Annotated in this window: 51 protein-coding genes, 8 tRNA genes and 2 pseudogenes (1 of these 61 running past the window's edge); 39 read left to right on the top strand and 22 right to left on the bottom strand. The window is 34.1% G+C overall.

Annotated features, from left to right (window positions below):
* Window positions 1–567, bottom strand: the 5' end (the start) of a protein-coding gene (locus CIGN_RS05435) for a valine--tRNA ligase (RefSeq protein WP_086302679.1). 2184 nt of this gene lie to the left of the window's left edge; only the first 567 of its 2751 coding nucleotides appear in the window; it begins with the start codon at window positions 565–567; its stop codon lies off the left edge, out of view.
* Window positions 568–702: 135 nt separating this feature from the next.
* Between CIGN_RS05435 and fumC the strand changes: the two genes are divergently transcribed.
* On the top strand, window positions 703–2100 hold the full coding sequence (fumC, locus tag CIGN_RS05440) for a class II fumarate hydratase (protein ID WP_086232413.1): 1398 nt from the start codon (window positions 703–705) through the stop codon (window positions 2098–2100).
* A 215-nt stretch (window positions 2101–2315) separates the two neighbouring features.
* On the opposite strand, the gene thiD is transcribed toward fumC, so the two are convergent.
* Window positions 2316–3098, bottom strand: a complete 783-nt coding sequence (gene thiD / locus CIGN_RS05445; protein ID WP_086227791.1) for a bifunctional hydroxymethylpyrimidine kinase/phosphomethylpyrimidine kinase — start codon at window positions 3096–3098, stop codon at window positions 2316–2318.
* A 79-nt stretch (window positions 3099–3177) separates the two neighbouring features.
* Here thiD and CIGN_RS05450 point away from each other — a divergent pair, with 79 nt between their 5' ends.
* The 8 genes from CIGN_RS05450 (at window position 3178) to CIGN_RS05485 (ending at window position 9932) form a co-directional block, all read left to right on the top strand.
* Complete coding sequence (locus CIGN_RS05450) at window positions 3178–3951, top strand: MetQ/NlpA family ABC transporter substrate-binding protein (RefSeq protein ID WP_086302681.1); 774 nt, start codon at window positions 3178–3180, stop codon at window positions 3949–3951.
* An 80-nt stretch (window positions 3952–4031) separates the two neighbouring features.
* Window positions 4032–4223 (top strand): 50S ribosomal protein L28, encoded by a 192-nt coding sequence (rpmB, locus tag CIGN_RS05455; protein WP_086224106.1) that lies wholly within the window; start codon window positions 4032–4034, stop codon window positions 4221–4223.
* A 20-nt stretch (window positions 4224–4243) separates the two neighbouring features.
* Window positions 4244–5374, top strand: a complete 1131-nt coding sequence (locus CIGN_RS05460; protein WP_086226492.1) for a potassium channel family protein — start codon at window positions 4244–4246, stop codon at window positions 5372–5374.
* The gene (gene argJ / locus CIGN_RS05465) at window positions 5367–6554 is read left to right on the top strand and encodes a bifunctional glutamate N-acetyltransferase/amino-acid acetyltransferase ArgJ (protein WP_086234307.1); all 1188 of its coding nucleotides are present in this window, start codon (window positions 5367–5369) and stop codon (window positions 6552–6554) included. The genes CIGN_RS05460 and argJ overlap by 8 nt, the downstream gene beginning before the upstream one ends.
* A gap of 62 nt (window positions 6555–6616) precedes the next feature.
* Window positions 6617–6847, top strand: coding sequence for an HP1242/YdcH family protein (locus tag CIGN_RS05470; RefSeq protein ID WP_086224103.1), 231 nt, complete (start codon window positions 6617–6619; stop codon window positions 6845–6847).
* A gap of 212 nt (window positions 6848–7059) precedes the next feature.
* Window positions 7060–8154 (top strand): methyl-accepting chemotaxis protein, encoded by a 1095-nt coding sequence (locus CIGN_RS08445; protein WP_086224102.1) that lies wholly within the window; start codon window positions 7060–7062, stop codon window positions 8152–8154.
* An 85-nt stretch (window positions 8155–8239) separates the two neighbouring features.
* Window positions 8240–8833 (top strand): hypothetical protein, encoded by a 594-nt coding sequence (locus CIGN_RS05480; protein WP_086280177.1) that lies wholly within the window; start codon window positions 8240–8242, stop codon window positions 8831–8833.
* 10 nt (window positions 8834–8843) lie between these two features.
* Complete coding sequence (locus CIGN_RS05485) at window positions 8844–9932, top strand: CinA family protein (RefSeq protein WP_086302683.1); 1089 nt, start codon at window positions 8844–8846, stop codon at window positions 9930–9932.
* A 2-nt stretch (window positions 9933–9934) separates the two neighbouring features.
* Here the strand turns inward: CIGN_RS05485 and hemH are convergent, their stop codons facing one another.
* The 6 genes from hemH to CIGN_RS05515 all read right to left on the bottom strand — a co-directional run bounded on the left by hemH (window position 9935) and on the right by CIGN_RS05515 (window position 16474).
* Window positions 9935–10870: a ferrochelatase gene (hemH, locus tag CIGN_RS05490; protein WP_086302685.1), complete on the bottom strand. Its 936-nt coding sequence runs from the start codon at window positions 10868–10870 to the stop codon at window positions 9935–9937.
* A gap of 51 nt (window positions 10871–10921) precedes the next feature.
* Entirely contained in the window at window positions 10922–12934 is a 2013-nt protein-coding gene (locus tag CIGN_RS05495; protein WP_086302687.1) for a hypothetical protein, read from the bottom strand.
* Window positions 12935–13086: 152 nt separating this feature from the next.
* Window positions 13087–13171: transfer RNA gene (locus tag CIGN_RS05500), tRNA-Leu, on the bottom strand.
* Between the two features lie 38 nt (window positions 13172–13209).
* Entirely contained in the window at window positions 13210–13512 is a 303-nt protein-coding gene (locus CIGN_RS05505; RefSeq protein WP_086224097.1) for a F0F1 ATP synthase subunit C, read from the bottom strand.
* Window positions 13513–13611: 99 nt separating this feature from the next.
* Window positions 13612–15423, bottom strand: a complete 1812-nt coding sequence (ciaB, locus tag CIGN_RS05510) for an invasion protein CiaB (protein WP_086302688.1) — start codon at window positions 15421–15423, stop codon at window positions 13612–13614.
* A 754-nt stretch (window positions 15424–16177) separates the two neighbouring features.
* Entirely contained in the window at window positions 16178–16474 is a 297-nt protein-coding gene (locus CIGN_RS05515; RefSeq protein WP_086224088.1) for a TFIIB-type zinc ribbon-containing protein, read from the bottom strand.
* Between the two features lie 175 nt (window positions 16475–16649).
* Between CIGN_RS05515 and CIGN_RS05520 the strand changes: the two genes are divergently transcribed.
* The 17 genes from CIGN_RS05520 (at window position 16650) to CIGN_RS05600 (ending at window position 31368) form a co-directional block, all read left to right on the top strand.
* Window positions 16650–18023, top strand: coding sequence for a sodium-dependent transporter (locus CIGN_RS05520; RefSeq protein ID WP_086302691.1), 1374 nt, complete (start codon window positions 16650–16652; stop codon window positions 18021–18023).
* Between the two features lie 13 nt (window positions 18024–18036).
* Window positions 18037–19836 carry a biotin/lipoyl-containing protein gene (locus CIGN_RS05525; RefSeq protein ID WP_086302692.1) on the top strand — a complete coding sequence of 600 codons (1800 nt, stop codon included), beginning with the start codon at window positions 18037–18039 and terminating at the stop codon, window positions 19834–19836.
* A gap of 150 nt (window positions 19837–19986) precedes the next feature.
* Window positions 19987–21561 (top strand): phosphoenolpyruvate carboxykinase (ATP), encoded by a 1575-nt coding sequence (gene pckA, locus CIGN_RS05530; RefSeq protein ID WP_086303213.1) that lies wholly within the window; start codon window positions 19987–19989, stop codon window positions 21559–21561.
* Window positions 21562–21626: 65 nt separating this feature from the next.
* Window positions 21627–23018 carry an argininosuccinate lyase gene (gene argH / locus CIGN_RS05535; RefSeq protein ID WP_086302694.1) on the top strand — a complete coding sequence of 464 codons (1392 nt, stop codon included), beginning with the start codon at window positions 21627–21629 and terminating at the stop codon, window positions 23016–23018.
* A gap of 277 nt (window positions 23019–23295) precedes the next feature.
* Window positions 23296–23637 carry a ComEA family DNA-binding protein gene (locus CIGN_RS05540; protein ID WP_179187348.1) on the top strand — a complete coding sequence of 114 codons (342 nt, stop codon included), beginning with the start codon at window positions 23296–23298 and terminating at the stop codon, window positions 23635–23637.
* Between the two features lie 149 nt (window positions 23638–23786).
* A tRNA-Lys gene (locus tag CIGN_RS05545) sits at window positions 23787–23862 on the top strand.
* Between the two features lie 4 nt (window positions 23863–23866).
* A tRNA-Val gene (locus CIGN_RS05550) sits at window positions 23867–23942 on the top strand.
* A 19-nt stretch (window positions 23943–23961) separates the two neighbouring features.
* Window positions 23962–24038: transfer RNA gene (locus tag CIGN_RS05555), tRNA-Asp, on the top strand.
* A 5-nt stretch (window positions 24039–24043) separates the two neighbouring features.
* Window positions 24044–24119, top strand: a tRNA-Lys gene (locus tag CIGN_RS05560).
* A 10-nt stretch (window positions 24120–24129) separates the two neighbouring features.
* Window positions 24130–24206 (top strand) — tRNA-Glu (locus tag CIGN_RS05565).
* Between the two features lie 6 nt (window positions 24207–24212).
* Window positions 24213–24288 (top strand) — tRNA-Val (locus CIGN_RS05570).
* 19 nt (window positions 24289–24307) lie between these two features.
* A tRNA-Asp gene (locus CIGN_RS05575) sits at window positions 24308–24384 on the top strand.
* A 474-nt stretch (window positions 24385–24858) separates the two neighbouring features.
* Entirely contained in the window at window positions 24859–26244 is a 1386-nt protein-coding gene (gene der / locus CIGN_RS05580; RefSeq protein ID WP_086302696.1) for a ribosome biogenesis GTPase Der, read from the top strand.
* The gene (locus CIGN_RS05585) at window positions 26228–26764 is read left to right on the top strand and encodes a shikimate kinase (RefSeq protein WP_257789248.1); all 537 of its coding nucleotides are present in this window, start codon (window positions 26228–26230) and stop codon (window positions 26762–26764) included. Before der ends, CIGN_RS05585 begins: the two co-directional genes overlap by 17 nt.
* A 3-nt stretch (window positions 26765–26767) precedes the next feature.
* Window positions 26768–27736, top strand: a complete 969-nt coding sequence (trpS, locus tag CIGN_RS05590) for a tryptophan--tRNA ligase (protein ID WP_086224083.1) — start codon at window positions 26768–26770, stop codon at window positions 27734–27736.
* A gap of 9 nt (window positions 27737–27745) precedes the next feature.
* The gene (serS, locus tag CIGN_RS05595; RefSeq protein WP_086302698.1) at window positions 27746–28990 is read left to right on the top strand and encodes a serine--tRNA ligase; all 1245 of its coding nucleotides are present in this window, start codon (window positions 27746–27748) and stop codon (window positions 28988–28990) included.
* An 11-nt stretch (window positions 28991–29001) separates the two neighbouring features.
* Window positions 29002–31368: a tetratricopeptide repeat protein gene (locus CIGN_RS05600; protein WP_086302700.1), complete on the top strand. Its 2367-nt coding sequence runs from the start codon at window positions 29002–29004 to the stop codon at window positions 31366–31368.
* Here CIGN_RS05600 and CIGN_RS05605 read toward each other — a convergent pair whose 3' ends face one another.
* The 12 genes and pseudogenes from CIGN_RS05605 to CIGN_RS05660 all read right to left on the bottom strand — a co-directional run bounded on the left by CIGN_RS05605 (window position 31369) and on the right by CIGN_RS05660 (window position 42632).
* Window positions 31369–32583 carry a glutamate-5-semialdehyde dehydrogenase gene (locus CIGN_RS05605; protein ID WP_086302702.1) on the bottom strand — a complete coding sequence of 405 codons (1215 nt, stop codon included), beginning with the start codon at window positions 32581–32583 and terminating at the stop codon, window positions 31369–31371.
* Window positions 32584–32633: 50 nt separating this feature from the next.
* Window positions 32634–33407 carry a TIGR02757 family protein gene (locus CIGN_RS05610; protein ID WP_086302704.1) on the bottom strand — a complete coding sequence of 258 codons (774 nt, stop codon included), beginning with the start codon at window positions 33405–33407 and terminating at the stop codon, window positions 32634–32636.
* Window positions 33407–35263 carry a flagellar hook-associated protein FlgK gene (flgK, locus tag CIGN_RS05615; protein WP_086224078.1) on the bottom strand — a complete coding sequence of 619 codons (1857 nt, stop codon included), beginning with the start codon at window positions 35261–35263 and terminating at the stop codon, window positions 33407–33409. Before flgK ends, CIGN_RS05610 begins: the two co-directional genes overlap by 1 nt.
* A gap of 1 nt (window position 35264) precedes the next feature.
* Complete coding sequence (flgN, locus tag CIGN_RS05620; RefSeq protein WP_086302707.1) at window positions 35265–35708, bottom strand: flagellar export chaperone FlgN; 444 nt, start codon at window positions 35706–35708, stop codon at window positions 35265–35267.
* A 37-nt stretch (window positions 35709–35745) separates the two neighbouring features.
* Window positions 35746–35946, bottom strand: a complete 201-nt coding sequence (locus tag CIGN_RS05625) for a flagellar biosynthesis anti-sigma factor FlgM (RefSeq protein WP_086224076.1) — start codon at window positions 35944–35946, stop codon at window positions 35746–35748.
* A gap of 60 nt (window positions 35947–36006) precedes the next feature.
* A complete protein-coding gene (locus tag CIGN_RS05630; protein ID WP_179186957.1) occupies window positions 36007–36300 on the bottom strand; it encodes a rod-binding protein in 294 nt (97 codons plus the stop codon).
* Window positions 36300–37349: a flagellar basal body P-ring protein FlgI gene (locus CIGN_RS05635; RefSeq protein WP_086224074.1), complete on the bottom strand. Its 1050-nt coding sequence runs from the start codon at window positions 37347–37349 to the stop codon at window positions 36300–36302. Before CIGN_RS05635 ends, CIGN_RS05630 begins: the two co-directional genes overlap by 1 nt.
* Window positions 37350–37599: 250 nt before the next feature.
* On the bottom strand, window positions 37600–38718 hold the full coding sequence (locus CIGN_RS05640) for an ABC transporter substrate-binding protein (RefSeq protein ID WP_086224073.1): 1119 nt from the start codon (window positions 38716–38718) through the stop codon (window positions 37600–37602).
* A 132-nt stretch (window positions 38719–38850) separates the two neighbouring features.
* Window positions 38851–38985: pseudogene (locus CIGN_RS08125) on the bottom strand (major outer membrane protein); the annotation flags it as partial.
* Window positions 38986–39005: 20 nt separating this feature from the next.
* Window positions 39006–39578, bottom strand: coding sequence for a c-type cytochrome (locus CIGN_RS05650; RefSeq protein WP_086302709.1), 573 nt, complete (start codon window positions 39576–39578; stop codon window positions 39006–39008).
* A gap of 644 nt (window positions 39579–40222) precedes the next feature.
* A complete protein-coding gene (locus CIGN_RS05655) occupies window positions 40223–41509 on the bottom strand; it encodes a porin (protein WP_086302711.1) in 1287 nt (428 codons plus the stop codon).
* 199 nt (window positions 41510–41708) lie between these two features.
* On the bottom strand, window positions 41709–42632 hold the full coding sequence (locus CIGN_RS05660; protein WP_086234290.1) for a hypothetical protein: 924 nt from the start codon (window positions 42630–42632) through the stop codon (window positions 41709–41711).
* A gap of 242 nt (window positions 42633–42874) precedes the next feature.
* Between CIGN_RS05660 and CIGN_RS05665 the strand changes: the two are divergent.
* The 13 genes and pseudogenes from CIGN_RS05665 to CIGN_RS05725 all read left to right on the top strand — a co-directional run.
* Window positions 42875–44781, top strand: a pseudogene (locus CIGN_RS05665) (propionyl-CoA synthetase); the annotation flags it as partial.
* Window positions 44782–45666 (top strand): methylisocitrate lyase, encoded by an 885-nt coding sequence (gene prpB / locus CIGN_RS05670; protein WP_086224068.1) that lies wholly within the window; start codon window positions 44782–44784, stop codon window positions 45664–45666.
* Window positions 45663–46790, top strand: a complete 1128-nt coding sequence (locus CIGN_RS05675) for a citrate/2-methylcitrate synthase (protein WP_086302713.1) — start codon at window positions 45663–45665, stop codon at window positions 46788–46790. Before prpB ends, CIGN_RS05675 begins: the two co-directional genes overlap by 4 nt.
* A gap of 9 nt (window positions 46791–46799) precedes the next feature.
* Window positions 46800–48254 (top strand): 2-methylcitrate dehydratase, encoded by a 1455-nt coding sequence (gene prpD / locus CIGN_RS05680; RefSeq protein ID WP_086226520.1) that lies wholly within the window; start codon window positions 46800–46802, stop codon window positions 48252–48254.
* 158 nt (window positions 48255–48412) lie between these two features.
* Window positions 48413–50275 (top strand): RNA polymerase sigma factor RpoD, encoded by a 1863-nt coding sequence (rpoD, locus tag CIGN_RS05685; RefSeq protein WP_086302715.1) that lies wholly within the window; start codon window positions 48413–48415, stop codon window positions 50273–50275.
* A 100-nt stretch (window positions 50276–50375) separates the two neighbouring features.
* Complete coding sequence (locus CIGN_RS05690; RefSeq protein WP_086302717.1) at window positions 50376–51848, top strand: amino acid adenylation domain-containing protein; 1473 nt, start codon at window positions 50376–50378, stop codon at window positions 51846–51848.
* The gene (locus tag CIGN_RS05695) at window positions 51841–52068 is read left to right on the top strand and encodes a phosphopantetheine-binding protein (RefSeq protein ID WP_086232383.1); all 228 of its coding nucleotides are present in this window, start codon (window positions 51841–51843) and stop codon (window positions 52066–52068) included. Before CIGN_RS05690 ends, CIGN_RS05695 begins: the two co-directional genes overlap by 8 nt.
* Window positions 52058–52795: a hypothetical protein gene (locus tag CIGN_RS05700; RefSeq protein ID WP_086302719.1), complete on the top strand. Its 738-nt coding sequence runs from the start codon at window positions 52058–52060 to the stop codon at window positions 52793–52795. The genes CIGN_RS05695 and CIGN_RS05700 overlap by 11 nt, the downstream gene beginning before the upstream one ends.
* The gene (locus CIGN_RS05705) at window positions 52792–53481 is read left to right on the top strand and encodes a CDP-alcohol phosphatidyltransferase family protein (RefSeq protein WP_086302721.1); all 690 of its coding nucleotides are present in this window, start codon (window positions 52792–52794) and stop codon (window positions 53479–53481) included. Before CIGN_RS05700 ends, CIGN_RS05705 begins: the two co-directional genes overlap by 4 nt.
* On the top strand, window positions 53482–54270 hold the full coding sequence (locus CIGN_RS05710) for an SDR family NAD(P)-dependent oxidoreductase (protein WP_086302723.1): 789 nt from the start codon (window positions 53482–53484) through the stop codon (window positions 54268–54270).
* Window positions 54271–54285: 15 nt separating this feature from the next.
* The gene (locus CIGN_RS05715) at window positions 54286–55251 is read left to right on the top strand and encodes a ketoacyl-ACP synthase III (protein WP_086302725.1); all 966 of its coding nucleotides are present in this window, start codon (window positions 54286–54288) and stop codon (window positions 55249–55251) included.
* A gap of 10 nt (window positions 55252–55261) precedes the next feature.
* Entirely contained in the window at window positions 55262–55474 is a 213-nt protein-coding gene (locus CIGN_RS05720; RefSeq protein WP_086232378.1) for a hypothetical protein, read from the top strand.
* Window positions 55467–56006: a GNAT family N-acetyltransferase gene (locus CIGN_RS05725; protein ID WP_086302727.1), complete on the top strand. Its 540-nt coding sequence runs from the start codon at window positions 55467–55469 to the stop codon at window positions 56004–56006. Before CIGN_RS05720 ends, CIGN_RS05725 begins: the two co-directional genes overlap by 8 nt.
* 341 nt (window positions 56007–56347) lie before the next feature.
* On the opposite strand, the gene CIGN_RS05730 is transcribed toward CIGN_RS05725, so the two are convergent.
* Entirely contained in the window at window positions 56348–57052 is a 705-nt protein-coding gene (locus CIGN_RS05730) for a nucleotidyl transferase AbiEii/AbiGii toxin family protein (protein WP_086302729.1), read from the bottom strand.
* Window positions 57053–57054: 2 nt separating this feature from the next.
* Window positions 57055–57441: a hypothetical protein gene (locus tag CIGN_RS05735; RefSeq protein ID WP_086253714.1), complete on the bottom strand. Its 387-nt coding sequence runs from the start codon at window positions 57439–57441 to the stop codon at window positions 57055–57057.
* Window positions 57442–57671 lie beyond the last annotated feature (230 nt).

Below are 57671 nucleotides of genomic sequence, written 5' to 3' on the forward strand. Positions count from 1 at the left end.
TTCTACATCGCTTAAAGCGCCATCGTGAGTACACCAATTTACCATATAATTTCCACGGATTATAAGCCCTTTATTATACAAGCTTACAAAGGCTTTTCTTACAGCATTTTTAAGCCCCTCATCCATAGTAAATCTCTCTCTACTCCAAGCAGGCGTTATCCCAAGGCGACGCATTTGATAGACGATTTGACCGCCGCTTTTTTCTTTCCATTCCCAGGTTTTTTTAAGGAATTCTTCTCTACCGATTTGCTCTTTTGTAATCCCACTAGCTAGAAGTTGCTTTTCAACTACATTTTGAGTAGCTATCCCAGCGTGGTCAAGTCCTGGCTGCCAAAGAGTTTTATAGCCATCCATCCTTTTATATCTTGTAATTATATCTTGTAAAGTAAAGGTAAGCGCATGCCCTATATGTAGGACTCCTGTGACATTTGGCGGTGGCATCATGATACAAAAAGTTTTATTATCTTCTTGAATATTTTTATTCCCATCAATCTCGAAATATCCACGCTCTTCGCAAATTTTATAAAATTTCTCTTCTATTGTTTTTGGATCATAAAATTCAGCCATTTTTTGCCTTTAGTGAAAGATAAAAATGTGCGATTTTAGCTAAATTTATATAAATAAATAATAAAATTTATGAAGCTATAAGCCATTTTAATGGATAATAGCAACTTTGGAATTTTAAATTATGAAAGGATTAAGATGGATTTTCGCATTGAAAAAGACACAATGGGCGAGATCAAGGTGCCTAATGACAAGTATTGGGGAGCTCAAACCGAGAGAAGTTTAGAAAATTTCAAAATTGGCAAAGGCACAATGCCAAGTGAGGTTATAGAGGGTTTTGCCTATCTTAAAAAGGCTTGCGCTATCGTAAATAACAAACTTGGTCGCTTAGATGATGCTAAAACAAAGGCTATTTCTCAAGCTTGCGATGAGGTACTAGCCGGTAAATTAGATGGCAATTTCCCGCTTGTAGTATGGCAAACAGGTAGCGGAACTCAATCAAATATGAATTTAAACGAAGTTATCGCTAACCGCTCTACTGAGATTTTGGGTGAGGATTTTAGAAGTAAAAAGCTAATTCATCCAAATGATGATGTAAATAAAGGTCAAAGCTCAAATGATACTTATCCGACAGCTATGAGAATTGCCTTTGTTTTAGAACTTCAAAAACAGCTTTTCCCAGCTATTGATAAGCTTTTAGCTACACTTGAAGCAAAGAGCAAAGAGTTTGCTAATATCGTTAAAATCGGTAGAACTCACCTACAAGATGCTACGCCTTTAACCTTAGGTCAAGAGTTTAGCGGATATGCTCACATGTTAAAAGCTAGTAAAGATCAAATTCTAGCTACTATTCCATTTTTAGAAGAGCTTGCTATTGGTGGAACAGCCGTAGGAACAGGGCTAAATAGCCATCCAGATTTTAGTCCTATGGTGAGTGAAGTTTTAAATGAGATAACTAAAACTGAGTTTAAATTTAAATCTCATCCAAATAAATTTCACGGCCTTACAAGCCACGATGCTGAAGTATTTTTAAGTGGTGCTTTAAATGGTCTTGGGGCAAATTTAATGAAAATCGCAAATGATATCAGATGGTTAGCAAGTGGCCCAAGATGCGGTATCGGCGAAATAAATATCCCTGAAAACGAGCCAGGAAGCTCTATTATGCCAGGTAAAGTCAATCCTACTCAATGTGAGGCCGTGACCATGGTAGCAGTCCAAGTAGCAGGCAATCATGTAAGCGTAGCAATGGGTGCATCTCAAGGTAATTTTGAGTTAAATGTATTTAAACCTGTAATTGCTCACAATATTTTAGAGAGCATTAGATTGCTAAGTGATTCTATGGTTAGCTTTAATGACCATTGCGCTATTGGAATCACCGCAAATGAAGCTAAAATCGATAAACTTCTTCACGAAAGCCTTATGCTTGTAACTGCTCTAAATCCACATATCGGATATGAAAATGCTGCTAAAATAGCTAAAACAGCTCACAAAAATGGCACAACCTTAAAAGAAGAAGCTATAAATTTAGGTCTTTTGACAGCTGCTCAGTTTGATGAGTGGGTAAAACCTGAAGATATGACCGCTCCTAAGAAATAGAGGTGAATTTAATTTTGCAATGACATAAAATTAGTTATGAATTTACTACCCTATATGTCATTGCAAGGAAGTTGCTTGCAACTTCCAAACAGATCTTTTAAATTTATTTACTCATAAAGCAGCAATCAATACAAAGTAATCCTAAGTAAAAATACCATCTATTAAAATTAACTCTAAAAGATTTAAAGAAGATGTAAAATCTATATTTAAATTTACTACAAGTTCCAACAATGATTAATTGGCCCATTTCCATGACCAATAACCAGACCGCTTTTGAGTGCGTTTGTTACATACTCTTTAGCATTTTTTACTGATTGATTAATACTTAACCCACTAGCGATATTACACGCAATAGCTGAAGATAGAGTGCAACCTGTACCATGAGTATTATTAGTATCTACTTTAGGAACACAAAATTGGCTAAATTCACCATTTTCATAGAGCAAATCAACTGCGGCATCTTCTCTTAAATGACCACCCTTTATTAATACGCTTTTGCAGCCATAATTACTAATTTTAATAGCTGCAGCTTTCATATCATCCATATTGTTTATCTCCATACCGCTTAATGCACTTGCTTCAGGTAAATTTGGCGTTACTACACTTGCAAGATTAAAAAGCTCTTTAGTATAAACTTCGAGAGCACTCTCATCCATTAATCTTCCTCCAGTTGTTGCCACCATCACAGGGTCTAAAATTATATTTGTACAGTTATATTTTTTAAGCATTTTAGCAACTGAACGCATAATATCTGCATTTGAGAGCATTCCTAATTTTATTGCATCTGGAGTTATATCACTTAAAACTGAATCTATTTGTGCCTCTACAAACTCAGGCGAACAGTTTAAAACTCCACTAACTGCTGTAGTATTTTGTGCAGTTAGCGAGACTATTACTGCCATTGCGTAGTGCTTATGAGCTGTAATTGTTTTTATATCAGCTTGAATCCCTGCCCCACCTGATGGATCTGAACCTGCTATAGATAGTACTTTTTTCATATTTTTCCTTTATATTAACTGAAATTTATAATCAGTTTTGTATAATAGCAAGTCAAATTTAACATTTAAGGATAAAACAATGAAAAAACTACTAGCTTTAAGCCTTGTTGCTGCAAGCCTTGTAAGCTCTGCACTTGCTACAACTCTAAAAGTTGGCGCCACTCCGGTTCCTCACGCTGAAATACTTGAATTTATAGCTCCAGAGTTAAAAAAATCAGGTATAAATTTGGAGATAAAAGTATTTAACGACTATGTAATCCCAAATATTGCAGTTGAAGATGGTGATTTAGATGCTAATTTTTTCCAGCATATACCATATTTAGACGAATTTAATAAAAATAAAGGCACTCACCTAGTTAAAACTGTTGGTGTCCATTTAGAACCAATGGGTGTTTATAGTAAAAAAATTAAATCTTTAAGCGAGTTAAAAAATGGTGCAATAGTAAGCATTCCAAATGACCCTACAAACGAAAGCCGTGCGCTTGATGTACTAGTATCTGCTAAATTAATAGAAGTTGATACAAATGTAAAGCTACGCACTCCTTTAGATATTACTAAAAACCCTAAAAATCTCAAATTTAAAGAGATAGAAGCAGCTACTTTGCCACGTACTTTAGATGATGTAGATATTGCAGTTATTAACACAAATTTTGCAATGAATGCAAACCTAAACCCTACAAAAGATGCTCTAGTAATCGAATCTAAAGAGAGTCCATATGTAAATATTGTAGTTGTAAAAGATGGAAATCAAAATAAAGATGGTATAAAAGCTCTTAATAAAGCATTGCAAACTCAAGCTCTTAAGGATTTCATAACTGAAAAATATAAAGGCTCTATAGTTCCAGCTTTCTAAATTTAAATTCATTTTTAAGCTAATTTTGGGGTTATTTTAGATATAATTAACCCCAAATTTTTATAAATTAAGGATATAAAATGTCAAAAAGATGTGCAATTACAGGCAAAGGCCCTATGGTTGGAAACAATGTAAGCCACGCTAACAACAGAACAAAAAGAAGATTTATGCCAAACCTTCGCACAGTGCGTGTAACATTAGAAGATGGAACAACTAGAAAAATCAGAGTTGCAGCTTCTACATTAAGAACAATGAAAAAACAATCAAAATAACCATTTAAAAAGAGGAATTTATGTCTTTGATTAAAAAGATTAAAAAGTTCCTCCACTGGACCGATGAGTCCAAACCCGAATATGATCTAAATACTGAACTTTATCAACAGTTAAAAGCTTTCCGACTTCCATTAATATTTGTCGTACTAATGATGTTATTTGGTACATTAGGATATATGATTACTAGCGGTTTTACACTAATAGATGCGATATATCAAGCCGGAATGACATTTACAACTGTTGGATTTACCGAAGTCTCACAAATCACTACCACTGGACGTCTTTTTACCATCGTTTTTATACTTATAGGATTTTGTTTGTTTACATTTTCTATGGGTCTTGTTATCGAGATTATTAAAAAAGGTGTCTTAACTAGGATTTTAAAGGAAAGAAGCATGATATATAAGATCGCAAGACTTAAAAATCACTTCGTAATCTGCTATCATAATCTCTATACTATCGAGCTTTCAAGGCAATTTAGAGAAAACCACATTCCATTTGTAGTTATTGATAGCAGAGAAGATTTAGCTCAAATAGCTGAAACATATAAATATCCATACTATATAATAGATGAACCTCATACTCAATCAGCTATCTTAAAATCACACCTCTCTAGCGCTAAAGGCCTAATCACTCTAAGCCCGCACATAGCCGATAATATCGCCCTTATTGCTACAGTTAGATTATACGAAAAAGAGCTTGGTAGGATTAAACCATATTTTATTATGACTAACTCAGATAATGATAATGACACCCAAAAGCTAATAAAACTAGGCGCAGACTCAGTAGTAAGCCCATCAAAGCTAGTCGCTCAAAGAATCTCAGCTATGAGCGTACGCCCTGATATGGAAAACATCCTAGAGCAATTTTTATACAAAAAAGATTCTCCTATAGATATGGAGGAGATTAGAGTCCCAGAGGCTTCATGGATGAGATTTAAAAGAATAAAAGAGACTCATTTAAGAAAACTTACAAATGCTGATATCGTCGGTATCACAGACCAAAATGGTAAGTTTAATCCAATGCCAAATGGCGATACTTTAATTGGCACTAGCTCAAAGCTATTAGTAATTGGAACTGCTGAGAGCATCAGAGCAACAAAACGGCTAATTTTTAGCAAATACAAACCAGAGGAGCTAAAATATGTTTAACCTAATCAGTCTTAAAAACGGCCTTGAAAATGTAGATGGATTTTTCTTTGGTGGCGTTAGCACTGGGCTTAAACCAAATGGTGATAACGACCTTGGATTTATCAGAGCCGATGAGCCATTTATGCTTTCAGCTAAATTTACATCAAATAAATTTCAAGCTGCACCTATTGTCCATTTTAAACGTTATGAAAAAGGATTTAAATCAAATTTCTTACTACTAAATTCAAAAAATGCCAATGCAATGACAGGGCAAAGAGGCGTAGATGATATTGATGAACTTTTTAAGATTTTAAATCAAAAAACCCCGCTAATAAATCCAATTATGAGCTCTACTGGAGTGATTGGATATAGATTAAATCAAGAAAAAATCAGATCTGGATTTGATAAATTTGATCTTAATCAAAAAAGCAGTGACTCTGTAGCAAGGGCAATTATGACTACTGATAGCTTTAAAAAAGAGATAGCTTTTAGAGTTGAGCTTGAAAATGGCAAAAGCTTTAATATTGCAGCCATTTGCAAAGGCGCAGGTATGATAAATCCAGCATTTGCTACTATGCTTTGCTTTATTCTTACTGATGCAGCTATACCGCAAAGCGATATGGATGAACTACTAAAAGAGACGACAAAATATAGCTTTGATGCTGTAAGCGTAGATGGTGATACTAGTACTAATGATACACTAATGCTACTTAGTTCAGGCAAAAGTGGCGTATATGATAAAGAAGCTTTTAAATTTGCCTTAGATAAAATCACATTAGAAATGGCTCTAAATTTAGTCAAAGATGGTGAAGGAAGCACCAAAGTTGTCGCCTTTGAAGTAAAAGGTGCTGCTAGCGATGATGAAGCTAGCAAAGCAGCTAAGGCACTCTCAAATTCGCTTTTAGTCAAAACAGCTATTTTTGGAGAGGATCCAAACTGGGGTAGGATAGCCTCCACGATCGGCGCTAGCGGCATAGAATGCGATAGCACTAAGTTAGCTATATACTATGATGATGTACTAGTATATGATAAAGATCACCCTGAGCTAGATGAAGCAAGAGAGCAAAAAGCGCACACAGTAATGAAAAAGGATAGTTATCGTATCATTTGTGATTTAGGTATTGCAAATGGTAAATTTACTGCATATGGATGCGATCTAGGGCATACTTATGTTAAAATCAATGCCGATTATAGATCGTAATTGGCTTGGTTTAAGTATCTTTTTTGTATAATGTCGAGATTTTAAATTTAAAAGGAGTATAAATGCTACACGAATATAGAGATTTAATCACAGAATTAAAAGGCAAAAATGCACATTTTGATGCTGTATTTAACAAACACAATGAACTAGACCAAAGAATTCTAGATGCAGAAGAAGGTCGTGAACATATGGATCAATTTGAGTTAGAAACTCTTAAAAAAGAGAAATTAAGACTAAAAGATGAAGCTTACCATATCTTAATGGAATATAAAAAATCTAAAGCAAATAGCTAAGTAAATTTGGGCTTTTTGCCCAAATTTACTTTGATTGACAATCATTAATAAAAAATATACTTTATCAATTTATTATAATAATAATTCTTTTTTATATTTTATCGAAATTTAAACGTTTTTGTTATACAATACACTATAACCCTAATAGCTCTATAATTAAATAGCTTGTGGCTTTAACAGGTTTAAAGAGTTAAAAAATTAAAAGGAAAAATATGTTTGGTTCAAAAAAAATCGCTCAATATGAAGAACAAATCGTCGCTCTAAAAAAAGAGCTAGAAGCAAGAAATGCTGAAAATAGCAAGCTTCGAGCTGAGTTACAAGGGCTTATGGCTTCTCAAACCAATCTAAAACAGTGCGAAATAATAACCGAAATAGCTCAAAATATGATTGAAGGCGTAAAAGCAAATTCAAGAAATATCCAATCAGGTATAGAGAAAAATCTGGAGCTATCTCGTGCATCTATAGATAAAATTGATTTCAATCTAAATAACATTGCCGAATTAAGCCATTCTAGCAACAAATTGATAGATTCTCTAAATGAGATCACAAGCTCAAGCAACAAAACTCGCACAGCAGCTGAAAACCTACACAAAAGTGTTGATGAGATTACTAATGTAATAAATCTAATCAAAGATATCTCAGATCAAACAAACCTTCTAGCGCTAAATGCCGCTATAGAGGCGGCTCGTGCTGGTGAGCATGGTAGAGGATTTGCCGTTGTTGCTGATGAGGTTAGGAAACTAGCTGAAAGAACTCAAAAAGCAACTGCAGAAGTAGAGATGAATATCAATCTATTAAAACAAAATGCTAGCGATATGTTTGCTCAAAGTGAAGAAGTTGAGACTATCTCAATTGAATCAAATAAACATATTGAAGGCTTTATCGCTAAATTTGATCTATTAGTAAACAATACTAAAGATATAGAACATAACGCAAAACTTATCTCTTATGATATCTTTACAAGCCTTGTTAAGATCGATCATATGCTATTTAAAACAAATGGCTATAATCAAATTTACACTAAAAACTTCGAACAGATGCCAGACCATACAATGTGCCGTCTTGGTAAATGGTGTGAAGATAGTGGTAAAGCTATATTTGGTGATACTGCTGAGTTTAATCAAATTCTTGAACCGCATAGTATGGTGCATAAATATGTCAATTCTGCAATCGACCTTGCAAGTAAAGATTTCTTAAACAACTCTCCAGTAATCATTAAAGAATTTAAAACTTCTGAAGAATATTCTATTAGATTGTTTGAAATATTTGATTCGATGGTGCTTGCTAAAGCAAAATCGATGCAATAAACCTGAGAGCTTTGGCTCTCACTCTACTCTTTTAATCAAAATCAAATTTAAAACTTGGTAAAATTACAAAAATTAAGGATCAAATTTGAGGCTAATTATTTTAGTTTCTTTGCTTTGCTTGATGCTAAATGGTTTTGAGGCTGCACAGAAGAATACTCCAGTCAATCTAGCATCAAAGCTATCAAAAGGCTCATTTGATATTCAAACTTGTAAGCTACTAACATCACATTATAAAGAGCTTCATGGTAATACCCAGATTTTAAATAGTATTGATTTAATCAATATAGAAGCGATTAAATTTGACCACTGGACAACTAGGGATTTTAGTATAAATATATTTCAAGCTGTAAATACTCATACAAAAAATTATAACTTTTATGGTATTTATACTGCATCACATGATTTAAATTTAGATATTTTTAAACTAACAAACTCCCTAAATACCACCTATGATGACTCGCTTGATATTCCAACAGCCTATATGCACTCTACAAACCTTAGTGCTAAGCTGCTTAAAAACACAAAAATTGGAGCTATGCTTTATCAAGATGAGACCAAGCAGTATAATACAAGCTACTATATAAATACTAAAATTTATAAGAATTTATATCTAGATTTGTCATTTTATAATACTCAAAGTACAAATAATTTTTATACTAAATTTACACTTAATTACTAAAGGCTTAAATATGAAAAATTTAATCATAATCCTAGGCGAGGATTTGCAGATAAATCGCCCATTTTTAGACTATTTTTTTACATCTTATAAAGAAAAATTTGGTGCTCTTGCTTCAGTTTATTACATTCAAAACAATGATAAGGAACTACCATTTTATATAGAAAATTTTACCAAAGAGTATGATAATATTACTATTTGTGCTAATGAAAATGGATTTAATACGCTTAGTAAGATTTTAGCTACACTTACAACTGATACGATTGAGCTTAAATTTGAAACACTTATGCCGTCTCAAGTGATTAAATTTAGTAAAAATAGTTTTTTAATATCCCTAAATAACTCTCAAATAAATTTAATCAAAGCCGAACCAATCAAAGAACTACCTGAGATTTTAACTCAAGATGATCAACAATCTAAAATCTTTCATATTATCGATATTGACAAAGAAAGCGCACAAATTTTACTTGAGCCACTCACTGCTAGCTATAATGTAAATATTACTCTAACTACAATAATTGATGGCCTAACCAAAGTCAAAGTTAGCACTAGTAGATATGGACATATCGATAGCTTCATTGATAGCGTTGCTAATTTATTTATTGGTAAAATAATTCCAGCTGATGATATTATCAAATTTACAGCTAAAAAGCTCATTCAAAATGATAAAAAGATAACCTTTGCAGAATCTTGTACCGCAGGAATGTGTGCTGCAGCACTTGGCAATATACCAGGCGTGAGCGTAGCCTTTAGTGGTTCGCTAGTAACATACTCTAATGAGATTAAAAATAGCTGGATAGGTGTTGATAAAGATATTTTAGATAGTTTTGGCGCTGTTAGCACACAGTGTGTTGAGGCTATGGCTAGCGGAGCGCTAGGATTAGGAGTGGCTGATTATGCTATAGCTATTAGCGGAATAGCTGGCCCAGATGGCGGAAGCACGCAAAAGCCAGTAGGTACAGTATTTATAGCAGTTGCATCTGCAAATAATGTAGCCTCACTAAGACTGCTTTTAAGTGGCGATCGCAACTATATAAGAACACAAAGTGTTCTACACGCTTTTACTTTACTACTTCGCCAATATCCTGAACTTTGCAAATAGTGCTAAATGACGCTTTTAGCGATGAATTGAGCAAATTCATCGCTATCATTTGGAGCCTTTACAACCTTATAAAACTCAAATTTACTCTCATTAGCAATATGCTTATATTCTACTGCTAATTCAAAATCTGTCTCGGAATTATCAATACAAAAGCTAATTGGATATATTAATGCTTTTTTACTTGGTAAATTTGGAAGTACTTCGCTTAAATTTGGTCCTAGCCACTTTACTGGGCCAAGACGAGATTGATAGGCTAAACTTATGCTATTAAACTCTAATTTAGCAATATTTAATTTGGATTTTAAAATCTCTAAATGATCTTTTAGATGACGCTCATATAAATCGCCTTTATCAATTACTTTTTGCGGAAGAGAGTGAGCTGAAAATATCAAATCAATCTGCCTAGCATTAGTATCTCCAAGGCTTTTAATAATATCAGCAATAATAATATCATTAAATTTATCATTATTATAAAAATAATCTATAATACTTATTTTAGCGCCAATTTCGAGCTCATCTATAGCCTTTTTAGCAGAGTCTAAGCTTGATGTAATTGTAGTAACTGAATGATGAGGATATAGTGGAAAAAGTATTATTTCATCAGCATCTTTATATTTTGCAAGAGTATCAGACGCAAATGGCGGAGTATAATTCATCGCATAATCAAAGATTAGATTATCTGAACCGAATTTGGCATTTAATTTAGATATTAGCGACCTTGTGATATCTCCTAGGGCAGATTTGCCCCCTAATTGCAGATAATTTTGCGTGGCTGATTTAACTCTCATTGTAGTTATCATCCAAGCTACAAAGGCTCTCAAATAGCGATTTTTAATCCCTAAAATATATGGATCATTAAACATATTTTTCAAAAATACCCTAACATGAGCTAGCTCATCAACACCGCCCATATTCAATAGCACAAATACTTTTTTCATCACTTACCTTTTGTTAAATTCAGCTAATTATATTGAAAAAAATTTAATATTTTACCACTCAATAGAGCGATTATAGCGGATATTTTGACCATTTTGTATCCCCATCACCTCGCCAAAATCCCCCACGCCTACCCAAGAGCTATCCTTAAACAATCTCACCCAAACAAAATCACTCCCATAAAAATGAGTATTATTAATCTCAAATTCGCTCTTTTGCTCGCTATTAATCTTAATTTCCATCACGCCATCAATCACATCGCTAGAATTTAGAGTAGAATTAAATTTCACAATATCTTTTGAAATATTAAAATTTTTAAAGACAAAATAATCCCTTAACTCAGATACCCCACTCATATTTTCATCTAAAACCGGACTATACTCACTACTATTTTTAGCTATATTTTGACACTCATTATCACAAAAAATAGCGAAATATATCTTAGCAATATATGGATAATTCACCGCTTGACTAAGCTTATCCCCATAAGCCTTAGCATAGTATAAATAGCTATAATCTTGTGATAAATTTGGCTTTTGAGTTAAATTCAAATCAATATCGCTTGATAGAATTTTATATGGATTTTGCGGTTTTTCTCGTGGCAAAGATACCTTCAACCAAGCTTTGGCAATACCATTTTTAAAGCTATTTTTGCTAACTATATAGCTATTTTCACTACTTTTATATATGTGATCATCATTTGGCTCACTTAAAGCGTGTAAAGATAGCCTGCTAGAATTACCAAAACTCACATCATCGCCATAACATCCAGCGCTAAAAAGCTTAGCTACACTATTATCGCTTAGGCGAACCTGAAATTCCAAATTCGCACTAACACCCATAAAATCACTATATTGACTAAGGCTTAAATTCTCATCCATAACCCCAAATAATCCAAATTTGGAGCCAAAAATAGTATTTGTATGAACGATTTTATCATAGTCAAAATATGCGATATCCTTAGAAATTCCAGCATCGCAACCTATCAAACCAAGCTCATTTGGAACATTGGTAAAGCTATTTATCAAGCAACCTTGATGAATTTTATCGCTATTTTGCCTATCTATAAACTCAATCCTAGCCACACCAATATCAGGATAAATAAATCCATCTTTATCTGTGCTAATCACCCCTACCCCATCTTTAAACTCGATAGTCTCAGATGAGAGATTTGCCACGCAATTTTCCAAGGTATGGCCTATGAAATCACCGCTAAAATGGCCATTATATCCAGTTACTACATTACCATTATAATCTAAAGCAATAAGCTTAAAATCTCTATATTTCACTCCACCTTTTGGATTTTGTGGGGTATTTTCTAGCTTAAATTTAGCCACTCGGGCGTTAAATTTAGATGATTGAATCTGCTTTGAGTTGGCTTTTTGGTCTTTGAATTTGGCTATGAGATATAAATTTTTATAATCTATCGTTGGTAAATTTGGAATCATAAGTGGGATTTTACCACCGCTAAAAGTGTTAGATTGATAAATTTTATATCTGTTATTAAGCCAAATTTCAAAATCACTCACAACGCTAGTAGTCTGAAATTCCACTTCAAACTCTCGCCCTATAATCTGTGTATAAATTTCACCGAAACTCTCATAACTATTTGAGTTTTGACTTGGGCTTAGCATATTTAGTGCTATTTCAGACTCAAACTCATAATCGCTTAGCCCTATATCAGCCACACCAAAGGTTATTAAGAGATTTTCTCCACTTTTTAATATAATATCTTGAGATTTATGGCCATCATTTTGATAAGTATTATTACAAATAAGATGGCTATTTTGGATGGAATTTGAGATTTTATAATCAAATTTCGCCATTGTAGCACTAGTGAAACTCACGCTAACTAAGGTATCAAATTGCGCCGTTATCGATATCGCAACTTGCTTATTTGATTTGATTTTTCTAGTTTTGATTTTATAATGCTCTTGTATATTTTGATTTACAATGCTCTTATCTCTAAGGCTTATCCCATCACGCTCTAAACTCACAACACTAGATATATCGCAATCTGCCACCAAAGAAACTACCAAAAATATAAGTAAAAATAGAGCTCTCATAACCATCCTAAGATCTAAAATTATATCCAAAAATACTAAATTTAACTTATAATAATTAAATTTTTAAGCTTTTCAATAATTATGAGAATTTAAGTAGCGTTATTTATAAATAATTTAAAAAATTTTTAAGATTTATCTAAACTTAATAGAAATGGTGCGATCAGCGAGACTTGAACTCGCACACCGTAGCGGCACTACCCCCTCAAGATAGCGTGTCTACCATTCCACCATGATCGCAAAAGTGAATTCAAAAAGCCCCAAAACGGGGCTAAAAATTAACCTAAAAATGGGTTAGCATAAAGTGCGATAAGAGCAATAACAAGTGCGTAAATAACTTGTGCTTCGATCATCGCAAGAGCGATAAACATTGTAGTAAGTAGTTTGCCGCCAAGACCTGGATTTCTAGCTGTACCTAAGATAGTAGCAGCAGCAGTATGACCCATACCTATAGCACCACCAAGAGCAGCCACACCAAGACCGATACCAGCAGCTACAACTGAAAATGCTTTAATCTGTTCGCCATCAGCACCAAATGCTAAGCCCGTTAAAGCCACAAGAAGAAAAAGAATCTTTTTCATAATAGTTCCTTAAAAAAATATTGTTTGAATTAGTTCGGATAAATTCCCTACTTAGAATTCAAAACGCAAGATTATACATAATTTTCTTTTAATTTTTCATTAATTTTGCCACTTTTGCCACTCGCCACTCTCGTCAATTTCATTGCCGATCATCTCATATCTATTATAATAATATTTCACAAAATTCGCCATTTCAGCATCATTTGGCAGGTAAATTTCTCCATCAAAATATGCGAATTTAGCCAAAAATTCACTAGCATTTATCTTTTTGATATAGTAACTCGCTAAATCGATATAATTTTCCAAAGTTAGGCTTTTAAATTTCTCATAACTTTGCTGATTAAAGTTTAATCTTAATCTCTTTCCATCAAACCCAAGCACCCCAGCCCTAAATAGCAGCGTCAAATGTATCAAACCCTCACAATAATACGCCCTAGTCTCAACCACCTTTTGCCACGCTATTAACCCTACACTTCGCTTAATAAGCTCAGCAAAAACAGGCAAAATTAGCTCATTTTTTTCATGTAAAAAGAAATTAACTAGCCCACCCGTTGTGGCCTTATACTCTTCTATAAATTTAAATTCCCCGCCAATATTCATCAAATTTTCGCTATCACTATCCATAAATAATATATGCCCAAACTCATGCCCGATTGTGGAAATTTCATAAACTTGCTTCCAAATTTTCTCATTATTAAACAAAATTTCACGACCATAATCTAAAAATTCTTTATCAAAAATCTCACTTGCTAACTTCATAAAAGGCTTAGCCTTAGAGCTTTGATAGACAAAATCCACAAAAGCAAAAATCTTCTTACCACACTCGCCACTTACTATCTCATCATTTGGAACCACTTGAGCCGAAAAAAGCCCATTAAATTCCGCCCCATAATATAGCATAGGAGCGCATATATAAAGCTGAGTTTTATCGATATTAGAATGGACTAAACTAGCCATATTTGAGTTTTTAGGCTCTATTTGAGAGTAAATTTGATCAAAGCTATCCTTTATCTGATTTTTCAATTCACCCTCATCAATCCCGCTTTGATCGCTCAATCTCACATCCCACTCTAAGGCCACAGCATGAGTATAAGCATCTTCATAATACTCCAAAGGATGGCCGATCTGTATAGCCGAGCGGGTTTTCATCCAGGCTCTCTCAACATCTTGCCATTTTGATATTACTCTATCATTTTCACACTCACTAAAAGCAAGTTTTAAAGCCTCAAAATACTCTATATATGCTATATCTTGATCGCTTTTGGCTAGAGATTTTAGCGAATTTATAGAGTTTTGCAATTCACTCACCACCGCTCCGCACTCACTAGGAAATGCTAGGATATAAGGGGTCATTTTATATCCATCTATATCTTTTATCACAGCGCCATAAACTCTATCGCATTTTAGACCATCGCTAAGCTGATACAATTCATTATCATTGATAAATTTCATAGCTTGAGCGATATTATCAAATTTAGTTTCAAACTCATCATTTATCCTTTCTATTATATGGCGTTGCCAGACTTTATGCATATTTGTAATCACGATCCCAACTCTATGCACACTCCATAAAAGCTCCATTTCAAATTCGCTCAAAAGCCCTTCTTGGCTCACAAGATTAAGCATTTTAGAAAATCTATCTATATAAAATTTACTTACAAAATCATATAAATTCGCATTAACTTCTCTAATTTGGCCTTTATCTAAGCCTAATCTTTTTAACTCATTTTCTACACTTGTGGTTCTAAGCGAGACTATTCTATCTGTTATAGCTATTTTAGTTTGGCTGTTATTTGCTAAATTTGCTATCTTTAATCCTTGTAAAATTATAGGATTATCCATATCTTTATATAGCTGATTTAACTCATTTTTAAAGGATTTTGATATCTCATTTAATCTTTTGTAGCTCATATTTGACCTTATATTGTATTTTAAAAAGCAAATTATATCTATTTTAAAAAAACAAAATATCTACAAAGTAAAAATCCAATAATAGTATATATTACACCAGATAAACATTGAGTAGGTCTAAAAAACACAATTTTCATAAAAATCCAAAGCAAAAATAGAACAAAAAGATAATAAAAATTTATCTTTTAAAACCAATTTTTTATCATTAATAATATTAAAATAAATACTACACTAACATAGATATGTTTTGCAAAAAGCATAGCAATGACAATAGATAAGATAGCTATAATCCAGTGATAAAACTTAAATTTATATCATTTTAAAAAATAGAAAAAAAATGAGAAAAATAACAAATATATCTGAATAATTAGGATTTAATGCTTGGTTAAAGTAGTGATTTTATCCAAAAAATAATATATCAAAAAACTCCAATAAACTCGTAAAATCACTACAAAGTATTTAGCAAACAAAATTTCTTGAAAAATTTAAAATTTTAACCCTATTATCTTTTAATGCTAATTTTTTTAAAATCTCTAAAGTATTATCCGTGCTACCTAAATTCGCAATTAATTTGCTTAGAATTTTGTTCATTTATAATATTAATTTGATTTAAAATTTCTAAGTAAAAATTATCTAAATTTAAACTTTCATTGTAGCAAGGCACTACAAAAGATAGATCTACCCCCCCCATTTTTTTTAATAATATTTTCCACAATTTTCTCCTAAATTTTAGATTTTATGCTTAATACAAACTCTAAAAATCAAAAAGTTCAGATAAAAAGCTCTCTCTTTTCTTTTTGCGATATCCATTGTGATAGCCATCGTCATAATATCTCTTATCATCATATCTTCTATCATCTTTGCGTGATTCATACTCTCTTTTGCTACCAAAATACTCATTTTGTCTTGAATTTGATGCTGATCTTTCTATAATCTTATCTAACTCTCCACGATCTAGCCAAACACCACGACAACTAGGACAGTAATCTATCTCAACTCCGCTTCTTTCACTCATTACCAAATCTACATCTTTACACACTGGACATCTCATATTGCACCTCTTTTTAATTAAATTTGACAAAATTCTAACCAAAAAAAATTAATACTAAATTTCAAAAAGTTACACAAACTAAAAAAAATCTAAGTTATTAAAAAAAATTATAAAATAAAAGTATAGAAAAAGAAAAAATTTGATAAACTTAGCGTATTTTGTATTTAGGTGGAATATGGTAGAAAAATTTTCAAAAATTGGATTTATTCTAGCAATGGCTGGATGTGCTGTAGGTCTAGGCAATGCATGGAAATTTCCTACAATGGTCGGCAATAACGGCGGTTCAGCCTTTATCTTATTATATATTATACTTACTCTTGGAGTAGCTGTAGTGGTCTTTTTAGCAGAGCTTGCAATTGGTAGGCTTGGCGGAACTGACATTGTAAATTCACTCAAAAATCTAGCACCAAAAAATAAACGCGCTTGGGGATTTGCTGGATTTTTTATGCTTACAGCAATTTTAATAGCCTCATTTTATATGATTGTTATTGGTTGGATTTTAAAATATATATTCCTATCATTTGGCACCCTGCCAAGCACGGCACAAGAAGCTGGAGCTATGTTTGGCGGTCTTGTTGAATGGGATTTTTCAAGTGTATTTATCTGTTTTAGTATAGTCTTTTTAACTGTGTTTTATGTAGTTTCTAAAGGGATTAAAAGTGGCATTGAGAGATTAAATATCTGGATGATGCCATCACTATTTATTCTTCTTATAGGGCTTTTATTATATGCAATATTTGCTAGTGGTAACTTTACTCAAGCTTTAAGCTTTATATTTATCCCTGATTTTAGCAAACTTTTAAATGCTGAGCTAATATTACAAGCCCTAGGCTTGGCATTTTTCTCTATGTCAATGGGTGTTGGGAATGTAGCTACTTATGCTGCTAGTTTATCAGATGATACAAATTTGGTTAAATCTACACTATCAATTGTCTTTATCAATGTATTAATAGGCATTATGATGGGACTTGTGGTATTCTCATTTATACCTATAATTGATAATCAACCCGTTAGTGATGGGCCTGGGCTTATATTTGTATCACTTACATCTTTATTTGCTCAAATGGGAGCAGCGGGAAATATTCTTGCAATTGCATTTTTTACTTCACTGCTTTTTGCGGGGATTACCTCAGCTGTTTCAATGATAGAACCTTTTACTTTATATTTGATAAATAAATTTAAATTAAGTAGAAATAAAGCTATATTTATAATTGGAATATTTGTATATATTTTAGGTATATTTTGTATTTTATCACACTATGAGGTTACAAGTAGCTATTTTAGCATTCCAGCATTAGCTATAAGCAATGAAAAGCCAATAGCGTTTTTTGATATATTAGACTTGCTAACTTCAAATATCTTAATGCCACTTGGTGCTTTGACATTTAGCATTTTTGCTGGATATATTATTAAAAAGGAAGGATTATTCACTATATTTTCAAGTTTTATGTCTAGGAGATGGTTTGAAATTTGGTATTTTACACTCCGTTATGTTGCCCCGCTCGCAATTTTGTCTACTGGGGCTTATAAAATTATAAGTAAAATTTAATAAAAGGAAAAATATGGCAAAGAAATTTATCGATGTGATGGATACCACTTTTAGAGATGGTTTCCAATCTGTATTTGGTGCAAGAGTATTAATGAATGATTTTTTACCTGCTGTAAGTGCAGCTAAAGAAGCTGGAATTAATCACTTTGAATTTGGCGGTGGGGCAAGATTTCAAAGCCTATACTTCTACTTAAACGAAGATGCATTTACAATGATGGATAAATTCAGAGAAGCTGCTGGTAAAGATGCAAACCTACAAACTCTATCTCGTGGCGTAAATACTGTAACTTTAGATACTGGTAGTAGAGAATTAATAGATATGCACGCAAAGTTATTTGCAAAACATGGAGCTACAACAATCCGCAACTTTGATGCTTTAAATGATGTTAAAAATTTAGAATATAGCGCCCAAAGAATCAAACATCACGGATTAAAACATGAAGTAGTAGTAACTATGATGGATTTACCGCCAAACTGCGTTGGCGCTCACGATGCTGAATTTTATGAAAAATGCTTAAGAGAAATTCTAGATAGTGGAATTGAATTTGATAGCGTTTGTTTTAAAGATGCAAGCGGTACAAGTAGCCCAGAAAAAGTCTATCAAACAATCAAAATGGCAAGACGCTTACTAGGTGATAATGTGCATCTAAGACTACATACTCACGAAACAGCGGGTGTTAGCATAGCTTGTTATTTAGCGGCTCTTGAGGCTGGTGCAGATGGTATAGATCTAGCTGCTAGTCCAGTAAGTGGTGGAACTAGTCAGCCAGATATTCTTACAATGCTTCATGCGGTTAAAGGCAAAGATTATGATCTAGGTGGATTAGAAGTTGATAAAATTTTAAAATATGAAGATGTATTGCACGATTGCTTAAAAGACTATTTTATGCCACCTGAAGCTACTCAAGTAAGCCCATTAATTCCATTTTCACCAATGCCAGGTGGTGCATTAACAGCTAATACACAAATGATGAGAGATAATAATATCTTAGATAAATTCCCAGCCGTTATCAAAGCTATGAGAGAAGTAGTAGAAAAAGGTGGATATGGAACAAGTGTAACTCCAGTTAGTCAATTCTACTTCCAACAAGCATTTAATAATGTAATGTTTGGCCCATGGAAAAAGATAGCTGAAGGCTATGGTAAAATGGTTTTGGGCTACTTTGGCAAAACTCCTGTAACTCCAAGTGCTGATATTGTAGAACTTGCTGCTAAACAGCTAAATTTAGAGCCTACTACTGCACCAGCTATAGATATTGCAGACCAAGATGAGACAAAATCAATCGCCTATACTAAAGCTATATTAGAAAAAGAAGGTATTGAAGCAACAGAAGAAAATATCTTTATTGCAGCGGCTTGTAAAGAAAAAGGTATCGCATATCTAAAAGGCGAAGGCAAAGTAATGGTACGCAAAAATAGCGATACTATAAAACCAGCTACAAAATCTGGTTCAAATCAATTTAGTGTTACAGTAAATGGCCACAATTATAATGTTGAAGTTGCAGATGGATTTGATAATTTTACTTTAAAATCTATTACTCCTGCTAAAGAATCTAGTCAACCAAAAGATGAGCCAAAAGCAGTAAGCTCTACTGGAGCATCAAATGAAATTACAGCTACAATGTCAGCTGGAGTATTTAAAATCCTAGTAAATATTGGCGATAGCGTAAAAGCAGGTCAAACAGTTGTAATTTTAGAAGCAATGAAAATGGAAATTCCAATTGAGGCTGGATGCGATGGAGAGGTTGAGGAAATTCTAATTTCACAAGGCCAAACCGTAGAAGATGGCCAGCTATTAGTCAAGCTAAAATAATCCAAAAGTCGCCAAAATTTGGCGACTTTTACTAAATTATAAAATTTATTATTAAAATTTACAAATCTTTTACAAAATCAAACCAAAGATTAAGCTAAAAAATACTAAAATTGAACATCAAATTTAATTCTATAAAAAGGTAAAAATATGATAAAGGATTTAGATAAGCTAGGCTTAAGTGATATCAAAGAGATTTATCATAATCTAAGCTATGATGAGCTTTTTGCTCATGAGAAAGCAAACAATGAAGGTTGTGTCACAGATAATGGAACCTTTAGTGTGGATACTGGAATTTTCACAGGTCGCAGTCCTAAAGATAAGTATTTTGTAAATCAAGATCCAAGTAATAAATATCTAGCATGGGGTAAAGTTAATCAACCTATGACAAAAGAGACATTTGATAAACTCCTTGCTAAAGCAAAATCCCAACTAAGTGGTAAAAATATCTATATCCAAGATGCATATTGTGGCTCTAGCCTAGCAAGTCGCAAAAGCGTAAGATTTGTAACTGAAGTAGCATGGCAGGCGCACTTTGTCAAAAATATGTTTATCCGCCCAAGCGAGTCTGAACTTGCTGATTTCACTCCTGATTTTGTGGTATATAACGCTTGCAAATGCGTAAATGATGAGTATAAAAAAGATGGATTAAACTCAGAAGTATTCGTAATCTTTAATATAGAAGATAATATCGCAGTTATTGGCGGTACATGGTATGGTGGCGAGATGAAAAAGGGTATATTTTCTATGATGAATTACTGGCTACCATTAGAAAATAAACTATCTATGCACTGCTCGGCAAATGTAGGCAAAGATGGCGATACTGCTCTATTTTTTGGATTAAGCGGAACAGGTAAAACAACTCTATCAACTGACCCAAATAGAGCCCTAATCGGCGATGATGAGCATGGCTGGGATGATGAAGGGGTATTTAACTTTGAAGGTGGATGCTATGCAAAATGTATCAACCTAGATCCTAAAAGCGAACCTGAAATTTATGCTGCTATCAAACGCAATGCGCTATTAGAAAATGTATGTATAGATGAAAATGGCATAGTAGATTATAGTGATGACTCAAAAACAGAAAATACTCGTGTAAGCTATCCAATAGAACACATTCCAAATCACGAACCAAGCCTAAAAGCTGGACACCCAAGAAATATTATATTCCTTACAGCTGATGCTTTTGGGATACTTCCTCCAGTATCAAAACTTACAAAAGAACAAGCTATGTATTACTTCTTAAGTGGTTATACAGCAAAAGTTGCTGGTACTGAACGTGGAATTACTGAACCTCAAGCTACTTTTTCAGCTTGTTTTGGTGAGCCATTTATGCCGCTTCATCCAACCGTTTATGCAAGACTATTGGGCGAAAAAATAGACAAACATCAAGTAAATGTCTATCTAGTAAATACCGGCTGGAGCGGTGGTGCGTATGGCGTAGGCAAAAGAATGAGTATCAAAGCTACCCGTGCTTGTATCAACGCAATTTTAGATGGTAGCATACAAAAATGCGAATTTGAAAACTTTGAAAAATTCAATCTAGCTATACCAAAATCACTTGATGGTGTTGAAACTAATCTGCTAAATCCTATCAACACATGGGCTGATAAAAATGAATATATCGCTGCAAGGGATAATCTAGCTAATATGTTTATTAGCAACTTTAAACGTTATGAGGATGTAGCTGAAGGCGTACAATTTGCTAAGGCTGGCCCTATAAACTAACCTACTCCGCCCTATTTTGGGCGGATTATTCTACTATTTTTATTATTTTATTAAGGATTCTTTTCATGCAAAAAATGTGGCAAGGTAGATTTAGCGAGGCTAGTAGTGAGCTATTAGAAGCTTTTAACGCATCGATTGAATTTGATAAAGAGCTATATGCTCAAGATATTGCTGGTTCAAAAGCTCACGCAAAGATGCTAGGTAAATGCAAAATCATTGAAGATGAGGCTGTAAATAAAATCTTAGAAGGATTAGATCAAGTAAAATCTGAGATAGAAAATGGAGAATTTAAATTCAACATAGCTGATGAAGATATACATATGGCAGTTGAAAAAAGACTTAGCCAAATTATTGGAGCTGAATTTGGCGGTAAATTACATACTGCAAGAAGCCGAAATGACCAAGTCGCTCTTGATTTTAGACTCTTTGTTTTAGAAGCAAATTTAGATCTAGCTAAACTACTTTTAAATCTTATTAAAACTATAAATAGTATCGCTAAAGAACACAAATCTACCCTAATGCCAGGCTTTACACATCTCCAACACGCTCAACCCGTTAGTCTAGCATATCATTTACTAGCCTATGCGTTTATGTTTAGTAGGGATTATGATAGGCTTATTAGTAGCCACAAGCGTAACAATCTAAGCCCACTTGGATCATGTGCAATGGCTGGAACACCACACCCAATTGACCGTGAGATGGTTGCTAATGAATTAGGCTTTAATGGTATTACGCCAAATGCGATGGATAGTGTAAGTGATAGAGATTTTGCATTAGAGTTATTATTTAATCTTAGCGTAGTATTTACCCACACCTCTAGATTGTGCGAAGAATTAATCTTATGGAGTAGCAGTGAGTTTGGATATATTACAATTAGTGATAAATTTAGCACTGGATCAAGCATAATGCCACAGAAAAAAAACCCAGATGTAGCTGAGTTAATTAGAGGTAAAACTGGTAGAATCTATGGCAATCTAATCTCTTTATTAACCACGATGAAATCTCTACCACTAGCTTATAATAAAGATATGCAAGAGGATAAAGAGTGTGTATTTGATAGCGTAAAAAATGCCAAGAACTCACTAATTATACTAAATGCGATGATAGAAGAAATTAAATTTAATAAAGAAAATATGTTAAAAGCAACTAAAATTGGACACCTAAGCGCTACTGATTTAGCTGATTATTTGGTCAAGAAAAAGTTTATTCCATTCCGTCAAGCACACTTTATAACTGGTAAATGTGTTGCCTTAGCTGAAAGTCTTGGCAAAGATTTAAGTGAGTTAAGTCTAAATGAGTTACAAAGTGTAGAGCCTAATATTAGTACCGATGTTTTAGAACTTTTAACGCTAGAAAGTTCTAAAGAGGCTAGAAAAAGCCTTGGAGGAACAAGTGATTATAGTGTAGATATACAGCTTGAGCTAATTGATAAATTTATAAAATCACAAGAAATATAACAACTTTGCTACGCCCTATTTTGCTACAAAATATCTTTTTATCAAATTTTATTATCATGGGCGTAGCATAATAATCTTTTAATTTGCAATATTATGACGTTAAATTATAATTTCAACTGAAGCTTTTTATTAAAAATTTAATAATTTAAAATATAAACTTAAACCAAAAAATAAATATGGTAAAAAATTAGTTAAATTTTATCTAATTTTAATTAATTTTTCCACAAAAATACTAAAAATTTGATATAATAAAGTTATTTTACTTTAAGGAGAGTTAATGAAAGCGTTAGCTATAGTTGCAATTAGTGCAAGTATGATGTGGGCAGCCATAAATATTAATACAGCTAGTAAAAATGAGCTAATGGAGCTTCCAGGTATTGGCGAAAGCAAGGCCGAAGCAATTATATCATACAGACAAAAAAGCAAATTTAATAGTATTGATGAGATTAAAAATGTCTCTGGAATAGGTGATAAAATTTACGAAAATATCAAAATAGATCTAATTACAAGTGGTGCAACTGATACAACAAATCTAAAAAGTCTAAACAAAGAAAATAAAAAACCAACTAAAAAAGACAACAACAAAGTCAACAAAGATAATAATTTAACAAAAAAATAGTTAAATTTAACATAGTTGTAGTGATTTTGACTACTTTTGTATCCAAATTTTAGCTAAAATAAAAAAATTAACAAATTTTAGCTAAAATTTACTTTTATGCCTTGACAAATAGAAATATTTTTTGTATAATTCAACTTCATTTTTTAAGTGTCTTGTTAGCTCAGCCGGTAGAGCATCTCCCTTTTAAGGAGGTGGCCGTTGGTTCGAATCCAACACAGGACACCACTTTGGTCGCTTAGCTCAGTTGGTAGAGCGCCACCCTTACAAGGTGGATGTCATAAGTTCGAGTCTTATAGCGACCACCATTTATTCTTAAATTTAGGTGCGGCGGTAGTTCAGCTGGTTAGAATATCGGCCTGTCACGCCGGAGGTCGCGGGTTCGAGCCCCGTCCGCCGCGCCATTCGTGTCTTGTTAGCTCAGCCGGTAGAGCATCTCCCTTTTAAGGAGGTGGCCGTTGGTTCGAATCCAACACAGGACACCACTTTTTATTAGACCCTTTCGTCTAGTCGGCCCAGGACATTGCATTCTCTGTGCAAAAACGCCAGTTCAAATCTTGCAAGGGTCGCCATTGCAAGGTCGCTTAGCTCAGTTGGTAGAGCGCCACCCTTACAAGGTGGATGTCATAAGTTCGAGTCTTATAGCGACCACCATTTATTCTTAAATTTAGGTGCGGCGGTAGTTCAGCTGGTTAGAATATCGGCCTGTCACGCCGGAGGTCGCGGGTTCGAGCCCCGTCCGCCGCGCCATCTTTTTCATTCAAAATTTAAAATGTCTTGGTTGTTTTAGTAAGTTATTTGCTATATAAATTTTAAATGATAATCTTTTTTACTCTAATCTATCAAATTAATCATTACTACAATAATATTATTGATTTAACAATTATAGTGATCTTTAATAAATATTAATTTACAAAATTTAAGCTCTATTCATTTAATCAGTATTTTATAGTATTAAATTTGCAATTACTGTTGATTTAAAAAGTAAATTAATATAAATTGCCATACTTATTACAGTTACTAATAATACTTATATAAAGCCTATTTTGTAACAACTAAATTTGTTATAATATGCAATATTTTAAAACCTATTATATGAAATTTATAAAAAATCATTTTGATTTTCTGCATAAATGTCTAAAAATTGCATTCTCAAATTCCAATTTTATAAATGCTTAATACGCTTTTAGATATAATCTATCCCAATAATTTTCAAGGAAACTCATGAAGGAAGTGATACTAGTAGGCCGTCCAAATGTCGGCAAAAGCTCGCTTTTTAATCGTCTAGCAAAGCAAAGAATTGCCATAACTAGCGATGTTAGCGGCACTACCAGAGATACAAATAAAACTCAAATTCAAATCGATGATAAAAGCTGCGTACTCATAGATAGCGGTGGAATAGATGATAGTAATGAGCTTTTTATCAATGTCAAAAACAATACTCTAAATGCTGCAAAATGTGCTGATATAATAATATTTATGGTAGATGGAAAGATGCTACCAGATGATGCAGATAAAAAATTATTTTATAGTTTATTAAAGCTAAATAAGCCAATAGCGCTAGTAATAAATAAAGTAGATAGCAAAAAAGATGAAGAGCGTAGTTGGGAATTTAATGAATTTGGTGCTAGCGTAGTATTTAATATCTCTGTAAGCCACGCTAGTGGAGTTGATGAGCTGTGCGAGTGGATTTACAAGCAGCTACCACAAGCAAATTTAAAATTCGATACTGATGATTTTGATGAGTTTTTAGAAGATTTTAATGAACAAGGCGAACTAGACCTTGATAATAAAGCCATAGATTATGAAAATAAAAACATCAAAGTCGGTATCGTAGGTCGTGTAAATGTAGGTAAATCAAGCCTATTAAATGCACTTGTCAATGATAATCGCTCCGTAGTTAGTAGTATTGCTGGCACAACAATTGATCCGGTAAATGAGAGCTTTGTGTATAATGATAGAGTTTTTGAGTTTGTCGATACCGCTGGCATTAGAAAGCGCGGAAAGATAGAAGGTATAGAAAAATACGCTCTAAATCGCACTCAAAAGATTTTAGAAATAGCAGATATAGCGCTATTAGTTTTAGATGCTAGTGAGCCATTTACTGAGCTTGATGAGAGAATAGCTGGATTAGTTGGCAAATTTGAGCTTGGCGTAATCATTGTACTAAATAAATGGGATAAGGATCATGATGGGTTTGATAAGGTAGCCTTTGAGATTAGAGATAGATTTAAATTCCTAGCTTACGCTCCAATTATAAGCGTTTCAGCCCTTGGTGGCAAGAGAATCCACAAGCTCTACCCTTTAATCCAAGAGATATATCAAAACTACACACAAAGGATTAAAACCTCTGAACTAAACGCATTAATAGAAGAGGCTGTGCGAACTCACCCGATTCCTAGAGATCATGGTAAGATTGTAAAGATTTTTTATGCGGCTCAATTTGGGTTTGCGCCTCCTAAAATTGCATTGGTAATGAATAAACCAAGATCTTTACACTTTAGTTATAAGCGATACTTGTTAAATAAGCTTAGAGAGAGATTTAATCTAAATGGGACTCCAGTAGTTCTAATACCAAAAAACAAGGGTAAAAGTGAGACAGACATATAAAAATATAATATTAATAGGATTTATGGGTGTTGGCAAAGGTAGCGTAGCTAGAGTTTTAGCACGCAAAATGGGAGTTTTTGCTATTGATGGAGATGATTTAATAGAGAGCTTTGCTAATAAAAAAATTAAAAAAATTTTTGAAGAAGATGGTGAGGCTGAGTTTAGAAAGATAGAGAAAAATTTAGCTAAATTTCTAGAAAAATCGGTAAATGGAGTAGTAATTTCTACTGGTGGTGGATTTTATAAGGTTAAAAATTTAAATAAAATTGGCACCGTAATATATCTAAAATCAAATTTTGATAAGATAATAGAACGCATAAAAGCTGCTCCAAATGCAGATAAAAAACTAGCCAAAAGACCACTTCTAAGCGACTTAAATAGAGCCAAAGCCTTGCATAAAGAGCGCGATGAAGCATATGCTAAAAAAGCTGATCTTATCATAAATGTAGAGGATAAAACTCCACAGCAAGTAGCTGCTAAAATCGTTAAACTACTAAATCGCAAACATCTAAAAGGATAAAATTTGAGAACTCTAACAGGACTTCAGCCCTCTGGCAAACTTCATCTAGGCAACTACTTTGCTAGCATTAAACCTATGATTGAAAAACAAAATAATAGCGATGATGAGATGTTTATATTTGTAGCTAATTACCACGCAATGACATCTCTAAGCGATGCAAAAAGCCTAAAAGCCAATACATTAGAAGCTGCGGCTGCCTTTTTATCTTTAGGGATAGATCCGCAGCGTTCTACATTTTGGGTGCAAAGTGATATCAAAGATGTATTAGAGCTTTACTGGATACTATCTCAGCTTACTCCAATGGGATTATTAGAGAGAGCACACGCATATAAAGATAAGGTTGCCAAAGGATTAGAGGCTCATCACGGGCTGTTTAGTTATCCAGTATTAATGGCTGCTGATATATTATTATTTAATGCTCAAAAAGTTCCAGTAGGCAAAGATCAAATTCAGCATGTAGAGATAGCTAGAGATTTAGCACTTAAATTCAATAACGCTTATGGAGAAATTTTTACTCTACCTGAAGCACAAGTTGCTCAAAATGTAGCTACCGTACCAGGTACAGATGGAGCTAAAATGAGTAAAAGCTATAAAAATACAATTGATATATTCAGCGATGCTAAAACACTAAAAAAACAGTGTAGCTCAATTGTAACTGATAGTACTCCTTTAGAAGAGCCAAAAGATTGGCAAAACTGCAATATTTACGCAATTGCCAAACTATTTTTAAATGAACAAGAACAAGCAAATTTACAAGATAGATATAGTAAAGGCGGTGAAGGTTATGGCCATTTTAAAATGTATTTAAATGAGCTTACATGGAACTATTTTGCCCCTGCTAGAGAGAAATTTCAATACTATATGAATAATCAAAATGAGATTATAGATATACTACATCACGGTGCTAAAAAGGCCAAAAAAACCTCTGATGAGATTATGGCAAAAGTAAGAGATGCTGTGGGAATTTACTAAGGAAAAAATATGATAAATTTAAGATTAATCGAGACAAATTATGATGAATTAAATGCCAAATTAAAAGCCAAAAAAGTAGATGATGGGGTGCTAGCTAAACTTTTAGAAGCTTACAATAACCTTAAATCAAAAAGGCTTGAGCTAGAAAATATCCAAGCCATACAAAATGCAAAAAGCAAGGAACTTGGCATAAAAGCTAAAAATAAAGAGGATATAAGCGAGTTAAAATCAGAGCTAGATGCTAACAAAAAAGAGCTTCAATCACTCTTAGGCATAGTAGGTGAGCTAGAATTAAATTTAGAAAAAATAGCCAAAAGTGTGCCAAATATCATCGATTATGATGTCCCATTAGGTAAGGATGAAGATGATAATGTCTGTATATTGAGCGTTTTGAGTCCTAGAGAATTTGACTTTAAGCCAAAAGAGCATCATGAATTGGGCGAAGCGCTTGGTTGGCTAGATTTTGCTACTGGGGCTAAGATATCAGGGAGTAGATTTACAGTACTTAGAGGTGATGGGGCTAGATTATCAAGGGCTCTTGTGAATTTCATGATTGATTTTAATATGAGCCGTGGATTTGAGCTTGTTAATGTGCCATTTTTGGTTAATTCTAACACACTATATGGTACTGGACAGTTACCTAAATTTGCTGATGATTTATATAAAGTAGATGGAGAAGATCTCTATTTAATCCCTACTAGCGAAGTGCCTGTAACTAATATCTATAATGATGAGATTATCCCTGCTGAAAAACTGCCTATTAAGATGACTTGCTACTCATCTTGCTTTAGGCAAGAGGCCGGAAGTGCGGGTCGTGATACTAGGGGGATGATAAGACAGCATCAATTTGAAAAAGTAGAGCTAGTAGCAATCACCAAAGCTGATCAAAGCGAAGCTATGCTAGATGAGATGGTAAGCTGTGCTAGTGATATGCTAAGCGCTCTTGGTTTGCCACACCGCCATATGATGTTATGTAGTGGGGATTTAGGATTTAGTGCGGCTAAGACAATTGATTTAGAAGTTTGGCTACCAGGTCAGGGCAAATATAGAGAGATTAGTTCTATCTCAAATACTCGTGATTTTCAAGCTAGACGAGCCAAAATCAGATATAAAGATGATAAGAAAAATATCTTAGCACATACGCTAAATGGCTCTAGCCTAGCAGTTGGTAGGACGCTAATTGCTATAATGGAGAATTATCAAAATAGCGATGGCACAATAACCATTCCAGAAGTGCTCAAAAAATATTTCTAATAGGAATTTAAATGGCAGATGAGTTAAAAGAACAACAAGAAGTAGTAATCCAAGAAAAAGACCCAAATGAAGATATAATTCCAATAGAGTCTTCTGATGAGAGAGCCAAGGAGCAAAAGCAAGAGACAAAGGAGGAGACACCTCAAGAGTCTGAGGGGGCTAAATCTAAATTTAAACTAACCAAAAAGCTTTTAATGCTAATTGGCGCTAGCATTTTAATTTTTATTCTACTCATTACTGCTTTAATTGCGGCATTTTCTGGCTCAGATGAACCAGAATCACAAGTTATAGAGTTAGAAGAGCCAAAACTTATCACACCGCCAACCATAACTCAAAAATTCCAAAGCTCAAAAATAGATAGTATGTTAATTAAAGCTAACAAACTCTACGAGAGCGGGAACAAAGCCGAAGCTCTAAAAATATATGAAAATATTGCTGTTTATAACGAATCTCTATCAAACTACAACTTAGGCGTATCAAAGATGAATCAAGGGCTATTTAAAGATGCGATTAATTCATTTAAAGATGCTATTGCTAATAATGAAAATATAGCCGTAAGTGCTATAAATTTAGCCGTTTGCGCACTAGAAATTAATGATGAAAGGCTTTTTGAATACTATATTGATTTAGCTAATGCCTTTATAAATAGAGATAGTGATGTCAATTTATATGAGTTTTATAATGCCCTTGTAAACTACTATAGAGGCTACTATATAGAAGCTTTACATGCTTTAGATTTATCAAATTCAAAATATTATACCAGCCAAAAAGAGTATCTAAGATCTAAAATTCTAAGCTACCTACACGAAGATCAAAAGGCTATTCAAGCTATTAAAGCAGTTGAAGATTATGATATTAGCCTGCCTCTTGGACTTCTTCATGCACGACTTGGAGAGTATAAAGAGGCTAAAAAGTATCTAAATAAAGCGCTAGTTGATGAAAAAAATGCTCCATCAACATATCTAGCCATATCTCTAATTGATTTAAAAACAGGAGAATTTGGCTCAGCAGCTAAAACTTTAAAAATGTTAAATGATTTTAACTCCACTTTTGTACGTGATACATATCCTATTAAGACAGTTTTAAATCCAGAGCTTTTTGATATAAATTTAGCCCAAAATAACTATGATTTAACTAAATTTTTTGACCAAAATAGCCTTTATCAAATTCTATTTTATTTCACTCCATACAAGGCCTTTAATCCTAAGCAAACAATCGAATATATAAGAAAAGGTGGCTTGAGCCTATTTGTTGATGAAAGTAGTATAGCTGATGAGTATCTAGAGACTAGTGGTATAGTATCTAAAGCTAATGTAATGCTATCTCAAGCAATTTTTAAAGCACTAAATAATAAACTAAGAGAAGCTAATAGCGACTTTTTAGAGATTACAAAACTATATCCAAATCACTCAATTGTTCAGTTTAATCTAGCTCTTACATTTGCTCAGTTAGGTGATTTTGCCCAAGCATATAAGCACTTTGTAACTAGCTATCACCTAGACCCATCTAACTACATAGCTGGCGCATACGCTATAATGGCTGCTAAAATGATAGGCAGAGATGCTAAGCGCCTTACAAAAGAAGTAATGGATACAATGGATACAGATACAAATCTAGACCAAGATAATATCTATAAAGCAATGATTCAGCTAACCCAAGGAAATCAAGGCGCACTAAATGATTGGCTAGATAAAAACTATAATGAAAGCGTGTTAAATATCGTATTTAATATTATATGTGCCTATATTACAGATAGAAATGATATTGTAATCTTAGCTACTGATAAGCTAAATCAAAAGCTACCAAACGATGTACTAACTAACATAATCTACTCAGTTACTCGTTTTGATGTAAAAAATATCAAAAACTACGCTAAAGATATCCAGGTTAAATTCCTAACAACCAAACTAGATAAAGGTACTCTCTATGGCGGTGCAACCATTATCAAAACTGAATATATTAAACTTTTACAAATCGCAGGATTGCTAAATATAGAGCGTGAAAGTATTATTAAAGACTTAAAAATCTCATCTGATAATACTAAGGATATTTTACACACATTAGCATATTTAAGCCTATTTACAGGACACTATGAAGAGGCCTATACTATCTATAATGAGCTAGTAAATACTGAAAAAGAAGATGATGCAAACACGCTATTTTTAGCCAGCGTTGCAAGTATTGGGGCAAATCATCCTGATAGTGCCATCGCTTATCTTGAACTTGCTAAACTTACTAACCCAACCTATAGCGAGGCTAGGCTAGCACTTGGATTTTTATATCAAGAAGTTGGAAATATTGATGCAGCCATCACACAGTATAGTGGATTAGGTGATAGCAAATATCACAGCCAATTTTTCACCTTTAGGCTAGAGTAGTTATCTAATCTGGCCTTGACCTCTAATAATATATTTGTAAGTCGTTAGTTCATCTACGCCTACAGGACCACGAGCATGCATTTTGCAAGTGCTAATACCAACCTCTGCGCCAAAGCCAAACTCTCCCCCATCGCTAAATCTAGTTGAAGCATTTGCATAGACGCACGCACTATCAACACGGCTTAAAAATTCCTCACAAGCAGCATAATCATCGCTTATAATCGCTTCACTATGTCCACTACTATATTCATCAATATGATCTAGCGCCTCATATAAACTACCTACAATTTTTAAATTCAGCTCAAAATCTAAATACTCATTATAATAGCTTTTGTCTGTAGCTTCAAAGCAATTTATTATATTAACACTCTTTTGACAGCCGTGAATTTTTACACTAAATTTATCAAGTCTAGCTTTTAATAGTGGCAAGAAATCAGCAGCAATACTCTCATCAACTAGCACACACTCAGCAGCATTGCAAACACCTGGACGAGAGCATTTGGCATTTACGCAGATATCTAATGCTTTTTGAATATTTGCAGCCTTATGAACATAGATATGACAGACTCCCTTATCATGCTTTAATACAGGTATAGAGGAGTTAGCACTTACAAATTTTACCAGCCCCTCCCCTCCTCTAGGAACTACTAAATCTATATATCTATCCATTCTAATAAACTCTAGCACCTCATCTCTGCTAATATCAAAATACTCTATACAGCCACCATACTCACCTAGGCTATTTTTGATTATACTTGCAAGGGCTAAATTTGAGTTTATAGCCTCTTTGCCACCCTTTAATGCACAGCCATTAGCGCTTTTAATAGCAAGAGCGGCTACTTCAGCTGTGACATTTGGTCTAGATTCGTATATCATAGCAATCACCCCAAGAGGCACACTGATTTTTTCTATCTTTAATCCGCTTTTAGCACTCCAGCCATCGTGAATTTTACCAATTGGATCTTTTAACATTGCTATATCTCTAATCCCATCTGCAAGAGACTTTATACGCACTTCATCTAGCTTTAATCTATCTTGCAAAGCTGGACTTAAATCCTTAGCATTTTGTAAATCTATTGCGTTAGCTTCTATAATTTTAGCTATATTATTTTCTATTGCATCAGCTATTTTTTGTATTAAATTTGCTCTTTGGTTTTGATTTAAAATTTGTAATTTTTTAGTAACTTTTTTTAACTCTTTTAGTCTATTTTCCATATTTTACTCGCTTAATTTTTAGCTATTATATTAGCAAGTTTTTATTAAATTTACCCTTTTATGCGTTCTAAAAATTTTTGTAAATTACCGCTTTGACCTATGCGATATAAAGCAAAATCATATTTAATTGGATCATTTGGATCAAATAGAGTTAAATTATCAGTAATTTGCTTAGCTGCTTTATAATCATAGCTTTTGCGGCTACATAGGCCAATTGCTTGAGCTACTTTGTGAGTGTGCGTATCAAGCGGTAAGATTAAATTTGATTTATTAATATTTTTAAATAATCCAAGATCAATATCACTATCTCTTACCATCCATCTAAGCCACATATTATAGCGTTTATATGGGCTTTTAGGTTCAGTTTTAAACTCTTTACCAAAGAAAAACTCATACCCACTTGAGCGGTACTCATTAAGCCTATAAATTTCATTAATAAGCATATTTATACCATAAATAATAGCACTATTTTGAGAACCTTTTTGTATTATATTTTCTAAATCTAACTCCCTTTTAGCTCTTGCCATCGTTACAAAAATTTGCGCCACATCTAAGCTATTTTGAAATCTATAGATATATTTTTTCTCCAAAGTAATATCTAAAATATCCTTATCGCTTAAGCTTAAAATATTAAAATCCAATCCAATTAAAAACTTCACAATTGCCCTAGCATTACCATAAGCAAAAAGCGCACAAATAAGCGTTATTACTGGATCGGTTTTAAATTTAGTAGCGATTTGAAGTGGATCAGCAGCACTATAAAGGCCATTTGTAGTATTTGCCCTAGAGAGTTCATCATCTAGGGCGAGTTTTAGTCTATTCATTATTGTTTTGTAGATAGGAGCGTATTTAACATCTGATCGACTGTAGTTATGATCTTTGCTGCTGCGCCATAGCTACTTTGAAAACGAATTAAATTTGATAACTCTTCATCAATATTTACCCCGCTAATGCTTTGATGCTCAGCATATACACTAGCATATAGAGATTGATTAGTTGAGTTTAGTGCTATTACCGATTCAGTTCTACCAGCAATATCTGATGTTAAGTAACGATAATATCCGCTGATTGTTTCATTTTTTATACTGCCATCTTTATTGATAAAATCTACTTGTTTAGTTTGTAGCAATACCATCTCATTTGCCATAGTATTATCGCCATCTATTGGAGCTTTGCTACCTTGTATTTTAGAACTATCAGCTCTTAGACTTTGTTCAACTTGCATATTTGATGCTTTAGTTCCTTCAAAGAACTGACTCATACCAAAAACACCAGCAAAATTTGTCCCATTATCTTCAATTGATATTGTATATTCGCCCTCAGCACCTTTTGGAATAAAGCCTAGTTTTCCCATTCCTATTTTTGGATCAAATGTATAAATCGCCTCAAAATAATCATCTAAATCATCATTTGTATTATTATTGCCATTACCATCGACATTTGAATTAAACTGCGAAACGATTGATGTTCCTTGTGTTGTATCATTCATAGTAGTCGATGCATCGATATTTATAGATTTTCTAGCGACCTCTTTCCCTGAAGCATTATAGACAACTACATCAAAGCTCCCACTTTGTATATATGAGCTATAGTTTTGTAGCGTCATATCCTTATCCATATCTTTTAAATCTATACTATGCATCTTATCTTGAGCTGATAACGCATAGATATTGTTAGTATGAACAATCATAGTTTGAGCAAATGTATCAAGGTTATTTCTAAAATCAGTAATAGTTCCATCCATAAATTCGCCATGCTCATCTACGTTTCTACCACGCAAATCAAGCATAGCACCTAGTTTGCCATTAGTAATTTTATTACTCATTTCTACTCTAGTTTCATCATTTAACTCATAGTATATAGTAGCAAATCCATCTTTAGAAGCCTGCGTATCTAGCTTTAATGGGTGAAAATTTACCCCTTCAACAAGCGTTATACCATCAATTGCTAGAGTATAATCTTTGCCTTGGTCAGTCATTGCACCACCATATCTACTATCAGACATAATATCATTTTTAAATGTTGAGATATTAACTAAATTTGCCATTGTAGATTCTAGCTGGTCTCTTTTATCTCTTAAATCATTAGCATTAACTGAGCCACTTTTACCCTCAACTGATTGAATTTGCCTATTTATATCTGCTATTTGCTGACCTAAGCGATTTATCTCCTCTACTGCTATTACGATATCATCATTTATACTTTTATGTATAGTCTGTAGCTGAAGCGCAGTATCATTTACTCTATGAGTTAGCGTATTTGTAATATTTAGCAAATTTTCTTTTTGACTAGATTCATATGAGTGAGAAGCAAAATTATTCCACGCTTGATAGTAGTTTTGGATATCATTTAGCAACCCTGTATCTTGCAAATCTGGAAATCTTTGAGTAATCTCTTTTAAAATATCCTCTTTATAAGATGTACACTCTTTATTTGATGATGCAGTTTTTAGTTTAGTAAAGGTAAATTCATCATGAATCCTTACAATCGTATCAACTCTAGTTCCAAGCCCAATATCGCCAGGAGTTGCATGAAGCGGATTAGCAGCTGATTGGACCACCCTTTGGCGAGTATAGTAATCACTATTTACATTGGTGATATTTTGCCCTGTTACTTGAATTTGAATTTGAGCTGCATTTAGACCGCTCACGCCTGTGTATAAAGAATCAAAAATTCCCATATCAAATCCTTAATTTTAGTAGTTTTTCAGCATCTGCTAGGCTAGATTTTGTCCCATCTCCATATGAGCTTGGATTTTGTGCGCCTAGCATTGTCTTTAGTAGTGAGTCATAGAATTCTTTGACCACAACTACTGATTTAGCATACTCTTTATTAAATTTTTGGAGAGTTTCTAATGAGTCTCTTAATTGAGCTAATCTATCTTTTATCTCATCAGATAACATACTAGCTAAATCTGTGCCAGCATTAGCTTGAGCTAGTTTGACTAATTCATTATCAAGCTGAGATTTAGTTTTTTCAAATTTTCGGACTAATTCGGTTTTTTTCTTGCTGTGGTCATCTACATGTGAGTGGTCAGCTTTTTGAATATTTTCTATATCTTGCTTAGTGATTGCTATTAATTCACCAAGCTCCGATATAGCCTCGTCTAGATAGTGTTTTACCATATTTTGCTCCTTTGATTACTCAAAGAAGCAGTTAAATTTAGACCAAAGAATCTGCGATTTTTTTAGAAAGGGCGTCTATATCTACTTTATACTCGCCTTTTTGTATCATCGCAGTTAGCTCTTTTATCTTAGAGTTACCACTACTTTGAGTTTGTGTTAATTGTTCGTTTTTTTTCTCTTCGTTTTTTGGTGTTACGATGCTATTATAGATAGCACCTGCTTTTATAGAACCTATCATCGTAAATCCTTTTTAGCTAATTATTTTATTTAAGCTAAATCGGAAAAATTCAACTTTTATTTAGGCTCTCTCTTTTAAAAAATTATATAACAACTCAGAAAATCCAAATCCACCACTTAGCGCCTTACTCATTGCATCATTATACATAGAGTTATAAATCTTATCGCCCGGATCTTCTGGAAATAGCGGATTTTCATTTTTTAATGCAATATCTAAAACCTCCTTAACCAAAAATGCCTCAAAAGCATCAGTTTGCTCTCTAAGCGCTACATCATCAACAGGTTTTGTATTGCCTATATTTTGCGTACTTGCAGCATTATACGCACTAAGTGCTGCGCTAGTATCTACTCTCATCATATCACCTCCACGCCAGCTTGGATCGCTCCAGCTCGTTTTAAATTCTCAATAATTGCTATAATCTCTTTTGGTGTTGCGCCTAGCTTATTTAAAGCCCTTGTGATATTAGCTACTGTGACATTTCCTTGATTCATTTTAATTGTGTTTGTATTAGTATTAATCGCTACATTACCGATATCTACATCACCAGCAGCAGGTGCAGCCGGATCAAATCCGCTTCCATCAATCTGAATTGTAATAGCGCCATGGGAGATTATAACAGGCTCAACCTTGATATTTATGCCGCTTATTACCGTACCTGTACGCTCATCGATTATAATCTTATCTTCAGCCTTATAGTTCATATCAGTCTCTAGCACGCTAGCTAAAAACTCCACCATACTAATACCAGATGGCTTAGTTAAAGTAATGGTTCTAGGATCAAGCGCCATTGCCGAACCAGCACCAAATTTAGATATGATAGTATTTTGCATATCTATTGCAGTTTGAAAGCTTGAATTTTTTAGACTTAAATTTGCATTTGGTTTATTATAGATATCATATACTACCTCTTTTTCAACCAAAGCACCATCCATTATAGTTGCAACCGTTGGATGATTTCCGCCTTTTGCAGTTGAGCCACCAAGCGTTAAAGCGCCTTGAGCTAGAGCGTAAATATCACCATCAACACCCTTAAGTGCTGTAAGCAAAAGCGTTCCGCCAATTAAATTTTTAGCATCACCAATGGAACTAACTGTAACATCTAGATTATCACCTTGACGAGCAAAAGGAGGAAGCTTTGCTGTAACCATAACAGCAGCTGTATTTTTAGATTTGATATCATTTGGATCGACTTTGACATTGACCGTTTGAAGCATATTTGATAGCGATTGAATGGTAAATTCGCTACTACTACCATCGCCTGTGCCATTTAAACCAACAACCAATCCATAACCGATTAGTTGGTTATCACGAACACCTACAACACTAGCTAACTCTTTAATCATAGCAGCCTGTGCACTAAGTGCCATAAATAATGCTAGAAGCAATATTTTAATCGCTTTCATACAAGTCCTTTATTTGTAAATTCAAATAATTTCTTGTATGTAAAGCAATTTTTATTCCAAATTTAATAAGGTTGATTATCTTATATAGAAATTTATTTTAATGTTCTTTTAGCGTGGCAACAAAGTCGCCACTAAAGAACCCGAGCAACATAAAGGCACAGCGATACTAACTATCGCTGGCTTTGTTGCGAGAATAAAGGCTTTAGCCCCACTGGCGTGGGGTACCCCTGTTATGTAAAAGTTCAAAGTATTACTTAGGATTTACAGTATCTTTATACATCGCTTTGCCGCCAGCAATCTCTTTGATTACTATTGAGCGTTCTGCGTTGCCTTTTTTATCTATATTGATTATACCTGATACGCCTTCAAAGTTTTTGCTATTTTTGATCTCTTTATTTACGCACTCTCTATCAGCCCCATCAGCACATCTATTCATCGCATCTATCATTAAATAGTATGAGTCAGCACCAAGTGCTGTAAATCCAGGGACATTGTTATCTCCATTTTCTTTTGCATATGCTTCTACAAAGGCTTTTGATTTAGCTGTTGGTGGGTTTGAGCTATCAAATGCATCTGTATATAGATATCCATTTGATGCATCGCTAGCAAGCTCGATAAATGTGTCATTTGATACACCATCACCACTAGCAAATTGCGATTTTACCCCTATTTGTCTAGCCTGGCGTACTAGTAGCGCAGCTTCTGGATGATAAAATGGCATATACACTAGATCAGGATTTAAGCTATTTATTTGTGATACTATCGCTTTAAAATCCTTATCGCCACTACTAATTTTTAACTCTTTTAGTAGCTTGCCACCTTGTTTTTCAAACTCTTTTTTAAAGGCTCTTGCTAGACCGATTGAATATGATGTAGATTGATCTACTACTAACACAGCTGTTTTCATATTTTGACTTACTGCCCATGAAGCAAAACTAGTCCCTTGGAATGAATCCATAAATGTAACTCTAGCACCGTATTTAGCACGATCTAGTAGCTTATCAGCTGTGGCAGCTGGGGCTATCATAGGCACCTTTTTTTCATCTGCGATTTGTAATACTTGTTGAGTGTTACCAGTAACCATTGCACCGATTAGACCGCTTACTTTATCTTCGCTTACTAATCTTGTAGTAGCTGTAGCTGTCTCTACTTTGTCGCCTTTATTATCTACTAATACTAGAGTGATAGTATCTCCATTCTTTAGTGTTGGTTCTAGCTTGTTAGCTAATTTAATGCCAGCCCATGCTGTTTGACCATATGCTGCTACAGCACCAGTAATAGGTAAAACTACACCGATTTTAATCTCTTTAGCAGCAGCTGAGCTAATAGCCACCGCAGCAGCCAAAGCAATTAATGAAAGCTTTTTCATTTGTATCCTTTATATATTTTACTACAAAATTTCGATTTATAAAGCAAGATTTTATCTAAATTTGACTTTAATAAATTTGAATTTATGATTAGGTTTATCCGTATCTTCAAAAGATGCTAGTTTTGCATTTTAACTATCAAATCTATATCTTGCATAACCCGATACATCTACATTTTTAATAGCTTCTTCAAGTGATATAGCGTTTGCTACACTTGTTAAAGCGCCTGCAGCTACGATTGCAGCTAAGCTTAGTTTAACTAATTTTATTTTATTACCTTTGTATTGATTTACTCTAAATAGCTACCTTGAGTAGTTGGGGTAGTTTTGATATTTTCATTTTCATCCTCATCTACGGCAAAGGCGTTATCACCTTTTAAATATGCTATGATATGGCCTAAATCTTTTAGACTCATCCTAATAGCAATAGGTCTCATTATATACTTTAATCTACCGCCATACTGAGCATCACCTCTATATCCAGCCATTGAGTCAGCTATATCATCTCCGCTCATATCGCTTAATCTTTCTGAAACTGACATAGCCCTTTTAGTGCCTTTTTCGCCGTGGCAGGATTTGCAGTTTTTCTCATATAGCTCTTTACCTTTATCACTGTTATAATTAGCATTTTTATTTATACCGATATTTATAAATCTATCATCTTCATCATCTTCAAATTTAGATGATTGCTTATTGCTATTTTCATATACTTTTACGCTTAGATTATTATCTTTGGCGTGTTTTTCTACTAGGGCTTTTAACTCCTTGCCAAACTCTCCATCAGCTTCTATTATATAGCTATCATTTGCAGCTATTAGATTTGAGGCTATTAGTAATGGTATCGCCCATTTTGTTATTTTCATTTTTTTCCTTTTGTTTTAATATGCTATTATCAATTTACTATTACTACAATTATAAGACATTGCAAAATTTTAATTAGCAACTATAAGGTATGATTTTATCTAAATTTGACTTTAAGAAATTTGAATTTATTTAGTATTTTTTACCCTTTTGTAATTATAAATTCTATTGTCCAAATCGCAAAAAATCACACTATGAGTAAGCATAACAATATTTTAAATTTTAATTTAAAACACAAATTCAAATCAAAAATCAAATTCACTAAACTAAAAACATTTTAAAATAAATTAGGATATAATCACGCTTGAGGGTTTGCCACAAGGTCCGACCCTTGTGGCAAATTTACGCCCCAAAAGGAGCGATAATGAAGCCACAATTCATTATTGTTGTTATTATACTACTTTGTGTAATAGCTGTCAAGGCTTATTAGTCTTGAGCCTCGCTTATGCGGGGCAATAATGAATTACCTTGTGGTAATTTTTGACTACTTTTATTTAAATTTTTACTCAAATTTTATAAGAAATCTATGATATTTTAGTTTGTAATGATTGAAATTTATAAAGCTATATGAATTTAATGGATAAAAAGTATAAAAAAGGGGAGCCTAGCTATCTAGGCTCCCCAAGAGATTTAAACCCTAATTATATTAGAAGTTATATCTAGCTTCAAATCTTAGGTGTTTAGCATCATCCCCATTGTTGTCTCTATCAATGTATGAATACCAAGTTTTGAAGTTAAGTTTTTTGCTATATTTATAATCTACTCTAGCTACTGCTTCGTATGCATCTACATAATTACTTCTTTCCTCAGCTCTAGAACCTACATAGTCAGCACCTACTCTTACTTTGTCAGCAAATGTATAGCCAGCTGTTACGAAGTAGATGCTTTGATCAGCACCAACTTTTGTATAGTCTAGTAGATCCTCACCAGCTGTGATGAAGGCACCTTGGTCTTCAAGTGAGATTAGAGAAGCGCCACTGCCTTGAGTATTGATATTTACATATCCTGCGCTAGCATCGAAGCCAAATGCTTTAGCGCCAACTTTAACAGCTAAGAATTGAGCATCATCTAGTTCTACTGGAGAGCTTGATGGTACTAGGACACCTGGGACACCTGGGACAGGAACTTTTGTTATAGTTTGTTCAGTTCTAACACTGTTAGCCCACATTGCAGAGCCAGCATATTGAGCTTGTAGGCTTAGGTCAGCGCCACCTAGGTTAGCTCCTAGTGTTACATCAAGAGCGTATAGTTGAGCTACGCTATCAAGAGCTGCGTACCATGCTTGGAAGCTTACTGGATCATATGAGCCGATAGCAGCTACACCATATAGGTTTCTATCATATACATGCTCATTAGCACCATTTGAACCGATAAATAAGTCTCTTGTATGGATATCGCCATCATTTTGAAGGTTATCAAATGCTATAGCAGCTAGAGTCAGACCACTGATATCGCTATTAAGAACTTTGATACCAGTACCTACCATATCATCAGTGAAGAATGTACCTAGGACTTGGCGACCAGCTTGGATAGTTGTGTTACCCGCTGTATATCCTAGATAGAATTGGCGAACATTGAATGTTTGACCATAGTTATCATCAGTGTCACCTCGATTAGCTGTGCCTACTTGAGTAGCAGCATCTGCTCTCTCACCAGACAAATCACGGCTATCATATCTAAAGCCGATAACACCAAAGAAGTTATCATCTAGTGCAGATTTGAAATTTACATCTGATGTAAATCTGTGGTAGTTTTTTGTACCGTCTTTTTTAGGATCTGTACTACTACTAGTATTTGTGCTATCAAATCTATATCTTGCATAGCCTGATACATCTACATTTTTAATAGCTTCTTCAAGTGATGCAGCACTCGCTACGCTTGTTAAAGCACCTGCAGCTACAATAGCAGCTAAGCTTAGTTTAAATAATTTCATTTTATCTCCTTGTAAAAAATAAGTTTAGAATTGTAATGATTTTTTACTTAATGTTTACTGAATTTTTGCCAAATTATTACCGACTATTTACCAAATTTTACTCTTTTATAGCGATTTAAGCAGTAAGTAGGCTGATTATAAAATATGGGTGTTAGCATATCTCCATAACGCAATTATACTATATATAATCTACTAATTTTTAAACTTTTCTACTAATTGCCTTTTTAAAAATCGCTCCATAAGGGCTAAATTTATCTATCTTATCGCAGGTTTGTTCTAAACTCTCATCATCTTTTAAAGAATTTAAAATCAACTCCATAATCATAACTGCATCTTTTGGATCGATATGAGTGGGGCATTTTTTAGCGTGTGTGTAGTGAGTGTGTATTTTAGTAACAAGATCGCTGTTTTTAATCTCAACAATTGCAGTCTCAAGAGGAAGCTTTAAAAACATTCGTTTTTCTTTAGGATTTACCGATAGATAAAACATATCAAGGCCATAAATTTTCTTATCATATGAATCAAAAAAATATATAGATTTATTAAGATTGTCACGAAAAGTAACAATCATCAACTCTAAAATTTGAATTTTTTGCTCTTTTGTATAGAAATTTCCAATATTTGCAAAGCAAAATTCCAACAAAGACTTAATACTATACCACTCAGCCGCCCCAAAACTATATGCACGCATCTTTAGGCCACGCTTTTTGCGATATTGTGCAGCTTCATCGCTATCAAAATCTTTATAAACACTACTAGTTACAAAATCTCTATATGCTGGATTTGGAAATGTAGGGTGTAAAATCAACGAACCTTCATTTTCATTTTCATAAATATACTTTAGTAAATTCTCATAACCATCATCAATAAGGCGTAAATCTCCATCATCAATCCCATCAATATAGCGATAAAATTCGCTCTCATCGCACTCCCAAATATCTTTACTGTAACGAAAATGGCTACAAATAAGCGACTTTACCTCATCGCTTGGGGATTTTTTATCGCTATTTTCTATCCATGAGAGTAAAGTTCGGCGATCTTTCCCTAAAATTGTTGCAAATTTACTCATTGATAGCTTAGATTTTTCAAATATTATTATAAATCTCTCCATCGCATTTAGCATTTTAATCTCCATATTTATTAAATGTTACTAATAGTAACACACTAAAAAATTTAATCAAATTTTACGCAAATTTTATCTCAAAATTCTTGCTAAATTATGCAACATTTTAACTAAATTTTGTATAAATTTTGTGCAATTTTCAAATTTTATGAGCATAAATTTACAAATTGTAACAAAATTTAACATTTTAATTTATTTTTTAAACCCTTATAATTGCACTAACAAAACAAGAAAGGATTACTATGAGTTCTAGCCCTTATCAAGAGTCTTATGATCTCTCCATTAATGAGCCAGAAAATTTCTGGGCATTAGCTGCTCAAAAAGTTCATTGGTATAATGAATGGGATAAAGTTTTAGATGATAGTGGGGATCACTATAAATGGTTTGTTGGTGGGTGTATGAATACATGCTATAACGCCCTAGATTTGCATATACACAATAACAGAGGGGATCAACTCGCTTTGATATATGACTCTCCTGTTACTGATACTAAGAAGAAATATACATACAGACAACTTCGAGATAGAGTCGCTAAAGTCGCTGGAATCTTAACAAATAAAGGCGTTGTCAAAGGCGATAGAGTTGTGATATATATGCCGATGATGGCTGAAGCTGTAATTGCGATGCTAGCGTGTGCGAGAATTGGTGCTATCCATAGCGTGGTATTTGGTGGGTTTGCTGCTCATGAGCTTGCTACTAGAATCGAAGATGCTAAGCCTAGAGTTGTAATAAGTGCTAGCTGCGGTATCGAAGTAAGCAATATAATACCATATAAACCAATCTTAGATGAAGCCATCAAGCAGTCATCGCATAAGCCTACAACTTGTCTAATTTGGCAAAGACCACAATATAAGGCAAATATGCTCCCATGGCGTGATATCGATTGGGAGAGCGAAGAAGAGAAAACCAAAGGCGTGGATTGTGTGCCAGTGTTAGCTACTGATCCGCTATATATTTTATACACTTCAGGCACCACAGGCTCACCAAAAGGTGTAATCAGATCAAATGGCGGTCATAGCGTAGCTATGAAGTGGTCAATGGATAATATCTATAATGCCAAACCTGGCGATGTATTCTTCGCTGCTAGCGATGTGGGTTGGGTTGTTGGCCACTCATATATAGTTTATGGGCCACTTATGAATGGTTGTACCACTATAGTATATGAGGGCAAACCAGTTCGCACGCCTAATCCGGCTGCGTTTTGGCGAATTGTAGATGAGTATAAGGTAAATGTATTATTCTCAGCGCCTACTGCATTTCGTGCTATTAGGCGAGAAGATTCTAAGGGCGAACTTATTAAAAAATATAATTTAGATAGCCTTAAAGCAATCTTCGTAGCCGGTGAGAGATGTGATAGTGATACTCTAAAGTGGATAATGAAAGTTACCAAAAAAATAGTAGTAGATAACTGGTGGCAAACCGAAACCGGCTGGGCTATTGTCGCTAATCCATTAGGATTAGAAGAGATGCCTATAAAGCCAGGTAGCCCTACAAAACCAATGCCCGGATTTAATCTAAAAGTCCTTGATGAAAATGGCAAAGAGTTAGGAGCTGGTAAAAAGGGAGCCTTATGCCTTAAATTACCACTTCCGCCGGCTTGTTTAATGGGAATTTGGGAAAATGATGAGAGATATAGAAAGGGATATTTAGATCACTTCAAAGGCTACTATCTCACAGGCGATACAGGCTATATAGATAAAGATGGTTATGTATATGTCTTAGGTAGGATGGATGGGATCATCAATGTAGCAGGTCATAGGCTATCTACTGGCGAGATGGAGGAGATCATATCTAAGCATCCTGATATCGCAGAGTGCGCAGTAATTGGTGTAAATGATGATTTAAAGGGTGAAGTTCCTATGGGATTTATAGTCTTAAAACAAGGAATTGAAAGAGATCATAGAGGAATAGTAGATGGAGCCATAGCTCTAATCCGCCAAGAGATCGGTGCGGTTGCTAGTTTTAAATTAGCTTGCGTGGTTAATGCCTTGCCAAAAACTAGAAGTGGCAAGATTTTGCGCAAAAGCTTAAAAGAGTTAGCAGATGGTGTTGAATGTAAAATTCCAGCAACAATAGAAGATCCTAGCGTCTTAGATCATTGTAAAGAGGTGATTGCGACATTAGGTTACCCAATAATAAAGGAGAAAAAATGAGTATAAAAAGTCCAGGAAAAAGCTTTAGAGAAGCTGTAAATTCAAATAACCCACTTGCGGTATTAGGCGTTATAAACGCATATAGCGCCCTTCAAGCTACAAAGCTTGGAGCAAAAGCTATATATCTATCAGGTAGTGGCGTAGCTAGTGCTAGCTATGGTCTGCCTGATCTTGGGATTGTAGGCCTTGAAGATGTCTTAATCGATGTAAGACGCATAACTTCAAGAGTAGATACTCCGCTTTTGGTGGATGTTGATACTGGATTTGGTGGTGCTTTTAATATAGCTAGGACAATAAAAGAGCTTATAAAAGCCGAAGCGGCCGCTTGTCATATAGAAGATCAAGTAGCTCAAAAGCGTTGTGGCCACAGACCAAATAAAGAGCTTGTAAGCATATCTGAAATGACAGATAGATTAAAAGCTGCCCTAGATGCTAGAACTGATGAAAATTTCGTAATCATGGCTAGAACAGACGCACACGCTATGGAGGGTCAGCAAAAAGCTCTAGAGAGGGCCTTAGCATATGAAGCTGCTGGGGCTGATATGATATTTGCTGAGGCTGTCCATACCTTAGAAGAGTATAAAGAATATACAAAGGCTCTTAAAGTGCCTGTTTTAGCCAATATAACTGAATTTGGCAAAACTCCATATTTTACCCAAAGTGAGCTAGCAAGTGTAGGTATAAAACTGGTGCTATATCCACTTTCAGCTAATAGAGCGATGAATAAAGCCGCCGTTGAAGTCTTTAATAGCATTATCAAAAACGGCCATCAAAAAGATGTCTTAGATATCATGCAAACTCGTGAAGAGCTATATCAAATGTTAGATTATTATGAATTTGAAAATAAATTAGACCAACTATTTGCAAAGGATAAAAAATGAGTATCAGCGAAGCATCAAAAAAACAAGGCGGATTAGCCGGAGTTATAGCCGGTGAGAGTGCGATATGTACTTGCGGGACTGGCAATGGGTTGAATTATTATGGTTATGCTATTGAGGATTTAGCAGAGCATTGTGAATTTGAAGAGGTTGCATATTTATTACAATATGCTAAACTTCCAAACGCAAATGAGCTAAAAGATTATAAGAGCAAAATTATAGCATCTCGCCCTCTTAGCGTTGAACTTAAAGCTATGCTAAAGCTCATACCAAAAGGCGTTCATCCGATGAATGTATGCCAAAGTGCGGTTGCTTTGCTTGGAACTTTAGAGGCTGAAAAGGATGATTTTAGCGATCAAGATAATAAGATTATCCGCCTTCTTGGAGTTCTTCCTAGCGTTATTTGCTTTTGGCATAACTATATAAATGGCGGTAAAGAGATAGATTTTGAGAGTAAAGAAGATAGCATAGCTGGGTATTTCTTAGAAAAATTACACCAAAAAACGCCACCGGCTGAATTTGTAAAAGCTATGCATTGCTCACTAATTTTATATGCTGAGCATGAATTTAACGCATCTACATTTACAGCTAGGATTTGTGCCTCTACAAAAAGCGATATTTTTTCGGCCGTTGCTGGTGCTATAGGTGCTCTTCGTGGGCCACTTCATGGTGGGGCTAATGAGGCGGCATTTGGGTTAATTTCTAGCTTTGATAATGTAGAAGATGCTATAAATGGAGTAAATCAAAAACTAGCTAATAAAGAGCTATTAATGGGATTTGGACATAGGGTTTATGGAGTTGGTGGCGATCCTAGAAACGCCGTTATCAAAAAATGGTCAAAAGCCCTAAGCAATAATCACAAGCTATTTGCTATTAGCGAAGCCATTGAGGGTGTAATGAAAGAAAAACGCCCTAGTTTGCCGCCAAATGCGGATTTTTATAGTGCGTCAGCATATCACTTTATGGGGATACCAACTGAGTATTTCACCCCTATATTTATAATGAGTAGAGTAAGTGGCTGGTGTGCTCACATAAAAGAACAAAGAGCTAATAACAAGCTCATTCGCCCAAGTAGCAACTACATAGGGCCTGAGCCAATGAAATTTATACAAATACACCAAAGATAAGGAGACAAAATGAGTAATATGGGAATATTAGAGGCTAAACGCCCTGAATTTGATGAGTTGCTAAGTAAAATCGCAAAGTATGCTGATAGCTTTGAGATAACTAGTGAGTTAGCGTATGAAACGGCTAAATATACTATGATTGATGCCTTAGGATGTGGGATTTTGGCTCTTAAATATCCAGCTTGCGCTAAACTGCTTGGGCCAAGCGTTGAAGGGGCGGAATTTCGCCCATTAGGTAGCAAAATTCCAGGCACTTCATATCAACTTGAGCCGATTCGTGCGGCCTTTAATGTAGGAGCTATGGTAAGATGGCTAGACTATAATGATACTTGGCTAGCGGCTGAATGGGGACATCCAAGCGATAATCTAGGTGCTATTTGGGCGGTGGCTGATTATGTAAGTCGCAAAAATTTATCTCAAGGCAAAGCCCCATTAAAGGTCAAAAGTGTCTTAGAAGCTATGATAAAAGCACACGAAATTCAAGGTATCTTAGCACTTGAAAACTGCTTTAATAAAGTTGGACTAGATCATGTTTTATTAGTTCGTATCGCCTCTACTGCGGTTGCGGCTAAGCTTTTAGGATGTAACTATGATGAAATTCGCAATGCTGTATCAAATGCCTTCATAGATGGTGGTGCTCTAAGAACATATCGCCACGCACCAAATACAGGTAGTCGCAAGAGCTGGGCTGCTGGCGATGCATCTAGTCGTGGGGTGGATCTAGCATTAAAAGCCAAAACAGGCGAAATGGGTTACCCATCAGCTTTAAGTGCGAAATTCTGGGGATTTGAAGATGTCAAAATGAGAGGCCAAAAGCTAGTAATTCCACAAGAATTTGGCTCGTATGTAATGGAGAATGTGCTATTTAAAATTAGCTTCCCAGCTGAATTCCACGCTCAAACAGCAGTTGAGTGTGCTATGGCACTTCATAATGAGGTCAAAGATCGCCTAGATGAGATAGAAAAAATAGTAATCACCACTCAAGAATCAGGCCATAGAATCATAAATAAAACAGGCGAATTAGCTAATCCTGCCGATCGTGACCATTGTATCCAATATATGGTGGCTGTGCCTTTGATATTTGGTAGATTAGTGGCTGATGATTATGAAGATAGCGTAGCCAAAGATCCACGCATCGATGCCCTAAGAGATAAAATGGTAGTAGAAGTAGATCCAAGATACACAAAAGAGTATCTAGATAGCGATAAAAGAAGTATCGCAAACGCAGTTGAAATCTACTATAAAGATGGCACAAAATCCAAAAAAGTAGAAGTAGAATACCCTATCGGCCACAAAAGAAGAAGAGATGAGGGAATTCCGCTATTAAAAGCTAAATTTAAAGCCAATCTAGCTACAAGATTTAGCCCAAAAACTTGCCAAATAATAGAAGATTTAGTAAATAATCAAAAGCTTTTAGAGAGCTATAATTTCAATGAATTTAGCGATCTGTTTTGGCTAGGATAATCTAAAAGCCTAGGAGAGATCCTAGGCTAAATTTAAGCCAAATTCGCAAAATCCACTCTATAATCTTACTTATATTTTATTTTATTAATTTCAAATTTATTTAATCAATTTTTGGGTATAATCCTTGATTTTATTTTGCCTATACAAAGGATATTTTGATGAGTGCAGCCAAAGAGATGTTTGCGCAAATTGAAGAGCTATTTCGTGAAAATGCAAAAAGCTATGTAACATTTGAGCAGTTAGTAAGACTATTTGACAAAGCCCCAACCGCAGGACTGATCAAAAAGATAGAATCCCTAGCTGAATTACACAAAATTCAGCTTATAAGCGCTGTAGAAGCTGCTAAGCAAAAGACCATTCAAGAAGCAAAAAAATCCGCTATAACCGACCCGCAAAAAGCTAGTGAAGCTAATTTAGAGGATGAATTTGACCTAAGTAGCGAGAGCGATCTACTTGAGTGGAGTCGCTCAGATAGCCCTGTTCGTATGTATCTGCGTGAGATGGGACAGATCCCACTTCTTAGTAAAGAAGAGGAAATTGAAATTAGTAAAAAAATCGAACTAGGCGAAGATATTATCATTGATGCATTTTGCTCTGTTCCATATCTAATTGATTTTATCTTAGACTATAAAGAGCCATTAATCAATAGAGAGCGCCGAGTTAAAGAGCTATTTAGAAGCTTTGATGAGGAAGAAGCTGATGAAGAAAATGACGATGATATCGAAGAGGATTACATAGAAGATGATGAGTCAAATGAGACACAAAAACAGCCTAAAAAGCTTGATAAAAGAGCTGAAAAGGTAATAGAAAGTTTCAAAGCATTAGAAAAAGCTAAAAAAGATTGGCTAAAAATCGCTTCAAAACAAAATATCTCTATAGAAAACGAAGTTGATCTAAGTGCAAAACTAAATTTAACATTCAAAAAAAAGGTCTTAAAAGATAAATTAATGGATTTAGGTCCAACTAGCAAATTAATCAATGAGATTGTAAAATCTATTGAAACTGCTTTAAAAAGTGATACTGACTTTGATAAAGAGCTTAAAAGGCTTGAGTATAGACTTCCGATGTTTAGCGCTGAATTAAGAAAAAATCACCAACAAATCTTAAAAGATATCACCAAACTAAGCAAAGAAGATGTAATAGCTAGAGTCCCAGAAGCTACAATGGTATCTACATATATGGAGATCAAAAAGCTATTTCAAACCAAAGAAGCGAGCAAAACCGGCTTTAACCTAGATCCAAAAGATTTAAAAAATATCTTAAATCAGATCAAAAAAGGCAAAAATATCAGCGATGACGCTAAAGCCAAAATGGCAAAATCAAATTTACGCCTAGTTGTCAGCATAGCCAAAAAATATACTAATCGTGGGTTGCCGTTTTTAGATCTTATCCAAGAGGGTAATATAGGCCTTATGAAAGCTGTGGATAAATTCGAGTATAAAAAGGGATTTAAATTCTCCACATACGCCACATGGTGGATAAGACAAGCTATCAGCAGAGCTATCGCTGATCAAGCTAGGACTATTAGAATTCCAATCCATATGATTGAAACTATTAACCGAATTAATAAGATAAATAGAAAATATGTCCAAGAAGAAGGCAAAGAGCCAGATGTTTCAATTATTGCTAAAGAGGTTGGCCTAAGTGTTGACAAGGTCAAACAAGTTATCAAAATCACCAAAGAGCCAATAAGCCTAGAAGCTCCAATAGGTAGCGAAGATGATGGTAAATATGGTGACTTTGTAGAGGATAGAAGCGCATTAAGCCCGATGGAAGCAATATTAAAAGCTGATTTAAAAGAGCAAATTGATGAAGTTTTAGACCAGTTAAATGATAGAGAAAAAGCTGTAATTAGAATGAGATTTGGTCTATTAGATGATGAGAGTGATAGAACTCTTGAAGAGATTGGCAAGGAATTAAATGTAACTAGAGAGCGTGTCAGACAGATTGAAAGCTCAGCAATCAAAAAGCTAAAACACCCAAAAGTTGGTCGCAAACTAAAAAACTATATTGAGGGGTAAATTTGCAAGGGTTATGTGCTTTGAAATTTAAATCACTATGCCAAAAAATTAAATTTAAAGGCTCTACCCCCCCCTATTTTCTGAATTTTAAGGGGAAAATATGCTACACTCAGCTCACAAAATACTAAGCCAAAGCGCTAAGGCCATGCCGCAAAAACTAGCATTTATCACCCCTAGTGACTCTATAACTTATATTAGCCTAGATGAGAAAAGTAGCGCCCTAGCTACACAAATTTTAAATTTAAATATCAATAAATCACCAATTTTAATAATTCTACCAAAGGGAATTGAGGCTATTATTAGCTTTTTTGGAGTGTTAAAAAGTGGTAATTTTTATACTATAATAGATGAAAATATGCCACTTGAGAGAATTGATAAAATAATTCGCACACTCTGCCCTGCTTTGCTTATTACTAGCAAGGATTTAGCGCTAAATTTGGATTTATTAACCATTTTTATTGATGACTTACCAGGTTTTAAACCTGATCAAACCATTCTAAATAGTGTTAAAATTATTGATACAGATTTAGCCTATACGCTATTTACTAGCGGAAGCACTGGCGAGCCAAAGGGCGTTAGTATCAGCCATAAAAGCCTAATAGATTTTACCATTGCTTGTGTGAATGATTTAGCAATCGATGATAGTCATGTAATAGCCAATCAAGCGCCATTTTATTTTGATTTAAGCGTTTTTGATATCTATGTTAATACCTTTGTTGGTGCTACTACTCATATTTTACCAAGCTCTATTTTTGCTTTTCCGCTTAAAGTAGTTGAGTATCTAATCACAAATAGCGTTACTACCATTCTTTGGGTGCCAAGTGTGTTAATATATTTTGCTAATTCTAATGCCCTAAATGGAGCAAATTTATCCCTTAAAATGATAATATCTTGTGGCGAGATGATGCCTACAAAACAGCTAAATTACTGGATAAAATCCATTAAAAATGCTAAATTTTATAATATGTATGGCCCTACTGAAACAACTCTAGCAAGCTCATACTATATGGTTAATAGAGAGCTTAGAGATGATGAAATTTTACCAATTGGCAAGGCTTTTAGTAATACTGAACTTTTAGTCTTTGATGAAAATATGAAACTTATTACTAAACCAAATATAAAAGGTGAGCTATACATTAGAGGTTCAGGGCTAAGCTATGGCTACTATAACGACCCAGTTAAGACAGCTAAGGCTTTTATCCAAAATCCTTTACAAAGTAGCTACGCTGAGCCAATCTATAAAACTGGCGATATCGTAGCATATGATGAACATGGTGATTTGATATATTATGGTAGACAAGATTCGCAAATTAAACTTAACGGCTTTAGAATTGAACTTGGCGAGATTGAGACAGTACTTGGAACACATCCTGATATTTATAGAGTTGCGTGCATTTTTAAAGATTATCAAATCATTGCATTTTATGAGAGTGCTAATGTGATTACAAATTTAAAAGAATTTTTAAAATCAAAACTCCAAGAGTATATGATTCCACGCAAATTTATCTATAAAAATAAATTCAAACTAAATCAAAATGGAAAAATTGACAAGGAAGCGCTAAAAAATGAGTGAAGCTAAAATTTTGTTAAATGAGATTGGTAGAGATGATATTAGTGATGATAGCTCAAATTTATTAGATTGTGGGCTAATTGATAGCATTGATATTATATCCTTAGTTGCTGCTATGGCGGCACGATATGGGAAGGATTTAGATGCAAAGTTTTTAAGTGCAGAGAATTTCCAAAGTATCGCTGCATTAGATAAGATGATAAAAGAGGCATATGGAGTATAAAATGGATTATGAAAAAGAGTATATTTACGCCCCAAAGTGCTATGAGAGTTGCGCTGGGTATTGCTGTGCTGGGTTTACTAATCCAAATTTTAAGCTAATTCGCTCAAATTTCATCGCTTTACCACTTTTTGATATAGAGTATCAAGAGTATCTAAAAGCAGGTGCTATAAATGGCATGGAAGTAGCCAAAAAGAGTGAAAAATTTAAATTAAAAGGCGGACAAACAATAATCCTACACTGGCTTCACTGCGATAAAAAGGGGCTTTGTAATCCTCACGCCAATCGTCCATTAGTTTGCAAGTTATATCCGATCTTACCTAAAGTTAGCCCAAATGGTGAGATTTTAGGATTTTTTAACGGTACGATTTTTGATCTATTCTTTAGTGATAAATCTCATCCTTGTACTCTTATAAGAGAAAATAGACAAGAAACTCAAGATATGCTAAAAGCCAATTTAAAAGATCTTTTAAAAGATCCAAATTATATATTTATATTTATGGTAGCAAATATCGCAGTAGAGCATTTGCAAAACTATATAAAAGCTAAATTTGGCACATATATCATTGATAATATAGCGCCTAATAAGTTAGCTGAGTTTTGGAATGAAGTAGAGATGGCAATGGTGCTTAGACGTGCGTGGAATACGCATGAATTTGCCTTTGATATAGAAAAAACATATAAAAGCGTAGCCCAAATTTGGGGTGAGTTTTTACCAATTGAACCATGAATTTAGATGAAAAACTAAAAAAATCTGAGCGCCTAGAGAGTCGTCCGACTTACTATATAACTGAGTATATTTGGCGAGTTTTGATAATCCAAAGATTTATCTTGCCTCCACTCTTGCATACAGCTATTACGCCAAATTTAATTACAATCTTTGGTATGGCTTGCACTTTGCTAAGCTTTGCTTTGCTTTATAATGGATATAATGTTCTTAGTGGAATTTTTTATATTATTTATAGCTTAGCTGATCATACAGATGGAATGCTTGCTAGGCTTAGGGGACAAAGTAGCACTTTGGGTCATTATATGGACTATGCTAGTGATTATATAGCGTGGTTTGGTTTAATAGTTTTGGCTGGATATTTATATGATATTAATGCTTTTTTAGTGAGTTTTATATGTGTTATTTTACTTTTTCATCAGCAATTTTGTAAGCATTTTATCCATGCTCGTCTAAAAAAGCTTAAAAATATCCACCGATTTGGGTTAAAAAAGTGGCTTTTAGAGCGTGGGTTTTTACTTGGGATTGATGCGAGTTTATTAGCGTGGATTTTAGCCTTTGGGATATTTAGTGGTGAGTTTGAAATTTGCTTTTATATCCTTGGGATGATATATATTTTAGATATCATTTATAGACTTTTTGAGTTAAATTTGAATTTCAAAATACAAAAAAAATTAGGGGGGGGGTAGATGGACTTTAAAGACAAAACCTATATCATAACTGGTGCCACATCAGGTATAGGTAGATGTATAGCTCGTACTCTAGCTAAAAAGGGCGCTAGACTCTTATTGCTTGGTAGGGATATTAAAAGATTAAATTCACTCAAAAATGAACTAAGCTTAATAAGTCAAACCAGTCATAATGTAGCAGTTTTTGACTCTAATAATTTAGATAGTATTGAGAGCGCCGTGGCTGAATTTGCTAGCAAATTTAAATTAAATGGCTTTATTCATAGTGCTGGAGCTCTCAATCCAATGCTACTGCGTGATCTAAATTTAGCCAAAATGCATGAGTTAATAAATATAAATCTATTAACATTTTTTGCGCTTGCAAAATCTGCACTAAGGCATGGTAGATACGCCAAGAGCGACACTAGTATAGTAGCTATTAGCTCTATGGCTGCATTTGGTGCTGAGCCTGGTCTAAGCGTATATAGTGCTAGCAAGGCTGCACTAAATTCAGCTGTACGAAGTTTGGCTAAAGAGTATTCTAAAAAAGGAGTTCGCATAAATGCTGTAGCGCCATTATTTGTCAATACACCAATGTATGAGAGCTTTACTAGCGAATTTATATCTCAAGAAACTCAAAATGAACGATTAAAAGAGATAATGCCACTTGGGTTGATTGAGCCTAAAGAGGTGGCTGATTCGGTTTTGTTTTTGCTTAGTTCTAAAGCTAGTAGAATTACTGGAGAGTGTCTTAAAATCAGCTCAGGGGGGGGGGATTTAGGCTTTGGTAATTCTAAATTTGAGTGTTAAAAAGGAAAGCAATATATGAAAATTGCATACTATCTACCAAATGAGCGTGTAGATAATGAATATTTTGCAACCTTAGCTAATAGCGATGAGTGGAGCTGCGAACAAATTTATAAAAAATCTGGTATCTTAAGCCGCCACAAAGCCGCTAATGATGAGCTAACTAGCGACCTAGCTGCTAAAGCTGCTTTGAATTTAAGTAAAGAGTATGATATAGACCTTAGCGATATAGATACGCTATTGCTTTGCACTCAATCTCCTGAGTATCTACAGCCAGCAACTGTCTATCTGCTTCATCATAAGCTAAATTTACCTAAAACAACAAACGCTATGGAGATAAATATAGCGTGTAGTGGCTACATTCATGGTCTATTAGTGGCTAAATCATTAATACTATCTAATAGCGCTAAAAAAGTATTACTATGTACAGCTGATATGTGTTTTAAAATGTTTGAGCATAGCGATATGGCTCAAAGGATACTCTTTGGTGATGGAGCTAGTGCTACGATAATTGATGAGAGTAACGCTCATAAAATTGCTCGGGTGATTAGCGGTACAGATGGGAGTGGATTTTTTAGTATGTATAAACACCATGGAGGTTATGCTAGTCCATTTAATGGGCAAGATCCAAAAGATATAGCCCTAACAATGAATGGCCCTGAGGTTTTTTTATTCACTATTAGAGAGGTACCAAATTTAGTTAGGCAAACTCTAAAAGCAAATAATTTAAACAGTGATGATATTGACTTTTTTGTCTTTCATCAAGCAAATTTATTAATTTTAGAAGCCATTACTAAATCGCTTAAACTTGAGCGCTCAAAGGTAATTTTTGATATAGAAAATATAGGTAACACATCATCATCAAGTGTGCCAATTGCCCTAAAAAGAGCCATAGAAAATGGCACTATAAAACCAAGCCATAAAGTTCTAATAGCTGGTTTTGGCATTGGGCTTGCATGGAGTGCTACAGTAATAGAGATCTAAAAGGATAAAAATGGATACAAAAATAGCAAAATTTAAAGATGTAATAGAATGTGATGAGACTCTAACACCGCAAACCCCGCTAGACTCCATAGCCGAGTGGGACTCAATGGGTAAGATTAGTACAATTGTAATGTTGGCTGATGATTATGGTTATACGCTTACATTTGATGAGTTAAAAAAACTAAGTATTGTTGGTGATATTTTGGATTTGATGAATGAGTGAATTTAATAGATATGGCGTCAAAATCGAAAAATTAAAGCTAAAAGATATAGAGATTTTGCGAAGTTGGAGAAATGACCCTAAAATCGCTAAATTAATGCTAAGCCAAAATGGTACACACATCACCAAAGAAGAGCAATTAAAATGGTTTAACTCTATCCAAAATCAGCCAAATTCGCTATATTACATGGCTTTTGTGGGTGGCGTGGCTATTGGGTATTTTTGTTTTCAGCAAATTGATTGGCAAGCTCACACGGCAATACCAGGCGAAATCATCTCTATGCCACAGTACCTAGACGAAGCTAGAATCACGCTTGGGGCATACTACGCTATTTATGATATGGGCTTTGAAAATTTAGGTCTTAAAAAGCTAAAAGCATATTGCAAACTAGAAAACAAACGAGCCATCCGTATGGCAAGATTGCTAAATTTTCAAACCACTCACACAGATAATCAATGCATATATTTTGAGCTTGACAAAGATGATTACTACCAAATGCGAGATAGCCTGATAGCTAAACTTGGTTTAGCGTGATTAGGATTGGCGCGAGGATTAATTTTATAATTTTTGCGCTTTTAAATGCTATATTATTTTGATTAAAAATCTTATGGTAATCATCCATATATCCAAAAATATAAAAAGACGAAGTTTTATCTAAAGCCATAGGGGGGGGTTGTATTTCCCCACTTTCGTGGGGCAAGGCTAATAAGCCTTGACAACAATTATACAAAGTAGTATAATTATCGCAAATACAAATTTTAGCATTTTATTCTTTCTCCTTTCTATGGAGACAGAATTTGCCGTAGGGGTTCCAGCCCTATGGCATATCCCCATAACGAAATTATATCATTATAATCTTCTAATTTATCTTAAATTTAGCGTTGTCTGTGCTTATCTCTTTTCCTATTAGAGCTATCAGATATAATCAAAGTTTCGATTTGATTTAAAATATCTTGTGCGTATCCATCTGTGATATTAATCTCATATTTGCTTATTAGCTTATGATTTAATATCTCATCTTTTAGTAGCAAATTTAACTCATCTTCTCCAGAATAAATAATCTTTTCTCTTATACTAAACAGAGTATTTTCTTTAAAATAATGCGGATATTCTTTTAATAAATATCCTAAATCAAAAAAATCTCTAATCTTGTCTCTACCACTAAACGCAATAGCTTTCATCTCTATAAGATCTTCTATACAATATACATTTACATTATCAAATTTATTATATTTTAATCTATTTGAATTTAATAGTGATTTATTTCTACTGCTAATTTCAATTTTTAAAGGATATTTGCCTAGATGCGAAACAGAGCCATAATCAATCATAAATCTAAAAACCATATCAGTATCTTTTTTGATGCTAATGTTCCACTTATTAAAGTCTTTACATTGTTTTAGCCTATTAATACAATTCATATTGCTAGTCAAACAATCAAAATCCAAATCCTCAGAATATCTATTTAAGCCATAATACAAGCTTAAAGCCGTTCCACCTTTTAGAATAAATTTATCTCCAAAATATGGAAGTATATTTTTAATGAAATCTATTCTTTCTTGTTGATACTCTTCTAGCATTATTATTCTTTGTCAGCAAAATAAAGCTTTGTAAGCTCATATTTCATAAAATCATCGACTTCTTTATTAAAATTTATAGACTTTAAATAGCCAAAAAGCTCTTTTTCATCTTCATCATCCAAGTAGTCTCTAACGCAGTTTTTCAAGCCAGTGAATTCTTTCATATAGACCAAATCAGCAATAGCCCTTGCGAAACTAGCTACATATTCATCTCTATTAAGCATAGGTATGAAGCGTTTTTTTATACCTTTATTTCCTAGAATTTCATTATATTTATATTTTTTTACATTATCTTTATTACTTAAAAAGCAAAGTGGATGCCAATCTGCCACCAAGCCTTTTTCATTTGGGATATTCAAAGCTTCCCAACCAGATATATACTCTTTCATTTTAATTTCTTACTAAAATATATCTTCCGCAAATAAACTTTCGCTTCGCCATTAGGGCGTAAGTTTTTAGTGTTGTGATTTTCGTTTTTTGCTTTGTTTATATGCTTTATAGCTAACAAACGCAAATAATACGATAGTTATGGCTAAAATAAGATTTTGACCAGCCATTGCTACTCCTTTTTTTCTAATTTTATACAAATCCACATAATCCCAACACTTAATGTTGTGAT

Source organism: Campylobacter devanensis (assembly GCF_002139915.1).
Lineage (GTDB): Bacteria > Campylobacterota > Campylobacteria > Campylobacterales > Campylobacteraceae > Campylobacter > Campylobacter devanensis.

Coding starts and splice junctions, on each gene's coding strand:
- fumC (WP_086232413.1), top strand. CDS start 703: ATGGATTTTCGCATTGAAAAAGACACAATGGGCGAGATCAAGGTGCCT.
- thiD (WP_086227791.1), bottom strand. CDS start 3,098: ATGAAAAAAGTACTATCTATAGCAGGTTCAGATCCATCAGGTGGGGCA.
- CIGN_RS05450 (WP_086302681.1), top strand. CDS start 3,178: ATGAAAAAACTACTAGCTTTAAGCCTTGTTGCTGCAAGCCTTGTAAGC.
- rpmB (WP_086224106.1), top strand. CDS start 4,032: ATGTCAAAAAGATGTGCAATTACAGGCAAAGGCCCTATGGTTGGAAAC.
- CIGN_RS05460 (WP_086226492.1), top strand. CDS start 4,244: ATGTCTTTGATTAAAAAGATTAAAAAGTTCCTCCACTGGACCGATGAG.
- argJ (WP_086234307.1), top strand. CDS start 5,367: ATGTTTAACCTAATCAGTCTTAAAAACGGCCTTGAAAATGTAGATGGA.
- CIGN_RS05470 (WP_086224103.1), top strand. CDS start 6,617: ATGCTACACGAATATAGAGATTTAATCACAGAATTAAAAGGCAAAAAT.
- CIGN_RS08445 (WP_086224102.1), top strand. CDS start 7,060: ATGTTTGGTTCAAAAAAAATCGCTCAATATGAAGAACAAATCGTCGCT.
- CIGN_RS05485 (WP_086302683.1), top strand. CDS start 8,844: ATGAAAAATTTAATCATAATCCTAGGCGAGGATTTGCAGATAAATCGC.
- hemH (WP_086302685.1), bottom strand. CDS start 10,870: ATGAAAAAAGTATTTGTGCTATTGAATATGGGCGGTGTTGATGAGCTA.
- CIGN_RS05495 (WP_086302687.1), bottom strand. CDS start 12,934: ATGAGAGCTCTATTTTTACTTATATTTTTGGTAGTTTCTTTGGTGGCA.
- CIGN_RS05505 (WP_086224097.1), bottom strand. CDS start 13,512: ATGAAAAAGATTCTTTTTCTTCTTGTGGCTTTAACGGGCTTAGCATTT.
- ciaB (WP_086302688.1), bottom strand. CDS start 15,423: ATGAGCTACAAAAGATTAAATGAGATATCAAAATCCTTTAAAAATGAG.
- CIGN_RS05515 (WP_086224088.1), bottom strand. CDS start 16,474: ATGAGATGTCCAGTGTGTAAAGATGTAGATTTGGTAATGAGTGAAAGA.
- CIGN_RS05520 (WP_086302691.1), top strand. CDS start 16,650: ATGGTAGAAAAATTTTCAAAAATTGGATTTATTCTAGCAATGGCTGGA.
- CIGN_RS05525 (WP_086302692.1), top strand. CDS start 18,037: ATGGCAAAGAAATTTATCGATGTGATGGATACCACTTTTAGAGATGGT.
- argH (WP_086302694.1), top strand. CDS start 21,627: ATGCAAAAAATGTGGCAAGGTAGATTTAGCGAGGCTAGTAGTGAGCTA.
- CIGN_RS05540 (WP_179187348.1), top strand. CDS start 23,296: ATGAAAGCGTTAGCTATAGTTGCAATTAGTGCAAGTATGATGTGGGCA.
- der (WP_086302696.1), top strand. CDS start 24,859: ATGAAGGAAGTGATACTAGTAGGCCGTCCAAATGTCGGCAAAAGCTCG.
- serS (WP_086302698.1), top strand. CDS start 27,746: ATGATAAATTTAAGATTAATCGAGACAAATTATGATGAATTAAATGCC.
- CIGN_RS05600 (WP_086302700.1), top strand. CDS start 29,002: ATGGCAGATGAGTTAAAAGAACAACAAGAAGTAGTAATCCAAGAAAAA.
- CIGN_RS05605 (WP_086302702.1), bottom strand. CDS start 32,583: ATGGAAAATAGACTAAAAGAGTTAAAAAAAGTTACTAAAAAATTACAA.
- CIGN_RS05610 (WP_086302704.1), bottom strand. CDS start 33,407: ATGAATAGACTAAAACTCGCCCTAGATGATGAACTCTCTAGGGCAAAT.
- flgK (WP_086224078.1), bottom strand. CDS start 35,263: ATGGGAATTTTTGATTCTTTATACACAGGCGTGAGCGGTCTAAATGCA.
- flgN (WP_086302707.1), bottom strand. CDS start 35,708: ATGGTAAAACACTATCTAGACGAGGCTATATCGGAGCTTGGTGAATTA.
- CIGN_RS05625 (WP_086224076.1), bottom strand. CDS start 35,946: ATGATAGGTTCTATAAAAGCAGGTGCTATCTATAATAGCATCGTAACA.
- CIGN_RS05630 (WP_179186957.1), bottom strand. CDS start 36,300: ATGAGAGTAGATACTAGCGCAGCACTTAGTGCGTATAATGCTGCAAGT.
- CIGN_RS05635 (WP_086224074.1), bottom strand. CDS start 37,349: ATGAAAGCGATTAAAATATTGCTTCTAGCATTATTTATGGCACTTAGT.
- CIGN_RS05640 (WP_086224073.1), bottom strand. CDS start 38,718: ATGAAAAAGCTTTCATTAATTGCTTTGGCTGCTGCGGTGGCTATTAGC.
- CIGN_RS05650 (WP_086302709.1), bottom strand. CDS start 39,578: ATGAAAATAACAAAATGGGCGATACCATTACTAATAGCCTCAAATCTA.
- CIGN_RS05655 (WP_086302711.1), bottom strand. CDS start 41,509: ATGAAATTATTTAAACTAAGCTTAGCTGCTATTGTAGCTGCAGGTGCT.
- CIGN_RS05660 (WP_086234290.1), bottom strand. CDS start 42,632: ATGCTAAATGCGATGGAGAGATTTATAATAATATTTGAAAAATCTAAG.
- prpB (WP_086224068.1), top strand. CDS start 44,782: ATGAGTATAAAAAGTCCAGGAAAAAGCTTTAGAGAAGCTGTAAATTCA.
- CIGN_RS05675 (WP_086302713.1), top strand. CDS start 45,663: ATGAGTATCAGCGAAGCATCAAAAAAACAAGGCGGATTAGCCGGAGTT.
- prpD (WP_086226520.1), top strand. CDS start 46,800: ATGAGTAATATGGGAATATTAGAGGCTAAACGCCCTGAATTTGATGAG.
- rpoD (WP_086302715.1), top strand. CDS start 48,413: ATGAGTGCAGCCAAAGAGATGTTTGCGCAAATTGAAGAGCTATTTCGT.
- CIGN_RS05690 (WP_086302717.1), top strand. CDS start 50,376: ATGCTACACTCAGCTCACAAAATACTAAGCCAAAGCGCTAAGGCCATG.
- CIGN_RS05695 (WP_086232383.1), top strand. CDS start 51,841: ATGAGTGAAGCTAAAATTTTGTTAAATGAGATTGGTAGAGATGATATT.
- CIGN_RS05700 (WP_086302719.1), top strand. CDS start 52,058: ATGGAGTATAAAATGGATTATGAAAAAGAGTATATTTACGCCCCAAAG.
- CIGN_RS05705 (WP_086302721.1), top strand. CDS start 52,792: ATGAATTTAGATGAAAAACTAAAAAAATCTGAGCGCCTAGAGAGTCGT.
- CIGN_RS05710 (WP_086302723.1), top strand. CDS start 53,482: ATGGACTTTAAAGACAAAACCTATATCATAACTGGTGCCACATCAGGT.
- CIGN_RS05715 (WP_086302725.1), top strand. CDS start 54,286: ATGAAAATTGCATACTATCTACCAAATGAGCGTGTAGATAATGAATAT.
- CIGN_RS05720 (WP_086232378.1), top strand. CDS start 55,262: ATGGATACAAAAATAGCAAAATTTAAAGATGTAATAGAATGTGATGAG.
- CIGN_RS05725 (WP_086302727.1), top strand. CDS start 55,467: ATGAGTGAATTTAATAGATATGGCGTCAAAATCGAAAAATTAAAGCTA.
- CIGN_RS05730 (WP_086302729.1), bottom strand. CDS start 57,052: ATGCTAGAAGAGTATCAACAAGAAAGAATAGATTTCATTAAAAATATA.
- CIGN_RS05735 (WP_086253714.1), bottom strand. CDS start 57,441: ATGAAAGAGTATATATCTGGTTGGGAAGCTTTGAATATCCCAAATGAA.